This window comes from Alloyangia pacifica, assembly GCF_020524285.1.
Lineage (GTDB): Bacteria > Pseudomonadota > Alphaproteobacteria > Rhodobacterales > Rhodobacteraceae > Salipiger > Salipiger pacificus_B.
This window is the reverse complement of sequence record NZ_JAIVKX010000023.1, coordinates 1-57,153: the sequence shown is the minus strand read 5'-3', so window position 1 is coordinate 57,153 and position 57,153 is coordinate 1. Positions and strand designations below refer to the sequence as shown.

The window sequence follows — 57,153 nt, the reverse complement described above, 5'->3', positions numbered from 1 at the left end:
GGCCAGCGCGAGCAGTTGCTGCTCGCCCCCCGACAGAGCACCGCCACTACGATCAAGCAGGCGGGTCAGACGCGGAAAGATCGTGAGGATTTCCTCGATCACTGTGTCTGCATCCTTCTGACCCGCGATCCCGCTCTCAAGGTTCTCGCGCACCGAAAGGGTCGGAAAGATCATTCGGCCTTGCGGCACAAGCCCCAAACCCATCCGCGCCCGAGCGTTGACCGGCAGGGCATTCAGCTTTTGCCCGTCGAAGACAATATCCCCGCTGGTCACCTTCACGAAGCCCATGAGCGCACGCAGCAGGGTCGTCTTGCCCATGCCGTTGTGGCCCAGCACCCCGACGACCTCGCCCGGCGCAACGGTCATGTCGACCTGGTGCAAGGCCGGCACCGCGCCGTAAGCGGCCTTAAGATTGCGAACTTCAAGCAGCGACATCGGCCTGTTTCCCCAAGTAGATTTCTTGAACGGCACGGTCGGACATGATCTCGTCGATCATCGCCTCACGGAAAATCGCGCCTCGGTTGAAGACGGTAGTGAATTTGGCGATGCGGCGGATGAAGGCCATGTCGTGTTCGACCACCACGACCGCGGCGCGCCGAGAAGTTTCGAGCACGAGATCGGCCAAACGGTCTCGCTCGTCGCCGGCCATGCCGGCCGCCGGCTCATCGAGCAACACCAGCCGCGGCTCGCCCGCCAGCACAGTTGCTAGCTCCACCAGTTGCCGCTGGCCATGCGCCAGTAGCCCGACTTCGCGCCGGGCGAGATGGGCGATGCCGCATTTCTCCAGCATCTCTTCGGCCTTCTCTTTTGCCATCGGGCGCAAGTGCTTGCGACGCGCCGACATACGCACGTTCTCATAGGCCGATAGCCCGTCGAAAAGGTTCGGCACCTGTGTCTTGATGCCGACACCCATTCCGACGATCGCATGGGTTTCCCAGCCGGTGATGTCCTGCCCGTCGAACCGGACCCTTCCGGACGTGGGAGTCAACTGGCCGGTCAGGCACTTGAAGAACGTCGACTTGCCGGCACCATTTGGACCCAGAAGGCAGCGCAGCTCGCCCTCGCGCAGGCTGAAATCGACATTGTCTACGGCGGTCACCCCGCCGAACTGCATGACGAGCTTCTCGGTGGTGAGGATCGGACGAAGATCAGACATCGGGAGCTACCTTTCCGGGGGTTCCTGAGCGCCGCACCGAGCCCCGTACGCGCAGCGCAGCGATGCCATCGCGAAGCGTCGGAAGCCCGCCCTTGGGCACCAGAAGGACGAGGACCATCATGATCCCGCCAAGGATGAAGTTGTTGTTGAGAATGTGCATCTCGCCCAACTTCAGCGACAGGTACTGCAGCAGCACCACCGCGACGATCGGCCCCGCCAGCGTTCCGACACCCCCGGCCATGGTCCAAATCAGTGCCTTGGCCGACATCTCCAGCGAGAAGACATTGGGATCGATGAAGGTCTGGTACGTGGCCCACATACCTCCTGCCATCCCGGCAATGCCTGCGCCGAGCGCGAACATGATCACCTTGTGCCGGCGCACGTCGTAGCCCAGCAACGCGGCCCGGGTCTCATTTTCGCGAATTCCCATCGAAATGCGCCCGAAGTCCGAGGCAATGAGGATCCGCAGCAGCACGTAGAGTAGTGTCAGGATGGCCATGAAGACCTGAAACATCTGTCCCGGGTCGAGCCAAGCCTGCGCGTCGCCTGGCACGTTCAGCACCGGCACTGAGGGGATGCCGTTGAACCCGCCGAGGCGCGCGTCGCCGATAGCGTATTCAGGGCCGGCCGTATGGTTGATTAGCTTCCAGAAGATCAGCGTGACTACCATGGTCACGACGCCCATGTAGACGTCCGACAATTTGCCGTAGAACATGAAGTAGCCGAGTGCCGCACCGAAGATGGCTGGGATGGCGAAGGCCAGCACGAAGGGAAAGGTCGTCTCGCCCATGTTGATCGCCGCGACCGAGAAGGTGTAGGCGCCCAGCCCGAAGAAGGCAGCCTGCCCGAAGCTCAGGATTCCGCCGAACCCCCAGATGTAAGCCAGCGAGAGCACATAGACCGAAAGCACCACGTATTGCGTGATCTGCATGATCTGGAAGAGGTCCCAGAAGAGAGGCCCTAGGAACAGAAGCACAAGGCCCAGAGCTGTCATGAACCAAAAGCCCGGATCCGTGCGGAGAGAGGTTTCCATTTGATGACTCCTTTGGAACGGCGGGTCAGAGGGATTTTCGGAAGATGCGCCCGGTGATGCCCTGCGGCAGCAAGCGCAGCAGGATTAGCGCGGCCAGCAGCAGCGCCGCATCGCCATAGACGGGCCCGGTAGCGAAGGTCACGCCCTGGCTGATCGTGCCAAGAAGTGTGCCCGCCGACAGCGTCCCGGCAATCATTGAGGCACCGCCGGTGATAACGGTGATGAAACTCTGGGCGACGAAATTCACGCCCATTGAGGGGGCCACGCCGGTCAAGGGAGCCAGCAGACCGCCCGCCAGACCCGTCACTGCCGATCCCAAGCCGAAGGTCGCCATGTAGACCCAGCTCGTGCGCACGCCCAGCGTCTCGGCCATGTCCGGATTCTGCATCGTTGCGCGCGCGATCAGCCCTGCCGAGGTAAACCGCAGCACCAACCAGATCGCCATCATCATCGCCACCGCAATGCCAATGAGCAGAAGGTTATAGCCGGGCACCTGGTAGGCCCCGATCGAAAGGCTGCCGAGCGGCGTCGACACGCCCTGCACAGTATTGCCGAAGACCATGGTCACCCCGCCAATCATCAGCAAGCTCAGGCCCCATGTGGCGAGCAGGCTGTCGATGATGCGACCGTAAAGGTGCCGGATCACCAGACGTTCGACGATAATGCCGAAGACGCCAACGACCAGCGGTGCAAGGACACCCATGGAGATCCATAGCGGCACCCCGGCGTTGTGCGACATGATGGTGATGTATCCTCCCAGCATCAGGAACTCGCCGTGGGCGAAGTTAATGACCTTCATCATCCCGAAGATGATGGCCAGCCCCGCGGCGAGGATCACGAGCCAGGAGATGGCGCGTAGGATTTCGAGGAAGACAATTATAGTGTAGTCCATTTGGCGCTCCGTGTTCGGATTGGCCGGACCGGCCCGCCGCGATTTGCGGCAGACCAGCTCAGTTTACTCAGAGGCTGATCTCGTGATGGACGTTGGCATCCGGCGTTTCCTGCAGGTTGCAGACCATCTGCGTATCGGTCGGCTGCACCGCTTCGAATTTTTGCTGGATATCCATTTTCTGATCCCTGAGCTCGGCGATGTAGACGTCGCGCACAGCGTGGTGGGTCAGCGGGTCGATGGCTACATTTCCCGCGGGCAGCAAATAGGACTTGCCGGTTTCGATCACCTCGAGAATTGCGTCCCGGTCCGTCGAGCCCGCTTCTTTGACCGCGTCGGCCCAGATCATCACTGCCTCGTAAGTAACTTCCGACGTCTCACCCAGCACAGGCGGATTGTCCGGATAGAAAGCCTTAATACCTTCACGGAATTCGGCATTCTTCTCGTTTTCGACAGTCTCATAGTAGCCGAAGGCAGTGAGGATTCCGTTGCCCTCTTCCGGCGTCAGCATGACGTTCTCGGTGCCGTTGCCGCCGAAGCTGGTAGAGGCGATCGGGATCTCGCCCTTCATCCCGGAGGCGACCCACTGGCGGTAAAAGCCCAAATGCGCGGTTCCGACAAGCACCGACATCACCATGTCAGGCTTGGCCGCCTGAATCTTCGAGATCGTCGAGCCAAACTGTGTGGTGTCGAGGGGGAAGAACTCGGTCTCGATCAACTCGCCGCCGTTCTCTTCCACGTAGCGCTTAATCCATGCCGCGGTGATGTGACCGTAGTTGTAGTCAGCGGCGACAGTATAGACCTTCTTACCCCAGAGGTTCATCGCGTTGGGAATGAGCTGCGCCACAGTCTGGGCCGGAGTGGTACCCAGCGTGATTTCGTTTCGGTCGCAGACACCGCCTTCGTAGAGGCAGCTGTAAAAATAGGGCGTCTGGTAGCGATGGAAGATCGGGCGGATGGTCTCGCGACTAGCCGAGGTGATGCCACCGAAAACTGCCGTCACCTTGTCACGCAGCGCAAGCTGGGTCGCGTATTGCGAATAGAGCGACATGTTCGACTGCGGATCGTAAGTGACCGCCTCGACCTGACGGCCGAGAAGACCGCCCGCCTCGTTGATCTGCGCCACCGCGTATTGCATCGCCTGGTTCATAGGAATGCCGCTGGAGTCGATCGCGCCCGACAGATCGTGAAGGCCACCGATGCGGATCACGTCGTCCTGCGCGCGCAGGATCGTAGGCGCAGAAAGCGTGGCGGTAAGCGCCGCGGAAGTCTGGAGAAAGGTCCGTCTGGAGAAAGTCATGTGAAGATCCCTGTTGCTGCTTCTCGTCGAGTTTCCGAGATGGTCGGGATAAATGAAATCGGTTTTGACAATTTAATATGTCATTTACGGACATAAAATATTTGGTGCCGCATTTTGGCGCAAGAACCGGGCCCAGAGCTGATGAGTGTTCAAGTCCGACGAGCACCTTTGTCGATCTTGCGCTGGAGCGACCCGCTTAGGCCGCCTCACTTGAAGAACCGGAGCCGTTGAAACTGCCTACGGGAATCATCGATCCCCTCGGCGTAAAATCCAAAGGCCCCGCCACTACGCCGGGACCTTTGCAGTCATCTCAAAGATTCAAAGCACCCCGGCGAAAGCTCGGCTTCGATGCGCGCGGCCATGGCCAGAAGCTGCCGGTCGCACCCGATCGGCGCCTCCAGCATCAGGCCGACAGGGAGCCCGTCTGCGTCGAAGCCTGCCGGAAGCGTGAGCGAGGGGGTTCCGGCGATTGTGGCCAGGGAGGTGTTCTGCACGACCACTGGGAGCGTGGGTCGCAATTCGCCCCTGACCTTGATCTGAGAATAGTCCTCGACCTTGGGTGGTTGTACAGGCGAGGTGGGCGCAGCGATCAGGTCGATTTCGTACTGCGTAAACAGGGCGCCGATGCACGCCTGCAAGGCCGAGCGGCCCTTGCGCACGAGATCGCGGTAGATGACGGCGCCGTCGGACGCGGCGGCCTCCATGGTGGCGAAGATCTCGACAACGTCCGGGCTGGCAAGCCCCTCGCGGAATTCCTGTAGGGTGATTTCGAGCTTGTCCGTGCAAAATTCCCGCCACCACGTCAACGCCTCAGTTTGCGCCGTTGGGGCATCGAACCGGCTCTGAATTTCCTCGTAGCCGAGTGCCGGAAGCGGTACGATCTCGACCGTGCCACCGGAAACGAGCTCTTCCAGCGCCGCGCGGAATCGGTCTTCGGTCGCTGGGCAATAGCCAGGCAACGCATCCGCCGGCAGACCGAGGCGCAGCGGGCGCCTCGGAACGGTAATATCGGCGGCATCATCGGGGCAGATCACGGCGTCGATTTCCGAGATATCACTGACCGAGTTAGCAAGCACACCAATTGTGTCGCGCATCCAGGAAATCGCGATGACGCCATCTGTTGAATAGCGTCCGGTCGAGGGACGCAGGCCGACGGTTCCGCAGAAGGCCGCCGGAATGCGGACCGACGCACCCGTATCCGTGCCGAGCGCCACTGGGACCAACCCGGCCGCAACCGCTGCCCCCGAGCCGCCCGAGGAGCCCCCTGCCGTCCTCCCCGCGTCGAAAGGGTTGATCACCCGCCCGTAAGCAGCGTTGTCCGATGTAATGCCGAAGGCCAGCTCATGCATGTTCAATTTCGCCGGAACCCAGGCTCCCGCCGCTTTCAGCCGGGCCACCACCGGCGCGTCTGCGCCCGGACGAAAGTTCTTGAGCGCGGGTGAAGCGCCCGTGGTCGCGAAACCAAGAACGTCGACGTTGTCTTTCACAGCGATCGGAAGGCCGGCCAACTGTCCGGTCAACCCTTCGGGCACACGGTAGTCCACCTGAGTTGTCGCGTTCAGAGGATTGCCCACGGCAATGGCACCAAGGCGGTCCGCGAGCCCAGCCGCGCCGGAGCGGGAAATCTCGCGGCGGGCTTCATCGATGGTCATCCGATTGGCACATACATCTTTCATATCGTGTCCTCGCGATAGGCACGGCGCGTCGCGTCGCCCCCAGGGAACGCGCCATGCAAAAAGTTATGGGGTGTTCCGAAAGCGTTTCTCACAAGCGGCGAGAAAGCGTCCCGGCGGGCATTCTTGCAATGAACTTAGCAAGAGGCCCGGCGTACGCTTTACCCTATCGGCCAAAACGATTGACCAGATGCGCCGATCAGAAGGTCTTCCAGTCGCCCGACTGCTCAAATGCGTGGGCGGCGCGGTAGATGGTCTCCTCGTCAAAGTGCCGCCCCACCAGCATCATCCCCACCGGCAGCCCCTCCGACAGGCCGCAGGGCACGGACATGGCCGGGTGGTGGGTAATGTCGAAGGGACAGGTGATGCCGACCATCTCATGCGCGCGATCGAGGATTTCAGCCAGCGGCGCATCCGGTTCCGGCATTTTCTTCGAAGTGACGGCTGTTGTGGGCATCAGAAGAAGATCTACCTCGGCCAACTTAGCGTCATAGGCTGCGCGAAGACGGCGGCTGATGTTCATCGCCTTGCCGTAGAACCGCGTGCCGTAGGTGTCGGTGATGTAGCGGCCTGCGAGAAGGGCGATCTTGGCGGTGGGTGATAGGTCATTCGCCGTGCGGCGCCAGCCACGGTAATGATCCATCATCGAAACCGCGTATAGATCTCGCCGCGAAGCGCCATAGCCGTCGCCCTCGAACATCGTCATGAACGAACCCTCGGTCACGATCGGCTCGAAGATGGCGCCCGCAATCTTGTGCATTGGCACCGAGACCTCGATCACCTCGGCTCCCAGCGCCTCGAGCCGCTTAGCCGCGGCGCGGACCTTCTCGTTGACGTCGGGATCGGCGAAACGGTCCTCGAAGCCCTCCTTGAGGACACCGATCTTCATCCCCCGGATGTCGCCGGTCAGCGCCTTGGTATACTCGCGCACGTCAGGTGCCTTTATCCGCGGATCATAGCCGTCGTCACCAGCGATGACTTCGAGCAGCAGCGCGTTGTCCTCGACCGTGGCGGTCATCGGGCCGGCATGGTCGATCTCGATCTCGATCGGCATGATCCCGGTATAGGGCACCAGTCCGTGGGTCGGCTTCATGCCGTAGATGCCGCAGAAGGACGCAGGCATGCGGATCGAGCCGCCCTGATCGCATCCGACAGACATGTCGACCTCGCCGGTCGCCACGGTGACCGCGGATCCCGAGGAGGAGCCCCCCGCCGAGTAGCCGTGCCGCCAAGGATTGTGAACCGGACCTGTGGCATTGGTGAAGGAGCTTCCGGTCATGCACAGCAGCTCGCAATGCGCCTTACCGAGGATCTCGCCGCCCGCGTCGAGGATGCGGGTCACAATCGTCGCGTCGAACTCCGGTACATAACCTTCGAGCTGCGGCGTGCCGTTCATCATCGGGACACCGGCCAGCATGATGTTGTCCTTGAGCGAAACCTTCTTGCCCGTCAGCTTACCGCTTGCCGCACCTTTCACAGAGGTCTTCCAGTACCAGGCATTATGCGGGTTATCCTCGGGCAACGGTCGATGCCCGGGCGTGCGCGGATACTGCACCTCTGGCACTTCGTCTGGCATCCGGGACACCACCTCATAGGAGGACAGTCTTGCGGCGATCGCAGCCTGGTATTCCTCAAGTTCAGCGTCGGTAAAGGCGATCCCGTAGTGGGCCGCAGTGGCTCTCAGCTCGTCTTTTGTCGGCGCATGTACGGCCATTCTCGATCCTCGGGTCGTCGTTGCGTTGCCGAGAGGCTACTGCGCGCCTGAACGCCCGGCTTTGCTCGGTGTGCCAAAAGACATGTATAGTCTGGCCAAACAGGTCGCCGCCGGCCGGACCGCAGACGGCCTGCCCCCCTAGCGGCATGGCCCGGCGGAAAGCGGGCTGACGCACCTCCAGCAGCCAGTCTCGCCGCGAGACCTGCGTCGCCACGGCGACGGCCGCAAATCGCGCGACCGTCCCGATACAGCCGGGCGGTCCGAGGACGGAACCGCCCCCTTGGATCAGCCGATTTCAACGCCGATTTTGCCACGGATCCCGCCCTCTTCCAGCGCGGCCTGCGCCGCAGGGACTTCGGCAAGCGGACACCACTGCGCCACGTGGCTCTTCAGGGTGCCTGCCGCGACCTCCGCGGCGATACGAAGGAGATCGTCCTGGCGGGACTCCGCAATGAAGAACTTCGCAACCTTTGCCTTCTTTTCGCGCGCGCTTTCGGCGTCTGGCGCTGCCACGGCGGAGATCAGCCGGCCACCCTCTTTGAGAATTCGCCAAGAGCGTTGCTGAGTCTCACCACCGATCAAGTCAAGTACCAGATCGACGTCAGCCAGAACCTCGTCGAACTCCTCTGTATCATAGGCAACCACACGCTCCGCGCCCTGCGCGCTGAGGAAGTCCTTGTTTCGCTCGGACGCCGTCGCGATCACCTTCGCACCCGCGCGCGCCGCCATCTGAACCGCATAGTGCCCGACGCCCCCCGAGCCACCATGGATCAGAACGGTCTCGCCCGCTTGCAGTCCGCCCTGACGGAAGAGCCCCTGCCACGCCGTAAGCGCGGCGATCGGGAGAAGTGCAGCCTCGCGCGGTGTCAGCCCGTCGGGCACCTCGGCGACCTCCTCGGTTCCCATGACGATACATTCGGCAAAGGCACCGCGGCTGAAGTCCGGCGCACCGAAGACCGGGCGCCCGATCCAACCCGTGTCCACGCCTTCGCCCACCGCCTCGACGACACCACCCACGTCCCGCCCGCCGACATAGGGCAGCAGCTTCGGGGGAACCGAGGGGTAGCCTCCGCGCCTAATCATCAGGTCGACCGGGTTGATGCTGCTACCCTGTTGCCGCACCAGCAACTGCCCCGCAGCAGGCACGGGGCGCGGTATGTCGACAAGGGCGAGTACTCCGGTATCGCCAAAGGCCGAGAACTGGATCGCTTTCATCTGGGTCATCTCTTTCTCCTGGAACGGGATCGGCCGTTGACACGCGCCAAATAGTTCGGCATTTGCAAATTAGTTTGCCATGGCTATACCACTCTTGCTGATGTTGACCAGTGGCCAAGTCCGACAATCCATCGTCCGCATAGCCTGGAGCAGCCGCCACATGGCGACGTCACAAAGCATCGCTTCTCACGCCAACACGTTCAGCCAGAGCACAGCCTCCGCGTCACGAAGCTCGAGTTTCTTCGTGGGCCGAGCCTTCTGTGCGCTGGCAATCTTCGCGGCCCTCCTTGCAAGCACTACACCCAGCCCACTCTACTCCGTGTATATAAGCGAATGGGGCCTGCCGCAGAGCGCGGGCACCACCATCTTCTCGGTCTACGCAGTCGGCACGCTGATCTCGCTGTTTCTGGCCGGGCGGCTTGATCGTCTTGTGACAGACCGGCGCCAGATCCTGCTGCCAGCGCTACTGATCACAGCGACCGGCGCGATCCTCTTTGCCTTGGCCGACCAGGTCTGGATGCTGCTCGTCGGACGGTTCCTGTCCGGCATCAGCACAGGACTGATCACCTCGACAGCCTCCACCGCTCTTTTCGACCTCGACAGCGAAGATAAGCGCGGCCGCGCGGCCACGGTCTCGACAATTGCCTTCACCGGCGGCGCAGCGGCCGGTCCCTGTCTGTCCTCGGCCGCTCTCGCGACAAACGCTGCCCCGCTGGTCACACCCTTCCTGTGCATTGCCGCGGTCGCTGCATTCGCTTTCCTCGGGCTTACACTGGCGCCTTGGCCAAAGGGCAAGCGCGCATCCAACACGCCGGCCCGCGATGCCAGGGCGTCGCTCGACGATCGGGAACGTGCGCGCTTCCTGCGTCTGGCGTGCCTGTCGGTCGCAGTGGCCTGGATGCTTGGCTCGATCCTCATGGCGACCGCAGTCAGCCTCGCGACCGACCTCTTCCATCTCAATATCCACGCCTTGGCAGGGCTACTTCCAGCCATCTTTCAACTCTTCGCAGGTATCGGCCAGATGATGAGCGGGCGCATTCGCCCGCTGACAGCGATCGTCATTGGCTGCGGGACACTTGCGGCTCTGCAGGCCATGACGTTGGTCGGAGCGTTGGCCAGCGTATCGGCCATCTTCATCCTAGCCATGCCGCTCTGCGGCCTGTTCTACGGAGCAGCTTTCGTCGGCGGGGCGGCGCTCGTCAACCAGACCGCAGCCCCGGGCACCCACGCCTCGCAGATCGCTAAATTCTACGTTGTCGGCTACCTGTCGAACGCGATTCCGACCTTTGCCTTCGGTTTCCTGATCGACGGCCTCGGTCTCTCTACGGCCTTCACCATCTTCTCTTTGGTGCTCATCGCTCTGGCGCTGCTCACTAGCGCCACAGCGGCGCGGCGACGCAGCCAGCTTCCAGCCTAAATTCTGCGCACAATTGAGGGACTTTCGCGGCGCGCCTTCCCCAAGGCGCGCCATTTTCACGCGAATCCCCCTTTTTTTGTGGGGAAACTAACCCAGTTCACGCGCTTCGGCCATCGACGCAAAACTAAGCACACCTCGCGCCATGCGCATATTTCTCACGCACCCGATCTCATTGTGATCGTTGCCTGACGGCCCTCCGTTGCGCAATTTGGACGCGGTGGAATTCTTGGATCATGCCCATCGGAAAGCGCGATATGATCCCCGTCACACAGCAGCTCAAGGCCATCACGACGATCGACTCCGCAGCCCTTCCTGCGCGAGATCGCTTCCAATTCTGGAACGAAGTTATCTGCAAGCATTTTTCCCCTGCCGAGAACACGCCACTGCAGGAAGCCGACGCCTTCCGGGCCAAGATTTCCATGCGCAGCCTCGGCAGCCTAGGCCTGAGCCGGCTGGCGACTAGCGGCATGGTCAGCCGGCGCGATCAGAATGACATTCGCCGCGACACGCTGGACTGCTTCTACATCGCCCTACTGACGGAAGGCGCGATGAAGGTCGACCAGAATGGCCGGTCAGGTCACCAGCAGGCTGGAGAATTCTGCATCTACGACTCCGCGCGTCCGTTTCATAACCACATGGACGGCTACTATGGTGGTTACTGGGTCAAGATTCCGCGCTCCGTGATGCTCAACCGCATGCCGAACGCCGAACGTCTGACGGCCCGACCGATGTCGAGCACCTCGCCGATAGGACGGCTTGCCACTAACATGCTGCGCGAGGCGCATGGCCTCGATCTGACAGGCGACTGTTCGTCGTCGAACCGCGTCGCCATGTCCTTAATCGACCTGCTTGCCGCTGCGTTCGAAAGCGAGGCCGGACTCTCGGACTTTGACACCAGCCGCCATGGTGCGCTGCTCGACCGCGCCAAATCGCACATCCTGGCACACCTCGAAGACACCGAACTGAATTCCGATCTTCTGGTGAAAGAGCTCGGCGTGTCGCGACGGACGCTGAACCGGGTCTTCGCGATCGAGGATACCACGCCGATCCGCTGGCTCTGGCAACAGCGTTTGCAGCGGGCTCATGAATTGCTCCTCGCGGGCGGAGAATACCGCGTCTCGGATGTTGCATTGAAATGTGGCTTCAGCGACTTCTCGCACTTCGCCCGCGCCTTCAAGAGCGAGTTCGGGATCACTCCGCGCAGTCTTCTCGCCCAGACTCACTGACCCCTTGCGGCAGGGCAGCATGAAAAAAAGCGGCCCGGGATATCCCGGGCCGTTCGAGTCAGGGCACGGCAATGTGCCCCCAGGGAGAAATTGTCAGACCGTGAAGACCATCGCCTCGACGGTCTCGATCATTACAGCGCAACCAATACCCATGCAGGCCGCCGCGGTGATGCGCTCGCGGGTGGCGGCAAGACCCGCGCTCTCGCGCGCCGCCACCACCAGCGTCGCCACACCGGCCGCGATGGCGAACTGGACCAGACCGAAGCCCAGTAGATAGGCCGGGATTACACCGGTCTCAGCCCCGAGAATGGCCTCGCCGTAGGCCCAGCCGTGGAACAGGCCGATGACCGGGACGACGATCCCGAGGGCCTTGACCTTGGGCAGCTCGGCGCGCAGCAGGACCGCGCCCAGAGCGACGACCGAGCCGCCGATGACCACTTCGGTGAGAGGCAGCGTCACACCCGCCAACAACAGCAAACAGCCAACCACCGTCGCCGCCGCGAAGCTCCCGCTCAACGCCAGCCGCTGACCGCTGCGGGCCGCTAGTAGGCCGACCAGCACAACGAAGGCCAAGTGATCGATACCGATGACCGGGTGCGCGAGGCCACTGATTGCGGACTCGAGGGCGTTGGTCGGCAGCTCCCCCCCCATGGCGTGGTGTGCATGCGCGGGCAGCGGTGCAAGAAGGCCGAGCGCGGCAAGGCCAAGACGATGAGATGTGCGGAGCATGGGGCGGTCCTCTTTGCTGTCGGTACTGTGGCATCCGGCGCGTTGCATGCCGGGATACGCACAATCCAGACCTGCACAGCCTCGCCGATCAAGCGCGAATGCCATGCTGGCCGATCCATCCGGATAGATTGGCACATAGAGTCCAATGCCGGTTCTTGCTCATATTTTTATGGCTTTCTCACCATACAGAGCGGGGCATTTTGGCCAATCCAGTCGAGCAAACGGGCACACTCAGCACAGACAGGCACGGCCAAATCGAGTCATAGTGAGAGAAACAAGAACCACGAAACCTCGACTTCCTACGACAGGGTGAAGAACATGTCCGACCATCACCACGGCACCAAGCCGCCCTCCGATAAGGCACTGCGCGTTCGCGCGCTTGAGCAACTGCTCACCGAGAAGGGACTGATCAAGGAAGGCGCGGTCGACGCCATCGTCGATATTTTCGAACAGAAGCTGGGGCCCAAGAACGGCGCCATGGTCATCGCCCGCGCCTGGAGCGATCCCGAGTACAAGGTCCGGCTGATGACCGATGCCTCCGCCGCGATCGAGGAGTTCGGCTTCGCCGGTTTCCAAGGCGAATACATGGTGGTCTGCGAGAACACCCCCGAGATCCACAACGTCGTCGTTTGCACGCTGTGCTCGTGCTACCCGTGGCCGGTCCTCGGCCTGCCGCCGACCTGGTACAAGACCGCCCCCTACCGCTCGCGCGTGGTGATCGAACCGCGTGCGGTACTCGAGGAATTCGGTCTGACGATTCCCGACGAGGTAGAAGTCCGAGTCTGGGACTCAAACAATGAGCTGCGCTACCTCATCCTGCCGATGCGCCCTGAGGGCACCGAGGGCTGGACCGAGGCGCAGCTGGCCGAACTGGTCACTCGCGACTCGATGATCGGCACCGGCCTGCCACTAACCCCCGATGCGCTGACCAAGGGAGAGACCGCATGAACAGCATTCACGATCTCGGCGGCATGCACGGCATGGGGCCCCTGCCCTTCGACGAGAATGAGCCCATGTTCCACGAGGATTGGGAGCGGCGTATCTGCGGCGCCCACTTGCTAACCCTGATGACCGGCCTCGCGGTCGCCGACGAGGCGCGCCACTCCATGGAACGGATCGAGGCTCTGCACTGGCTGGCCTCGCCCTACTATGAGCACTGGCTCGACGGGACCGAGACCTACCTGCAGGAAAAGGGCATCGCGACCGCCGAGGAGCTGGCCTCGGGAAAGGCCAGCGCGCCGCTTCCCGATTGGGCCGCCAGGCTCGAGGCACTGGAGCCCGAAGCCGTCACCAAGATGTTCACCACCAACCACCCGGTCACCGGCGAGTCCAAGACCCAGCCGCGCTACAAGGAAGGGGACAGGGTCCGGTCGCTGAACATCAACCCGAAGACCCACACCCGTCTGCCGCGCTACACCCGCGGCAAGCCCTGCACCATCATCGCCTACCGCGGCGCCTGCCTCTATGCAGATGCCCGCTCGCAGGGCGACTACGAGGCGCTGGACCACACGTACACCGTCCGTTTCGAGGCGGCCGACCTCTGGGGGCCCGACGCCGGCGGCAAAGATGCCGTCTACATCGACCTCTACGAGACCTATCTGGAGGACCTGTGATGGACACGCGCAGTATCATCTCGGCGCTCGATCCCTGCCGCACCGACCTGACCTCTCTGGGACAGGCCGACGTCGGCGCCCCGGGCTTCGGCGAGCCCTGGCACGCGCAGGTCTTCGGGCTTGCCATGGCGCTCGCGCAGGCCGGTGTGTTCAGCTGGGCGGAATGGGTCGAGACCTTCTCGACCGAGATCCGCACGCACCCGCAGAGCGGCATCGAGACCTCGGAAGAAGCCTATTACCGGCAATGGTCCGAGGCGCTGATCACCCTCCTGCGCAAGACCGGGGCGGCGACAGACGAGGAGATCTCCGAGACCGCTGAGCACTGGCGGCGCTCCTACATCGCCACCGAGCACGGCAAACCGATCGAATTTCGCCGCGACCTGCCGAACCTGCCCGACATCGACGATGACCACCATCACCACCATGCGCCGAGCACGCCGGCCGAGCCAGTCTCGGTAAGTCCCGCCGAGGCCTGATCCGCCGCACGTCCGACCGAGGCTCTTCCCCAGAGCCTCATCCGGGGCGCCAATTCCGCACACCTTCCCCAAACTCCCGCTGGCATCTTCGCCAGCGGCCCGGGCGAGCCATGCCCGCTCCAAGGCCACATCTGACGAGACCCGACTCCATGCACAAGACCGACATCAATCCCGTCATGCTCGAACGCGGCCGCTGGAACCGCGATGGCCGCGACCAGGCCTTCACCGAGTTCGACCTGAGCAAGACTGCGCTGCTGGTGGTCGACATGCAGCGCGCCTACCTCGACGAAGGCACCTGCGCCGAGGTGCCGGTGGCGCGCGAGATCGTGCCCAACGTCAACGCCATTGCCGCCGCACTGCGCGAGGCCGGTGGCAAGGTGATCTTCATCCAGAACACCTATGACGGCTCCGAGCCGGTGGTCTGGACCAGCTTCTACCGCAATTTGCTGGGCAGCCCCTTCTCGACCGATCTCGTCGCCGCGCTAACGCCCGGCAACCCGCTGCATGACCTGGCCCCCCAACTCGACCGGCAGGAGGGCGATCTGGTTGTCCGCAAGACCCGCTTCTCCGGCTTCACCCCCGGCACCTCGCGACTGAACGAGGAACTGCAGGCGAACGGCATCGAGACGGTGATCGTCACCGGCACGCTGACCAACTGCTGCTCGGAAGCTACCGCCCGTGACGCGGCGCAGATGAACTACGACGTGATCTTCGTCTCGGATGCCAACGCCACGATCACCGACGAGGAGCACAACGCCACGCTCGGCAATCTCTATGTCGTCTACGCCGACGTGGTGCCCACCAGCGAGGTTCTGAGCCTCATCTCCGCGAACGCCGCCTGACCCTGCCGAAAGACAAGCCGATGCACTACAGCTCCATCACCGCCCTCGCCCGTGACCTCTCAGCCCGCAAGGTCTCGCCGGTCGAAGTCACCCGGCACATGCTGAGCCGGATCGAGGCGCTCGAGCCGCAACTGAATGCCTATGTCACCGTGACCGCGGAACGGGCGCTGGAGCAGGCCGCTACCGCCGAAGCGGAGATTGCCGCGGGGAAATACCGAGGTCCGCTGCACGGCGTGCCCCTATCGTACAAAGACATCCTTTACACCGATTTCGCCAAAACCACTGCCGGCACCCGGATTCACAAGGATTTCCGTCCGGGCTACACCGCCACCGTCATTCAGCGGCTCGAGGCCGCTGGCGCCGTGACGCTGGGCAAGGTGAAGACCACTGAGCAGGCCTATGCCAATCACCATCCCGATGTGACCGCCCCGTCGAACCCCTGGAATGCCGGACACTGGGCGGGCTCCTCCTCCTCGGGCTCGGGCGTGTCGGTCGCGGCGGGGCTCGCCTTCGCCTCGCTCGGCTCCGACACCGGCGGCTCGATCCGCTTTCCTGCGGCGGCGAACGGGGTGACGGGCCTCAAGCCCACCTGGGGCCGCACCAGCCGCCACGGCGCCTTCGAACTGGCCGCCTCGCTCGATCACATCGGACCCTTCGCGCGCAGCGCGGAAGATGCCGGCCTCGTCCTGCAGGCCATGGCCGGCGCGGATATCAATGATCCCACGGCGCTCACCGCGCCGGTTCCGGACTACGGCGCCGAGGCTGGCCAGTCGATTGCCGGGCTGCGCATCGGCATCGACCGCGCCTATATCTCCGAGGGCATCGACGCCGCCAACGTGGCCGCCATCGAAGAGGCCGCGCGGGTGCTGCAATCTCTGGGCGCGGTTCTGGTCGACGTGACGGTCGAAGACTGGAAGGCCGCCGCCAAGGCCTGGCTGCCGATCTGCGCCCCCGAGACCGCCGCGGCACATGCGGCCACCTTCCCCTCCCGCCGCGATGACTATGGCGAGACCCTCGCCGCGCTCATCGACATGGGCGACGGCTACAGCTCGCGCGAGGTCGCCCGGGCCCATCAGACCCGGCTGGGGTTCACTGCCAAGCTGAATGCGCTCTTCCGGCAGGTCGATCTGCTGCTCATCCCCGCCACCATCTGGCGGGTTCCGGATCTCGCCAACTGGGCCGACTACGCCGAGGGCGACAACTCCGAATTCATCCGCTTCACCGGCCCCTTCGACATGTCGGGGTCGCCCACCGTCACGATGCCAGGCGGCTTCGACCGAAACGGTCTGCCCGTCGCCGTGCAGCTTGTCGCCCCGCAGCTCTGCGAAGGGCGGCTCGTGAGAGCCGGTTCGGCCTTCCAGAAAGCCACCGACTGGCACCTCCGGCAGCCTCCTCTCGCCTCCTGAACTTGCCGAACTTCAACAGGGATCAGCCGCATCGGCTGACAGAAACCAGAAAAGGAAACAACAATGTCTTTCCGCAAATTCGCCACCGCCGGCCTGCTCGGCCTGCTCACCTCGGGCGCGGCGCATGCCGCTGCCGACCAGCACCCGAAGAAGGTCGGGGGCATCGAGGAATTCCACCCGATCACCGACTTCTGCGGCGACAAGCCGATGCGTGTCGCCTACTCCACCGGCTCCTCCACGGACCCTTGGCGCCTGATCTCGCGTGCCGAGTTCGAACTTGAAGCCGCCAAGTGCGACAACATCAAGGAAGCTCGCTACGTTGATGCGCAGGGCAGCGTGGAGCAACAGATCTCGGACATCACCGGCCTCGCGGCGCAAGGCTTCGACGTGATCGTCGTGCGTCCCGACGGCGGTGAAGCGCTGCTGCGTGCGATGTCGCAGGCAATGAAGCGCGGCGCAAAGGTCGTGCCCTTCTACGGCGGGACCTCCTGGCCTGGCACTCCCGGCAAGGATTACGTCGGCATGGTCACGGCTGACCAGAACATCGAAGGCAAAATGGCGGCGGAATGGATCGTCGAGCAACTTGGCGGCGAAGGTAACGTTGTGATGCTCGGCGGCGCGCCTGGCGCGGTCTCGACCCGCAACACCTACAATGGTGCCATGGAGGTTTTTGCCAAGCACCCGGGGATCAAGATGCTCGAAGACGGCCCCGTGACAACCAACTGGGATCGCGCCGAGTACCAGAAGGTCATGACCAGCCTGCTCGCCAAGCATGACAAGATCGACGCGGTCATGTCGGACTACGGCATCGGGTCGATGGGCGCTATCCGTGCCTATGAGATCGCTGGCGAGAAGCTCCCGCTCTGGACCACGCGTGATGGCAACGAGCTGGCCTGCTACTGGCAGGAAAACCACGACGCCAACCCCGATTTCGAGCTCTTCACCACCTCGGCCGGAACCTGGCTGACCCGCCTTGCCCTGCGCAAGGGCGTTGCCGCCGCCAACGACGTCGAGAACGACGAGCCGACGATCATCATCGACCCGGTGATCGACAACACCGCCAGCGAAGATGCGAAGTTCAACCCGGTCTGCGATCCTGAACTTCCGATGGGTGCCCATGTCTCGACCTTCACGATGACGAAGGACGAGATGCGCGCGATCTTCGAATAACCCCACGACCGAAGGAGACCACCCAATGGGCAACCTCTTCAAACGCAACGAGTTCAGGGCGCTGGCCGCCCTGATCCTCCTGTTGGTCATCGGCGGGGTGATCGCCCCGTCCACGATCCGCCCCGCTTCCATCTCCGGGCTCCTGCCTTTTGCGGGGATCCTCGCGGTGGCCTCCATCGGTCAGCACCTCGTCATTCAGCAACGAGGCATGGACATCTCGGTCGCGGGGGTCTTCTCCCTCGCCGCCGTCGTCGTCACCGCTTTCCAATCCGGAGGGGGCGGCACGCTGGAGGCCATGGGTCTCGTCGGCCTCGCCCTGCTGACCGGCGCCGGCGTCGGGCTCGCCAACGGGCTGACCGTTACGCGTCTCGGCGTGCCTCCTCTGGTTGTCACCATCGCCATGAACTCCATCGTTTTCGGCCTGGTCCTGGCTCTGTCCGGTGGCCGTGCCTCGACGGTCGCGAAACCGATCGCCGACCTCGCTGCTTCGCGCGTCGTCGGTATCCCGGTGCCTTTCCTTGTCGCGCTCGTACTGGTTGCCCTGGTAGCCTTGGTAATCTCGCGCACCGCGCTTGGCCGCCGCTTCTCGGTTTCCGGGCTCAGCCCGAACGTCGGGCTCGCCCTCGGCTTCCGTGTCGAGCTTTTCCAAGTCGGCGCCTACATCGGGGCCGGCATTCTCTTCGCCGCCGCGGGCGTGCTCTTCGCAGGCCTGTCGAACGTTCCGACGCTTTTCGCTGGCAACGACTACATGCTGGCCACCGTCGCCGCCTATGTAGTGGGAGGCAACTCCCTCACCGGTGAGCGCGGCTCGGTGCTGGCGACCGGGATCGGCGCTTTCTTTCTGACCTATCTGGGACAGTTGGTGATCAGCCTCGGGTTCGACACCGCCGTGCAGTACCTCATTCAGGCAGCCATCGTCCTTCTCGGCGTAAGCCTTCCGTCCATCGCGAACCGTCTCAAGACCGCGTGACCGACATGAAAGCAGTTCCCATGACCGCAAACGCACAACCCGTCGCCGCAGCAGAGCTCGTTGCGCCGCCCGCCCTGATCCTCGACGCAATTACCAAGTCCTTCGGCCCGGTGAAGGCGCTCAAGGGTATCGACCTCAAGGCATGGCCGGGAGAGGTTCACGCCATCGTCGGCGAGAACGGTGCGGGCAAGTCCACGCTGATCAACTGTGCTGCAGGCGTGCTCACTCCCGACACCGGCACCGTGTCGATCAAGGGCGAGACCGCCCGGTCGCAGGCCGCGCAGGTGCGCGAGATGGGCCTGTCGGTGGCCTTCCAGCACCCGGCGCTGGCTCCCGATTTGACGGTGCTCGAGAACTTGCAGCTGGCACGACAGGACCTGACGCCTTCCGAGGCACAGGAGCTGCTCGACCGGGTCTCCACCAAGGCGTTGGCGATGGACCTCTCTACTCGCGCCGCCGACCTCTCGTTGGCGCAGGGCCACGTTCTGGAGATCGCCCGCGCGCTTGCGAGCCGCCCCGCCGTCTTCATCTTCGACGAACCCACCGAGCCTTTCCAGGACCCTGAGGTGCGGCACCTGTTCCATCTCATTGCCGAGCTGAAGGCGCAGGGCACCGCGATCATCTACATCTCGCACCGCCTGCACGAAGTCATGGCTATCGCCGACCGCGTGTCGGTGCTGCGTGACGGCGACCTGATTGAGACCCGGCCCGCCGCCGACTTCACCCCCGACGAGATCGTCAACCTGATCGTCGGGCGCCCCCTCGGGCAGGTCTTCCCGCCCAAAGGCAAGATCGGCACCGGCCCCAAGCTGCTCACCGTGGCAGCTCTGTCGGGCAAGGGCTTCCGCGACGTGTCACTGGCGGTACGTCCGGGCGAGATCATCGGTCTGGCCGGTGTCGAAGGACAAGGCCAGCGCGACTTCCTGCGCGCCCTCGCTGGGATCAATCCGAAAACCTCCGGCGACATCCGCGTCGATATAGACGAGCCGAAACCCGGTGTCGCCAACTTCCGCCGCGCCGGCGTGGCCTTCGTGCCCGACGACCGTCACGCCGAAGGGCTTGTCCTCTCGCTCACCATCCGCGAGAACGAGGGGCTCGGCCAGCTCGCCGCGATCTCGGACCACGGCCTGCTATCCGCCCGCCGCGAAAAGGAGCTTGCCGAGCAGATCCATGCCGATCTGCGGGTCAAGGCTCCGACCGTAGAGTCGACGGTCGGCCAGCTTTCGGGCGGCAACCAGCAGAAGGTTCTCATCGGCCGTGAGATCGCGATGAAACCGCGCGTACTGCTCGTCGACGAGCCGACCAAAGGGGTCGACGTGGGCTCGCGCTCGGACATCTACAACAAGCTACGCGAAATGGCCGATTCCGGCTGTGCGGTGATCGTCTCCTCGGCGGACGGCGTAGAGATCGAGGGCCTGTGCGACCGCGTTTTGGTATTCTCGCGCGGCTCGGTGGTGACCGAGCTGACCGGCGCGGATGTCAATGATGCCAAGATCACCGAGGCCAATCTTAAGGCTACCGGTATTCGCGATGGCTCGGACGCCGATGCAGGAGGCAGAAAACGCTCCGCCTTCTGGAGCTCCGACCAGATGCCCGCGGCGATCCTCGTGCTGCTGTCCGTTCTGGTGATGGGTGTCACGCAGGCTATCAACCCGTGGTTCCTCTCGGCATTCAGTCTGCAGAGCATTGCTACGCTGACCAGCATCCTTGCGCTGGCAGCCTTCGCCCAGCTCTTCGTGATCATCAAGGGCGGCATCGACCTTGCCGTGGGGCCGCTCATCGGTTTTGCCGTCGTCCTGTCCTCGTACTTGCTGGGGGAAGAACCGCCGGTCGGCTATGTCGGCGGCGCGCTCGTCGTCCTTGTCATATGTACGGCAGTTGGCCTGTTGCACGGTGTTCTCGTAGAGCGCCTCAAGCTGCCGGCCATCGTGGTGACGCTTGCGACCTATACTGGCCTGCAGGGGCTGTCGCTCATTCTGCGGCCCTCACCCGATGGGCTTCTCTCCGATGGCTACATGGAGACGGTGCAGATGCTGGTCGGCCCGGTGCCACTGGTCTTCGTGTTCGTCATCGCCCTAACCCTGGGCGCCGAATTCGGCCTCTTCCGGCGCCCGGTCGGCCGCGCCCTGCGCGCCGTCGGCTCGCGCCCCAAGGCTGCCGAGATGATTGGCCTGCAGCGCGGCAAGATCGTTGTTCTCGCCTTCGTCGGGAGTGGTCTTTTTGCGGGCGTCGCCGGGCTGCTTCTGGCAGCGCAGGTCGGGATCGGCTCTCCCACAACGGGCGTCAGCTACACCCTCATGAGCGTGACCGCCGTGGTGCTGGGCGGCGCACAGATCACGGGCGGGCGCGGCTCGTTCCTCGCCACACTGGCCGGGGCCTTGTTCATCCAATCGATCATTGCCGCCCTGCCCTTCCTGAACCTCGGATCGGTCTGGCAATATGTGTTGATCGGTGGCGCGACCTTCATCGCGGCAGGACTCTTCAGCCAGATGCGCAAGCCGGCCAAACCCGCGCACTGAGCGCAATCGCCCACACCGAGAGAATGGCCCGCCCGGATCGCTCCGGGCGGGCCATTCTCTTGGTGATCTCGTTTGCGACGCCGGGGACCGCTCGGCGCCTCACGTCACGCCCCCGGACAAGCTCAGGAACCGATCAGCTTGCTTGGCGGAATGTTGAATTCCTTGCGGAAAGCCCGCGCAAAATGCGACGAGTCCTTGAAGCCGAAGCGGAATGCCGCCTCGGTCACCTGCCGCACCGAACCCTCGGACATGGCGCGATAGCTTGCCGCCAGACGCTGCGACCAGATCCAGCGCATCACCGTCGTCCCTTCGGACGCGAAGAGACGATTGAGCGTGCGCGGCGAGATCCGGTTCTCCTGGGCGATCGAGGTCACCGAAATCGTGCTGTCTTCAAGACGCTCCATCAGCTCGGCCTTGATCCGCTTAAGTAGCATATGCTGGCCGGGAGTGGGGCGCTGCTCTTCGCCGCGCAGGTCCCTGGCGGCAAGGCTCAGCAGGTCGAGAATGGGTGCCTCGGCATCGCGGCAGCGCTGGCTGCCGGGCAGCTCGTCGAGCGCGCAGACGTTTTTCATGAGACCGGCAGCTAGCTGCGCCATAGGTTGCGCGCCGTCGATGTGCAGGGCGAACTGGCGGTCGGCACCGGATAGGCGACTGATGATCAGGGGGCGTGGGATGCGAAGCGAAATCGTCCGCGCCTTCTCGGGGAATTCGATCGCATAGATTTGGTCGGTGTCGTAGACCACCATGTCGCCGGCGCTGAAGGCGAATGAACTGTCGTTGTTGCAGAACCGCCCGCCCCCCTCGAGGCTCAGCACGCAGAGAAAGTCGTCGCGCTCGGACTGACGTATTTCCTCGACCCCGTGGCTGTAGGAAATCGGGCTGAACGTGGTATCCGAGAACTGTAACCCACCCCAGTCGTCGATCTTCATGCGCCCGCTGAAATCTTGCGCGGCACCGCCGGGCGAGACCACGGAAACATGGTGCTGGCTTATCATGTTTTGCCAGTATTCGAGCCGGTCGGCCCCCTCGAAATCGTCGGTCTGGAAGATGAGTGTCATGGCAGCTTCCCTTGCGGCCGTTCGTCCAAATCACACCTATTGAGGCGCTCTGGAACCAAGATTACCGCAGGCAAAGTCTCTATGGCAGTCGATGCCGGAAGCGCGCCGCGCAAAGCGCACACCAAACCCGCAGATGCTGCAAAACAAGCGAACTCGGGTGAAAACGCCCAACATCAAAGCGAAATGAATCTTTCACTCTCGGGGCGCATTTTCCCGGACCCTCGAAGCGAAAACGGCGCCCGTCCGGGCGCCGTGTCGATTATTGCGAGCGTTCCAGCCACTCGCCAATGCGTGTGACCATCCGGCCATAGAATAGTCTGTATGTGTCCTCAGTCACGAAGCCGATATGCGGCGTCGCGATAACGCTCTCAAGGACCCGGAATGGGTGATCCACGGGCAGCGGTTCCTGGTCATAAGTGTCGAGCGCCGCGCCGGCGATCTGCTCTGCTTTGAGCGCCGCGATTAGGGCCGCCTCATCCACCAAGGGCCCCCGTGAGGCGTTAACTAGCCAGGCTGATGGTTTCATGAGTGCCAGTTCCGCCGCGCCGACCATGTGGTGCGATCGTTCGCTGAGCTTCATGTGGATGCTGATCACGTCGGAGCCCGAGAAAAGCTCTTCTTTGCTGACTGCGCGCACACCAAGTTCCGCCGCAAAAGCCGAATCGAGATTCTGGCTCCAGGCCACGACGTCCATGCCGAAGGCCTGTCCGACCTTGGCAACCGCGCGTCCGAAATTGCCGAGACCGACGATTCCGAGCGTCCGCCCATGGATGTCCTGCCCAACGTGCTGTTGCCAGCGGCCCGCACGGAAATTGTCAATTTCCTGCGGCAGGCGCCGGATCGCCGAGAGGATCAGCCCCCAGGTCAGCTCGGTCGTGCCGTAGAGCAGGAACTCGGTGTGGCTGACATGGATGCCCATTTCCTCGCAGGCGGAGATGTCGATAGCGGCATTCGCCGCCGAGTTCGAAGCGATCATTTTGAGCTTGGGTAGCTGGCTCAGCAGCGCGCGGTCGAATTGGGTTCGCTCACGCATGACGCAGATGATATCGAAGTCCTGCAGCCGCTGGGCGAGCGCCTCCGGCTCAGAGAGGTGGTCGCTAAAGACTGTGATCTCGCAGCGTTCCTTCACTGTGGACCAATCGGCCATCTCCAGCGCGACCGACTGGTAGTCGTCGATTATCGCAAGTTTCATTTGGGCCTCATCAAAAAAGGGGCCACGGCGCGGCCGCGACCCCAGGGAGCAAGGAAAGGAAGGCTCAGCTGCGCAGGCGCGCGGTTTCCGCTTCGTCGATGCCACTGGCGAAGCCCTCCGCATCTAGGAGCACAGCCACGCGGTAGATGTCGCGCGCCCGCTCGACGGTCTCGTAGCCCTCGGCCACATCGTAGAGCACTGCCTGCGGATCACGGCACGCCGGATCGCCGTAGCCGCCACCGCCGCTGTCGAAGCCGACGATGGTTTCGCCCGGCTGGAGCACAGTGTGCAGGTAGCCCGGCAGCACTTCTTCGGTACCGTCGGCGTGGACCTTGATGTTGGCACCCGGGTAGGCGTCATGCCCTTTCTGGACGCCGCGCGGTCCGGTCGAAACACCGTTGGTCACCTGCATCACCACCATCTCGTTGCCGCGCGGGCCGAATTCGGTCCGGGTCGCGACGCCGCCGCGCTGGCGGCCTGCACCGGCGGTGCCGGGCACCAGCTTCATCGACTTCACGATGAGCGGCAGCCGCTGCTCCGAGATCTCGACGCTGTCGCGATAGCACAGGCCAGCCCCGGCGATCACGGTGAAGGTATCGATTCCATCCGCCGTTGCCGAGGCCGGACCGCCGCCGCCCATGAGGAACAGCTGGTTGACGTAATCCTCGTCGCCCACGCGCTCATCCTTGCCCGAGATCACCCCGGTCGAGACGCCCAGGAACATGTTCGATTCCGACAGGCCGTATCCATCGCCCAGCTCGGAGATCGAGCTTTGCGCCGTATTGCAGATCACGTCGGCCAGGAGCGTCGTCGAGGTAGATGCCGAGTGCGGAAACTTCGGGATGCCGACCACGCAGTTCTCGCGCAGCAGCACCTCGATACGGCGGAACGTTCCGGAATTCAGCGGCAAATCATGCTCGAGGCAGTTGACGATGCCGGTGATCGCCATGCCTGTGGCCGTGGCCTGACAGAGATTTACCCCAGCGTTCACGCAATCCAAGTTGTCGCGCAGATCGACGATGGCGCGCTGCTCGGCTGGGTCGATGGTGATCTTGACAAAAATTTCCACACCGTCGGGCAGAAACTCTCCCAGTTCGTCCAGCTTGCCGCGGCGCTCGAGTGTCGCGGGCGGCAGCTTGGCGATCGCCGCCGCTGCGCGGCGTTCGGAATAGTCGAGCCAGGCCTTCACGAAGGCCTTGACCCGCTCCGCGCCGAACTTTTCGGCGAACTTTTTCAGCGAGCGCTCACCGGTGCGGGCCGCGGCCAGTGCCGACTGCAGATCGCCATACCACTGGTCCGGCACCCGGATGCGCGCCTTGCACATCCGAATGATGTCTTCGTTATCGGTGAAATCCTTCTGGATCTGCACCATCGGGAAGACCAGCGCCCCTTCATTATAGACGTCGGTCGCCGCGGCGAAATAGGTGGTCGGCACCGAGTTGCCGCAGTCCGCCTGATGGCACTTGACCACCGAGGTGAACAGGTGCTCGCCCTCGAAAAACACCGGCACGAGGATCGTATGGTCCGCGGCGTGGGTGTTGCCATTGTAGGGGTCGTTGTTGAGGAAGGCGTCGCCTTCCTTGAAGCCGGGATGAAAGTTCTCCATCGCCTGCCCCTGCAGATTCGAGCCAAAAGCATGCACTGGCAGGGCCTCGGCGACGCCGATGATGTCGTGATTGGACGAGAGGATGGAACAGGAGAAGTCCCGCGCCATGCCGATCACCGAGGAGTTTGCGGTAAGGATCACGGTCGAGGTCATCTCGCGCACGATTGCGTCGAGACGGTTGCCCATGATCGCGAGTTCGACCGGATCGAAGCCGGTGTCCGGGAAGTCCTTAGGCATGGGTGCCTCCGAATTCGAAAATGTAGTTGCCCTGAGGCGAGAGACGCCCGGTCATTCCCGGCTCGACCACGATGGTTGTGGTCGGCTCTTCGATGATCAGCGGGCCCTTGATCTCGAAGCCAAGCGGGATGGTCGTGCCGTTGATCACCCGTGTCTTGGTGTGGCCGGTCTCGAGAAAGTAAGCGTCGTTGTCGCGGCTGTTTAGGTCGATATCAGAGCCCGGTCCCTGCCAGGACACCTGCGGCGAGGACAGCACCGCCGCGACGCGCAGACGCCAGTTGATCGCCTCGACCACCGTACCAAGACGGTCGACCGCATAGAGCCGCTTGTACTGCTCGGCGAAAAGCTTTTCGAGAAGCGCGACGTCGTCACAGCTCTGAGCCCATTCGACGGGCAGTTCGACCTCGAGTTCCCACTGCTGCCGTGCGTAGCGGGCTTCGACGAAGAGCTGATAGCGGAAAGTCTCGACGCCCTTGGCACGCAGCCCGCTCTCGAACTCACCGCTCTGGGCCAGCAACCCGTTCAGCGTCTCGCGCACCTGTGCGCTGTCGAAGGCATTCGACGCGGCATAGCAAGAGGTGGAGAAATCCGTTGCGATGTCCGAGAATTGGCCGCCCGCCGCCGAGATCGCGCCCGCCGTCTTGGGAATGATCACGTTCTTGACCTTCATCGAGCGCGCAATCGATAGCAGGTTCAGGCCGGCGGCGCCGCCGCCCGCGACGATCGTGCTGTCGCCGGGGTTCACGCCGTCATTGGTGGTGATGTCTTCGATCGCCTTGATCATGATCTCCGACGAGATCTGCAGGATCGCTCCCGCGGTCTCCCAGATCGACTTGCCCAGCCGGTCGGCGACGGTGCGCATGGCGGCCTCGGCCGCGGGCTTGTCGAGCTTCATACGCCCGCCGAGGAAGCGATCGGGATCGATGTAGCCCAGCACCACGGCCGCGTCGGTCACGGTCGGTTTGTCGCCGCCTCGACCATAGCAGGCCGGGCCGGGCTCCGAACCCGCCGAATGCGGACCGACGCGCAACATGCCGCCGGCATCGACCCATGCGATCGAGCCGCCGCCCGCGCCCACCGAGCGGATATCGACCGTCGCCATGCCGAGCATCGTCGAGGCCATGGGCGTGCCGAGCCAGGTCTCTCGGGTGTACTTGATGGCACCATCGCGGATCAGGCTGACGTCGAACGTGGTCCCACCGGTGTCGACGATGATGACATCATCGTCGAGGTCTTCGGCGCGTGTGTAGGCGATGCCCGCGAGCGGCGCCATGGCAGGGCCGGACTTGGCCATGTAGACCGGCTTCTGCACCACGTCGTCGATGTGCATCACGCCGCCCGAGGAGGCGGAAATCAGCAGCTCGCCACCGAAGCCCGCCTCGGAGAGGTCAATTTTGAGGTCGCGCAGATGCTTCTGCATTAACGGCTTGAGCGAGGCGTCGATCGCCGTCGCCGAGCTGCGCGGATATTCTCGGATGGTCGGGTTCAGCGAGGACGACAGCGTGTAGGGTACGCCGGGAAGAATTTCCTCGATCAGCTCACCCAGACGCCGCTCGTGCGCGGGGTTGGCAATCGACCACAGCAGCGCCACGGCCACCGCCTCGACGCCCACGCGCCCCAGCTTCTCCAGCGTTGCGCGCGCGTTCGCCTCGTCTAGTGCTGTCTCGACGCCGCCTTCGGCGTTCATCCTCTCGGGGATCTCGAAGGTCAGGCTGCGCGGGATGTAAGGCGGCTCGACCTTGGCGTTGATCTCGAGCGCGTTGAGTTTGCCGCCCTTGCGGAACACCAGAACGTCGGGGAAACCTTCGGTGACCAGAAGTGCGGTCTTGGCGGTCTTGCGCTCGACGATGGCATTCGTCGCCCGGGTCGTGCCGTAGACCATCACCCGCGTTTCGGCGAGCAGCTGCGAAAGCGAGATGCCCAGTTGGTCGGCAGCATTGGTGATCGAGTTCGACAGGCCGGTGAAGCTGCGTTCGGGCGTGGTGAGCGCCTTGCCGACGGTCAGGCGGCCCTGATCATCGGTGACAACGACATCGGTGAACGTGCCCCCGGTGTCGACGGAAATTCGGTACATAAGACCTCCAAGTCTTTGCTTGCCGGGGAAAAATCCGCGCGGCCGGTTCTTCTGAAACTTTGTGTATTCTAGCTACCTGACCCGCACTGCCGCCGCGCGTCCCGGCGCGACAGGGCATAGGTCTGCAAAGGTCACGCGGCTGCTACGGCGCGGTCGGCCATCATCGTGACGTTGATCCTGCGGCCCTCGTGGCTGTCGGAAAAGCGCGCGGCGTTTGTCTTGTGCAGGTATCTTGACGGGAAGAGCACGGCACGGTTACCGCGATAGGGCACAACGTGTTCCGCCGCGCCGGACGCCGCAATTCGACCGCGGTTCAGCTCCGGGCGCGCGTTGTAATCCTCGAAGGCGATGTCTTCACCGATCCGCAGGTCATAGAGCGTCATGCCCCCGACCCCGTCGCCCTCCTGCAGGTGCGTTTCGTCAACCGGCCAGATGTTGAGGTTCCAGTCGCCCTGATCGGCATGGATGTCGATGCCCTGGGATTCCTGCAGGTAACGGAAGGCCCAGAGCTGCGCGACCTCCACTGGCTCCGCGAGCCGGCTGATCGTCGCCTGCATCTCCCGCGCGAGTCCCAGCACGAAAGGCGTTGCAAATCCCTCGTGCAGGTGCGCGCCGAGATACCCGCGCTCGTCGCGCACGTCGAACCAGATGGCCGCCTTGAGTAGTTGGTCGAGCAGAGCCTGCCGGCCCTCTCCTGTCAGCACATTGTCGAGAATGAAAAAGCAGTCGCCGGGCTTGCCCGACAGTTCCACTCGCTCGATCACCGCATCCGGCGATAGGATCTCGCAAGGCGAAGAAATCTCGGGATAATGGCTGCAACCGTCACGCAACGCGCGGGTCTTGCCGGTTAGGACACCCTTGCGCAGGTCGTCTTCAAGGGCAGCATCGAACCAGTCGATCTCACCTTGCGCGCGCAACCACGCAAGCTGATCCGAAAGGTTGCGGCGATAGGTCAAGGACAGGCGGGCTTCATCGCCAGCCGCCCGCACCTCTGCCGCACCTCTGGCCCAGAGGTCGGGCCGTCGCTTGATCCGGAACCCCCGCTCGAAGTGGCGGAACGCTCCTTCGATATCGCCCATACGCTTGCAGCACTGCGCGGCGTTGACGTGGATAGCCCAGGACTCGAATCCCATCTGGAAGACAGCCTCGTACTGGGCCAAAGCCTCGGCAAAGCGGCGTTGTCCCAACGCGTGATCCGCCGCCCCAAGAATGCGCTGTGCCTGAAGTTGTCGCTGCGACATGGAAGCCTCCATCTTGCCGATCTGCCATGCAGACTAGCCAATCAAAAGCACTGCGCCCCGCTCCACCGCGCCACAAGCGTTGCCTCCGCGCGCCAGAAACCGCAAAGGCCCCACCGTCACCGGCGGGGCCATACTTGGAAATCTCAGAGGCGTCAGGAAGCGGTCTTGCGCTCGCCGGAAACGATCGATTGCGGCTTGCGGAAGGCTTTCGGCAAGGGCAGCTCGGAACCGCGAGTGATCCCGTCCGCCCGGTTGATCAGCACGAAGACCATGAAGATTCCGAGCAAAATCTGCTGCATGCCGAGCGGCAGGGCCAGCATGTCCCCATTGGGCAGCGCGACGCCCTCCTCGCCAAGCCGCAGCACCTCGGAAACGCAGCTCACTGCCACGACGCCAACGACGACGCCCGTGAGGCTTTCCGCACCGCCGACCACCAGCATGACCAGAAGCAAGAAGGTCAGGCTCATGTAGAAGACGTCGGCGGTAAGGATGCCAAGGAAGAAGCTGTAGACCGCGCCGCCGCAGCCCATGACCGCGCCGGAGAGCACAAAAGCTACGAGGCGCATGCGGTAAACCGAAATGCCTGTCGCCATGGCTGCGACCTCGTCATCCCGGCTCGCCCGCAACATCAGGCCGAACCGCGATTGCTGGAACAGCCAAGCGATGACCAGGGCGCCGGCCATGAAGACGAAGCTCGCCCAGATGCCGCCCAGCGAGGGTATGTTGGTCAGCGGTGCCGCACCGCCGGTGACCGAGTCCCAGTTCGAATAGATCCGGTTCACGACGAGCAGGAAAGCAAATGTCGCGATTGAGGCGGCGATGTCGGAAAGCCGCACTATGACTGCTCCCACGACAAGCGCTGCAACGGCTGCAGCCGCCATAGCCGCGAAGACCGACAGCCATGGCGCGACATGCGCGCTCTGCACCCAGCCCGGCAAACCCGTTAGCATGATCTGCTTGAACATCGCGTCCATCGACAGCCACGCCGCCACATAGCCCCCGACGCAGGCAAAAGCTGCGTGACCGAAGGCGAAGACGCCCGAATTGCCGATGAAGATGTAGAAGCCTGTGACCAAGATGATGCGGATCAGGATTTCGGTCCAGAAACTCTGCACCGTCCCCGTGCCCATCAGCTGCACAAACAGCGTCACGACGGCCAGTCCGGCAATCAGCCCGAACGGGGTCCAGACCGTTTCCAGCAGGGATTTCAGCTTGTCATTCTGCATGGATCAGACCCTCTTGTGGACGGATTTGTTGGGGAAGAGCCCATCGGGACGGACCACCAGAGCAAGGATCACGAAGCCGAAGGCAAAGGCATCGCGGAAGGGCTTGAGGTCGGACGGCAGGTAGACCTGAAGGAAAGTGATCGCTGCACCGATGAGAAAGCCTCCCACCACTGCGCCGACGAGCGAGCCCATGCCTCCGACGACCACCGCCACGAAGGCGTAGAGCGCCAACGGAGAGCCCCAAGCGTAGCTCACAGTGCCACTCTGCGGCAGGTAGAGCAGTGCCACGACCGCCGCCAGGATGCCGCTGATCGCAAAGGCGACACCGATCACCCGGTTGGCCCGCACGCCGAGATATTGCGCCATGCGGAAATCCTCGGCCGCAGCCCGCACTTCGATGCCGAACCGCGAGAACTTGAGGAAGAGGCTCAGCGCAATCATCAGCGCGGCGGTCACCCCGATGGTGATAAGCTGGATCATCGGGATGCGCAGGCCGGCGATGAAGATCGGTTCGGTCAGCCCGTACCAGAGGTTTACCCCGCGCGCTTGGCTGCCGTAGACCAGCAGCATGATGTGTTGAAGGATGTAACTCACGGTGAAGGACGCCATCATCAGCGTCGGCGCCGAGGCATTGCGCAGGGGCCGGAACACAAAGCGTTCGGTCAGCAGCGCAATGATCACTACGATCATCCCGACTGTGGGGATGACGAGGGTCCAGTGCCAGCTGCCGATGAACAGCTCCGAAGCGGCTGCCACCGAGGTGAAGGGCACGATCAACGAGTAGGCCCCGGCCGTGATGAAATCGCCATGGGCGATGTTGGCAAGCCTCAGGATGCCGAACAAAAGGCCAACGCCCAAAGCTGCCAGCGCGAAGATCGATCCGAGGCTGAGTGCGTCGAGAATAGTCTGGAAGAACGCAATCATGTCAGACACCTTCCTTGTCGAAGCCGAAATAGGCGCGCTTGATCGCTTCGCCATCGGTGAGGTTCTCGGCACGGTCGCAAAGCTGCACCTGCCCGCCGCGCAGCACATAAATGCGGTCGGCATATTTCAGGACGCGTGCCGAGCTCTGTTCATTGATCAGAAGCGTCACTCCCCGCCGCGCCTTGATCTCGGCGAGGATCTCGTAGACCTGATCGACGATTTTTGGCGCAAGACCCAGCGAAGGCTCATCGATCATGATGAGCTGAGGGTCGGTCATGATGGCGCGGGCGATGGCTAGCATCTGCTGCTCGCCCCCCGAGAGCCGACCCGCAGGATAGTTGGCGCGTTGGCGCAGGATGGGGAAGAGATCCATCAGATCATTCATCATCCAGCGCGCATTACCGGCATTGCCCTGCATGAAGCCGCCGAGCTTGAGGTTCTCTGCCACCGTCAGCGTCGAGAAGATCTGGCGCCCCTCCGGAACGAGCGACAAGCCACGACGCGCAATGTCTTCCGGCTTACCGGAACTGATGTCCTGCCCCGCGAGGTAGACCCCACCGCGTTGAGCACGGGCGCCGCCAGCAATGGCGGCCATGAGGGTCGATTTTCCAGCGCCGTTAGGGCCGACGACGCAGACCGTCTCGCCAGGGTCGACATGCAGAGACACGCCGCGCAGGGCGGCGATCTGGCCATAGCTGACGAAGAGGTCGCGGACTTCGAGATAGGGTTCGGTCATTCGGCCACCTCCGCTCCGAGATAGGCGCTCAGGAAGGCCTCGTGTTTCTGGACCTCCTCGGGCAGTCCTTCGATGATGGTCCGCCCGCCGTCGAGGACATGCAGGCGGTCACTCAGCGACATCACCACATGCATGTTGTGTTCGATCAGCAGCACCGCACAGCCATGGACCGCCGGCAAGGATCGGATGATGCCCATCAATTCCTCGCATTCGGAGTCCGACATGCCGGCAGCGGGCTCGTCGAGCAGGATGTATTTCGGCGCCGAGCACAGCGCCCGCGCGATGTCCAGGCGTCGCTGATCGGTGTAAGGCAGGCTGCCGGCGATTTTGTCGTGCGCATCCGCCAGCCCCACCTGTTCGAGCACGTCCTGCGCCCGGCGCCGTGCCCCAGCTTTCGACAGCCCACTTGCGATCCCGGCGACCTGCGCGTTCTCGAGCACGTCGAGCTTCTTGAACAGCCGCCCGGCCTGGAAGGTCCGTGCCACGCCCGCGCCGCGTACCCGTGCCGGCGACCAGCCACGCGCATCTGCGCCATCGAGATGCAGCGTGCCCTTGGTGGGCTTCTGAAAGCCCGTGAGCACGTTGACCAGCGTGGTCTTGCCGGCACCGTTCGGCCCCACGAGGCCGACGATTTCCCGCGGAGCGAGCCGCAGGCTGACGTCGCTGATCGCGGCGAGACCATCGAACAGCACCGAGACGTGCTTGATCTCGAGCGCCTCCCTCGCCCTGGTCGCCGTTTCTGCGAGTGGTTCCGCCATTGAATTCAAAGCGTTGTTCCCTGTCTGAATGGAAAGGGCGTCAGGCGCGATGAGCCTGACGCCTGTAGAGGTTCTCTGTCAGTTCCCGACGCGGTAGAGGATGTTGTTGGGGATCTCCTCGTTGATGCCCCATTCCTCGACGTAGACCTGTTTGCCGTCGGTGAACTCGGAGATCTGCATCGGCATCGAGGTCTGGATGTGCAGCTGTGGCGTGAAGGTGCGCGGTCCTAGTGTGGTCGCCTCGTTGGTGAAGCCGTTCATCACCTCTACCACCGCCTGTGTCTCGGTCGTTCCCGCGGTTTCTACTGCCTTGGCCCAGAGTTCGAGCCAGGCGTAGATCGGGTAGGCGAACATGCTCGACGGCTTGTCACCGTAGGCGTCCACAAAGCTCTCGGTCAGTGCCGTGACCTCGGGACGGGCGTCGCCATCGATCAGCACCTGCGTTGGGATGTAGAAGTCGGTGAGGCCGGGCACGGCGGAAGTCCAGGCGACGCCGTCGAACATCGACGGACCCAGGAGCGGCACGTCGATACCTGCCGAACGGATCTGGCGCACTGCACCGCCCGCGCCGAGGTGCGAGCAGAGCATCACCGCCTCGGTGCCGTCATCGGCGATTGATTTCGACAGTTCGCTGACCTGCGCCGAGATCGAGGCGTCGTCGAAGCGGAATTGCTCCCAGCCAGTGATCTCGCCACCCAGTTGCTCGTACATCCACTCGAAGCCGGCGCAGGAAGATTTCTGAGCCTCGCCAGCAACATCCTCCAGCACGAAGGTCTTTTTCAGCTCTTTCTTCTCAAGCGCCCAGTCGGCAATGATCGCGCCGTCAAGTTGGGAGGCGGTGCCGCCCGAGAAAGAGGCCGGACCAACGCCAAGAACGCCCGCCTTGGGGTCGACCGCACACATGAAGACCGAGATCTTGCCGGCTTTCTGAACCTGCACGGCTGCCGGAGCGCCGAAGTCGTAGTCGCAACTCACGACGACTAGGTCGGGATCCTCGGCCAGCACCTTCTGACCCGCCTTCACCGACTCGCCGAGGTCGGTCTTATTGTCGGCGGTAACAAACTCGATCTCACGCCCCAGAAGCCCGCCATTCTCGTTGCGCGCTTTGATCCAGAGCTGCGCGAAGCGATAGCCATCGGTGTCGGTCACTGATTGACGGCCCGAAAGGGCGATTGCGAAGCCGAGCTTGATCGGATCATCCTGCGCCAGGGTCCCTTGGGCTCCCGCGACAGATAGAGATGCGGCCAAGAGGCCTGATATAATTGGTCTTTTCATGGTGAACTCCTGTTGGACGACATCGGAGGAGGATGCCATTTTTTCTTCTTGGAACGTTCGGGCGTTTCTAATCCCGAGCTCTCGGGGCGCTTCCCGCATCGGAGCCGCGGCAGCGCTGGCCCTAGGGTCAAGCGTAGATCCACTCGGAAATCAGAGCCTGCACCCACGCGCCAATTCACCTGACTGAGCGGGCCACGCTACCGGTAAGGTCGTGCGCGGGATCCACGCTTCAGGCGCGCCGAATGTCGCCCTGTCCGCAGCGCGGAGCTCCGCGCCGCCCCCGGGCCACCGGCGACGCCAACGACGGGTGCCCGGGTTCAGGCAGTTTCAGAAGGTCAGCAGCGAGCTAGGTGCAAGCTGAAACTCACGTTTGAAGGCTCGGGTGAAGTGGGACACATCTTTGAAGCCGAAAACGTAGGCCGCCTCGGTGACCTGTCGGACGGACCCGTCCGACAGCGCACGATAGCTTGCCAGCAGCCGCTGCTCCCATACCCAGCGCATCACTGTGGTACCCTCGGCCGAGAAGAGCCTGTTCAGCGTGCGCGGCGAGACATCATACATTTCGGCAATATGGCGAATGCTCAGCTCGCTTTCTCCGAGATGGTGTATGAGGTCCGACTTGATCCGCGACAACAGCCGCCCCTGCCCCGGCGAGGCCCGGCGGGTTTCTCCATAGCTCTCCCGTACCGCAAGGCACAGCACATCAAGGATCGGCGCCTCCGCCTCACGGCAATGCGCCGGGTCAGGATAGCCGTCCAGTTCAGCGATTCCCTTCAGCAGTCCCGACATGACCCGGACCATGGGCCGTTCGGCTTCCATCCGCAGCGCCATCTGCCCATCGGCCTGCGGTACGCGGCTCAGGATCATCGGCCGGGGAATACGCAGGGTGATCGTCGTGGTGCCTTGCGGAAAATACAGCGTGTAAAGCTGCAAGCTGTCGTAGAAGAGCAGATCCCCCTGCCCAAAGTCACGCTTGCTGCCGTTGATCTCGAAGACCCCAGCTCCAGCGATCACAAGCATGCAGATGAAATCGTCGTGCGACGCGCTGCGCAGCTGTCCGACGCCATGCGTGTAGGTCACTGCGCTGGTCCGGCTCTTCAGGACTTGCATCGACGCCCATTCGTCGATCTGACCGACACCCACGAAATCTGGGGCGTTCATCGCGGCAACCGGGCTTAGAGGGCCGCTCTCGACCGATATGTGGTGCTGGTTAATCAGCTCGTGCCAGCACACCAAGCGCTCGTTCGGGCTGCAGGTGCTGGTGTTCAGGGCGATGCTCATCGCGGCTCTCCTTCGGCAAGAGCGGCGCGGCAGGACGGGCAGGCCATCTCCGCGCAAGGAATGCCAAGGAAACAGCCGACCCTATGACCCAGCTGTCATGTCACAAAATGTGGCACCGCCGCGTTTCCCTGATCCCGCGGCATCGGCACGCACGCAATGCCCACTGAATCGGCCATATGACAAAAAAATAATCAAACACGAAACCAGACAAGCCGCTCCAACCGCCCCGTCAACGCCATTTCAGCGCCGGAACAGTCACGAACGGCACCTCCGAACAGGCTGGCACTCTGAGGCAAAAGAAGTGGCACGGGGGACAATTCCGAAAATCGCGGCGCTGGGGAACTCTCGGGGGACAAGAACAACGCCACGTATTCCAACAGCAATCCGCAAAGGGAGTTCCCCAGATGAAGGGTCTTTTCCGCCGTGATTTCTTGCGCCTTGCAGGCGCCACCTCCACCGTCACAGTACTTGGGCTCGCCTCCGGTCCGGCCATCGCCGGGCCCGGAGAGAAGACACTCCGTATGGCCTGGACTGGGGCCTCCCAAATCCTCGACCCCGCAGCCCAAAACTTGCTCGATGAATTCCAGTTCACCCGTCTCGTCTACGAGACACTGACAGAATTCGACGAAAACCTCGTGCCAAAGCCGCTTCTGGCGCGTAGCTGGTCGACCTCGGAGGACGGTTTGGTCTGGACCTTCGACCTCGTGGAGGGCGCGACCTTTCACTCTGGAAAACCCTTCGGCGCGAGCGACGTGGTCTACACCTTCGAGCGGTTGACCAACCCAGAAGAGGCGCTCAACGGCACCAGCTTCTTCGATGCGGTGGCAGGCGTGAAGGCGCTCGACGCGCATCAGGTCGAATTCACACTCAAATACCCCTACGCCGACTTCCTGACTGCGCTGGCCATCAACTACGGCTCGATCGTGCCGGAAGGGGCAACAGCCGAGAGCCTCGCCTCTGCCCCCGACGGGACCGGCCCATTCCTCCTTGAGCAAATGATCCCGGGCAGTGTCATCGTCTATCGCGCGAACAAAAGCTACCGGAATCCCGAGGCTGTCGGTCTCGACGTGATCCGCCAGGAGACGGTCGCGCAGGGCAATTCGCAGGTGTCGCTGCTGCGCGGCGGCCAGGTCGACATGATCCCCTCGGTCGCGCCCCAATTCGTTCCCGTGCTGGAAAACTCTCCCGGTGTCGATGTCGTCCGCTCCAACGGTGCCGGTTTTCACAGCATCTACATCAACACCTCGGACGCGCGCTTCTCCGACGCCCGGGTGCGCGATGCGATGCGGCTGGTGATGGACCGCGAGGCCTTGGCGCAAATCGCCTACTCGGGCCTCGCCATGGCCAAGCCCGACAACGTGATCCTCTCATCAAACCCCTACTATGACGCCGATCTCCCAATTCCTGCGATCGACGTCGACAAGGCGAAGGCGCTGATGGCCGAGGCCGGCTACCCCGACGGTTTCGAGGCCAACATCTACACCACCAATGACCGACACGGCTTGCAGCCGATGACCGTGGCCTACGCCGCCATGCTCGAGCAGATCGGCATCCGGCTGAGCATCGTGACCTGGTCCAATGGCGATCTGGGCACGCAGGGATACCGCAAAAAGGAGCTCGTGACCTTCTTCTGGGGACTGCAGCTGGGAGCCGACGCCTCGATCGCCCCCTTCTACGAGTCGAACGGCTCGTTCAATGGCGGCGCCAGCGAACCGCCCTATTTCTCGGACCCGGAGATCGACGCGCTTATCCTTGCAGGCAAAACCGAACTCGATCCCGAGAAGCGCGCGGAAATCTATACCAAGTTGCAAGAACTCACCGCGCGGCGCGGCTACATCCTGGTGCCCTATGAGACGCCGCTCGTCGTGGCTCTGTCGGACAAGGTGCGGGGCTTCCATCCCTTCCCCCGCGGCTTCCATGACTTCAAATACGTCACCCTGGTTTGAACCGGAGGCGTTCTTATGTCGCGGTTCCTCCTGTCACGGTTGGCCTTTCTTTTCGGCACACTCCTGGCAATCTCGCTCCTCATCTTCGTGATGGGATCGTTCCTGCCAAATGACGCCGCGCAGATGCGGTTAAACCTCTACGCCAACGACGAGAACCTGGCTGCGCTGCGCGCGCAGCTGGGCCTCGATCAGCCGCTCGCCCTGCGCTATCTGCGCTGGCTCGTCGGAGCCGTGCAGGGGGATTTCGGCGTCTCGACGAGCTTTAACGGCCCGATCGGTCCGATCGTGCTCCAGCGGCTGCAACAGAGCGCGATCCTGACCATTGCCGCGATGCTGCTGAGCGTACCTTGCGCGCTGCTGATGGGCACATTGTCGGGGCTGTTCCGCAACCGTTTGCCTGATCACCTTATGACCGTCGTCGGGTTGCTTGGCATCTCGGTTCCCGAGTTCGTGGTGGGCGTGCTGCTGATCACGGTTCTGGCCGACATTCTACACCTCGTGCCCGCCGCCAGCATAACCGACGCCTCCCCCTTGGCAGAGCCGGTGGTTCTAGTGCTGCCAGTGCTCACCCTGACCTTGCTCATGCTGGCGCAGGTTGGAAGGCTCATGCGGTCGGGCACGGTGACGACGCTGCGCCGCGACTTCGTGCGCACCGCCCGGCTCAAGGGTATTGCCGAGCGACGCGTCGTGCTGCGTCATGTCTTTCCCAACGCTGTGCCGCCGGCGATCAGCGCCGTCGGGCTCAACTTCGGCTGGATGTTCGGCAGCCTCGCTGTGGTCGAGACGCTGTTTTCCTTCCAGGGCTTGGGCAGCCTGATCGTCTTCGCCGTGCAGAACCGCGACATCGCATTGCTGCAAGCGGCGGTGCTTGCGGTGGCCGTGGTCGTCTGCCTCGGCAACCTCGTCGCCGATCTCGTCATCATCAGCCTCGACCCCCGACTGAGGAGTGTACCGCATGGTCGCTGAGACCCTTCGAAAGCCACGGCTCCCGCTCCCGGTCTTCCCGGCCTTCCGGCGCCTAAGCCCCGCCGCCCAGATCGCCCTCGGCCTGCTGCTGGTCCTCGTCGCAATGATTGCGATCGGGCCTTCGGTTTCCCCCTACGATGCCTTCAACATCGCTCCTGCCGAAGCCCTGAAGGGCCCGTCTGTCGCGCATTGGCTGGGCACCGATCTCTTTGGACGGGATATCCTGACCCGCGTGTTGACCGGTGGCCGCACGACACTGACGCTGACCGCGATCTGTACGCTCAGCGCAATGACCCTCGGAACGCTGATCGGACTGGTCTGCGGTTATTGCGGCGGAACGGTCGACCTCGTCCTGATGCGCGTCATGGACGTTCTGCTGGCACTGCCCTCGTTGTTAATCGCACTTCTCGTTCTTGCGGTTTTCGGCAGCGGCCTCGACGTTCTGGTCCTGGCGATCACGGTGATGTTCGTCCCGCCAGTGTCGCGCGTTGCCCGCACCGCCGCCATGCAGGTCGCCCATCTGCCCTTCGTCGACGCTGCCCGTCTTCGCAACGAGCGCGCCTTGGGCATCATGTTCTACGAGATGCTGCCGAACATGATGCCGGTGCTCGGCGTCGAGGCTGGAATCCGGGTCAGTTACACACTGCTCAACCTCGCGGCTCTCGGCTTTCTCGGGCTTGGAGTGCAGCCGCCGACCCCGGATTGGGGCCTGATGATAAGCGAGGCCAATGGCTTTCTCACCACTGCGCCTTGGCTAGCGATCGGCCCGACCGCTGCGATCGTCCTCCTCGTACTTTGCGTCAACATCCTGATCGACGAGCTCACCACATGAACGTGTTGTCCCAAACCCTCGACGCGACCCGAGTGGTCCAAGTGAACGACTTGACGGTTCGCTACGGCACCTCCGGGCCGATGGCCGTCAAGAACGTGTCCCTGCGGCTGGCCAGGGGCGAATGCCTTGCCATTGTCGGTGAATCCGGTTCGGGCAAGTCAACACTGGGCCTTGCGCTCATCGGCTACCTGCCCGCCACGGCCCGCCTGACCTACGAGCGCCTGTCGATCGCCGGTCGTGAGACCAGCCAGGCCAGTGCGACTGAGCGACGGAAATGGTGGGGCCGGCGGATCTCGATGGTTTATCAGAGCCCGATGACTGCGCTGAACCCTCTGATGACCGTCGGCGCACAGCTACGCGAGGCAATTCGCGGCAGTTCGAGAGATCCGGACGCGGCCGCCAAGCGCGCCATCGCAATCTTCCGCCAAGTCCGCCTGCCGGAACCCGAGCGCATTGGCACGCGATACCCGCACCAGCTGTCGGGCGGACAACTGCAGCGGGTGGTAATCGCCATGGCTTTGGCCAACGAGCCCGACGTGATCATCATGGACGAGCCGACCACCGGTCTCGACGTGCGCACTGAGCGCGCAATCCTCGAACTGATAGATCGGCTGCGCGCCGAAACCGGCACAGCGATCATTCTGATCAGCCACAACCTCGGGCTGGTCTCGCGCCACGCCGACCGAGTGATGGTGATGCTCAGGGGTGAGTTGGTGGAGGAAGGCCCGAGCCGCGCAGTCTTCGGAGCGCCACGCCACGCCTATACCCGGAAGCTGATTGACGCGATCCCCAAGGGAGACCTAGCACACGGGGGACGCACTCGCGCGCCTGTCGGAGAGGCGCCCACGCCTCGGCAAGTTCTGCAGGTCAGTGACCTAGACGTCACCTTCCGTGGCTCCCGCGGGCGGCAGGTGAAAGGGCTCGATAAGGTGTCTTTCGAGCTGCGCGAGGGAGAAATCCTCGCCCTTGTCGGGGAAAGCGGCTCGGGCAAGACCACACTCAGCCGGGTGCTCACCGGATTGCACGCGCCAGACCGGCCCGATTCCATCGATATCCGCCCTGCCCGCCCGCGCAGCGCAAGCATTGCAATGGTCTTCCAGGATCCGACCAGCACCCTCAATCCGGCGCGCAGCATCGGCTGGATGCTGAAGCGCACGCTGAAGCTCCGTGGGGTTCCACGTACCGAGCGCGATGGCCGGGCCCGCGCCCTCCTGCGCGACGTGCAGCTGCCAGAAACCTACCTCTCCCGTCGCCCTGGCCAACTTTCGGGTGGCGAGCGCCAGCGCGTCAGCATCGCCCGCGCGCTGGCACAGGATCCGTCGATCATGATCCTCGACGAGCCGACCTCTGCTCTCGACGTCTCGGTGCAGAAGGCGATCCTCGAACTCATGCTCGATTTGCGCGAGCGGCACCGGATGACGATCCTCTTCGTCACCCATGACCTTGGTGTCGTTCGATACATCGCCGACCGCGTGGCGGTGATGCTGCAAGGTCGGATCGTCGAAACAGGCCCGACGGAGGAAATCTTCCTGCGTCCTGCCCACGGCTACGTGCGCGACCTGATTTCGGCGTCGAGCACCCTAAGGGTGCAGTAAGTGCCGCTGCCGGGCCGTGTTCCCTGTTTGCGGCACGGCGGCGGCATGACTTTCAACCAGATGAGGAAACGAAGATGAACTCCCCCATCACCAAGACTTTCGATGCGGATACGACCAAAGCGCTCGAGCATGTCGACCGTGCAGAGATGGTCGATATCGCCTGCGACATGGTGCGCAGCAACAGCGTGAAGGGCGCCGAGGCGGCGCTCGCATACAAAATGGCCGAATGGTTCCGCGCACGCGGATACGAGGTTTGGTTGCACGAGCTGGATCATGGCCTTGCGCAGGTTGTCGCCACGCTCAAGGGCACCGGCGGCGGGCGCAGTCTGATGCTCAACGGCCACCTCGACACCGACCCTGTCACCACATTCGGCTGGAGCCGGGATCCCTTCGAACCGCATATAGACGGAGATAAGCTCTACGGTGCGGGTATCATCAACATGAAGGGCCCCGATGCGGCTCTGATCGAAGCGGCGGAGGCAATCCGCAAGTCTGGCGTCAAGCTCAAGGGTGATCTCGTAGTGGCGCTGGTCTGCGGCGAGCTTCAGGGCGGATACGGCATGGAAGAGCTGCTGAAAACCGGCTACCGCACCGATGCCGCGATCTGCTGCGAACCCTTCGGAACATGGAATGTGCTGACCATGAACGTCGGCACCGCGATCTTCGGCGTGTCGATCACAGGCAAGACCGAGCACATCATGTACAAGCACAACGCAGTGGACGCGATCCAGAAGATGCTCAAGGTGATCCCGGCGATCGACGCCATCGAGTTCACCTATGAGCCGCGCGCGGACCTGCCCGATATCCCCTGCATCCACGTTGGCGCGGTGATTGCCGGGCGCGGCACGGACTACAATCTCAAGGGGCCGAACTACGTTTCGGACTATGCCACCATCCTGTGCGACGTGCGCTTCCTGCCGGGCCAGACAATCGAGTCCGTCACCGCAGATCTCAAGCGTGCCATCGACAAGGTCGCGTCGGACGACCCCGAACTTGAATACAAGATCGACATCCCAGCGCCCGCCTTTTTCGGGACCGGCCTGACCAAAGGCCACGAGCCCTACGAGATCGATGCCGAGGAGGAGATCGTCCAGCTAGTAGTCGAAAACCGCACACAGATCATGGGCGAGCCCCCCGAACTGGTGGGCGTGCATAACCCGGGCTCCTACTCGGGCGACGACACATCGCACCTGTGGAAGTTCGGTATCCCCTGCGTTCTCTTCGGACCGGGCCATCCGAACGGCATCCGCAGCGCCTTTGCCGACGAGTTCATGAGCATTGACGATATGGAAGCGCACAGCCGTATTCTGGTGAAGACGGCGATCGACTACTGCAACCGGGACACCTGAAACGAAATCGGAGCGGCCGAGAGGCCGCTCCTCCCAATCCGCGCGCGGTCCGCTCCGTCAGATAAACACGGGGGCTCGTCAAGCGGCCTCCTCACCTGCTGGGAAGCGTCTTGCGCAGCCAGTCAACGAACAACCGGACATTGCTCCGGAGCGGTCCCGACGGGATCGCGAGATAATAGCGAGTGCCCCATCCCTCCAGACCCTGGGGCCGCGGAAGCACTCTAAGGCGCCCCTCCGCAAGCTCGCTGCCGATGATGATTTCCGGCACGAAAGCCGCACCCAGCCCCTGTTGCACCGCAGAAAGCTGAAGGAAGGGTGACCCCAAATCGACGTTTCGCAGCGCGGCCGGGTCGAGCCCCATCTCCCGAAGCAGCGTCTCCTCGCCCGCGTCACCCGCCGTCCAGACCCAAGGCAGATCGCCCGGCGCGCGACGATCTTGCAGAAGCCGCGGCGCGGCGACCGGCAGCAGAGAGCATTCCAGCAGGAGCTCCATGTCATACCCCGGCCAGTCAGGCTTCGTGCGGCCCGCGCAGATCGCAAGGTCGAGCTGCTCGCTCTGCAGCGCCGCCACGTCCGGCGAAGGCTGCACCGAGACACTTACGCCGGGATGCTGGTGCCAGAACTCATGCAACCGCGGGAGGATGACGGTTTGCGACAGATAGATTGTCGTTCCCAGACGGACCGGCAGCGCCGCCTGTTCCGCGCGCATATCCGCAACAGCCCACCTGATCGCGTCGAATCCCTCGGCCAGGGCAGTCGCGAAACGGCGGCCAGTCTCGGTCAACTCGACCCGGCGGCCCGCTCGCCGGGCAAGGGGCACGCCAAGATCGGCCTCGAGCGCGCGGACCTGCTGCGCCACCGCCGCCTGCGTGACATTCAGCGCCCGCGCCGCTTCGGCAAAGCTGCCATGGCGCGCGGTCTGATCGAAAGCGCGCAGCGCGGTGAGCGAGGGCTGCGCTACTCGGCCAGGGGATTGCATGATAGTTCACCTATCGTCCGATTATTATTCCCGAGTAGCGCATCCTCGGGCCACTGGATAGAGAAACCGCATACAACTCATTGCGTAGCTTCCCAGATGACGCGCGCCTGCTCCTTGTTGGGACAAAAGATCATGACCAGCGCTGCGAACCGATCCACCCTGAACCGTTTCATCGCCGCAAGCGGCCTCAGCAACCTTGGGGATGGGGTAGCGGTGGTGGTCTGGGCCTGGATTGGCACACTGCTGACCCGTGACCCATTGCTTGTCGCAATGATCCCCGTGGCGCTGCGCTTGCCCTGGGCGATCTTCGCCATTCCCGCCGGGATTATCACCGACAGGGTCAGCCGCAGATCGCTGATCCTCGGGGCCGACGTGCTGCGCGCCGCAGCGTTCGCGGTCGCGGCCCTGGCGATCTCCCGCGCCGCGCCGCTGGCCCCGCCGCCGGAGACAGGCGTCGCCGATGCGCTGCTCTTTGCCATCCTCGCCGGCTGCGCCCTGATGATCGGCGCGGCAGAGGTCTTTCGCGACAATGCTGCCCAGACTGTCCTGCCATCCATCGTGCCCGCCGCAGATCTCGAGATGGCCAATGGCAGGCTGTGGAGCGCGGAGCTTACCGCAAATTCTCTGGCCGGACCCGCGCTTGGCGCCTTCCTGATCGCAGAGGCCTTGGCAGTGCCCTTCGTCTTCAACATGCTGGCCTACGCCTGTGCCGTCATGCTCGTGTCGCGCATCCCGCTCGCTTCGCGTGGAGCGCAATACGCCAACCGGAACTGGAAGCGCGAGTTCCGTGAGGGCCTTGGCTTCCTCCTGCGGGCCCCGATGCTGCGCATGTTGGCGTTGCTTACCGGCCTTTGGAACATGTGCCACCAGATGATGATGATCGCGCTGGTGCTGCACATGCAGGAAAATCTGGGCACCGGCGCGCGCGCCTATGGGGCCGTGCTTGCCGCCGCCGCGGTCGGCGGGATCGCGGGGGGCCTGGCGGGTGGACGGCTCGCAATGCGTTTCGGTCGGGGACGCACCGCCCAATGGGCGCTCCTGCTAGGCTCGGCCAGCTTCCTGTTCGTCCCTCTGATGCCGGGGCCTGTGTCGCTCGCACTTCTGCTCGCGGGCTTCGGCCTTTTCGGCGTGACCTGGGATTCCGTTTCGGCCGCGTTCCGGCAGCGGATGGTGCCCGACGAAATTCTTGGACGGGTGACATCGCTCTACCGGCTGACGTCTTGGGGCATGATGCCGGTAGGGCTGGCGCTTTCCGGATGGATTGTCAAACTCGCGGAGCCATCGTTGGCACGTCCGCTTGCCCTCCAACTGCCTTTCGTGATCGCGGGCATCATAGCGGTCGCGCTTTCGGGCCTCGCCTGGCGCGCTGTCGGACGTGGCTTCACTGAACAACAGGCCGCCGCCACACCGGCGGAGGCCTGATTTCCAGTCTTTAGCCGCGCTCTTGATTGGGAGGTCGACACCCTCCTCTCCACAGCGGAGCCTCGACCGTCTCATCTCGCGGACACCCTGGTCAGGCGCCTACGGCCTCCATCCCGCGGCGCCCCTGAAGGAGCACGAGGACGAGGGGAATGGCGAAAACGACCGCGCTGGCCAGCGGCACCGCGGCGTAGTCATACCCCGCCCGGATCACCGCACCGCCGACCACGGCACCAAGACCATTGCCTAGGTTGAAAGCACCGATGTTGACCGAAGAGGCGAGGCTCGGGGCGTCTTGCGCCGCGCCCATCACCCGCATCTGCATCGTCGGCACCAAGGCAAAGCAAAGCCCGCCCCAGATAAACAGCAACACCAGCATGGCGATCAGGTTGGTGTGAAGCACTGACATGGCGCCAAGAAGCACGATTAGGGCCACAAGCGTGCCGATCAAGGTGCCGCGCAGTGACTTGTCCGCAGCGATCCCGCCGAAATGATTGCCCACCGTCATGCCCAGGCCAACGACGATCAGCGCAATCGTCACCAGGGCGGCAGAGGCGCCGACCCCGTCTTGCAACATCGGAGCGATATAGGTGAAGACGGTGAACTGACCGGTCGAGGTCAGCACCGTCATGCCCAGGGCAGCGAGCACGGGCCGGCGCAACATGACCCGGATCTCGGCCTTGGCGTTGGTGTCGCCAGAGGACCGAAGATGCGGCAGCGCTTTCATCAAGGCGAAGGCCGTGGCGAGCCCCAGGGCGGCGATGAACATGAAGGGCACGCGCCAGCCGGCCAGATCGCCGAGGTAGGTCAGCGCGGGAACCCCGGCGACGTTCGCCACGGTAAGGCCCATGAAGACCGCCGCCACGGCGCCCGCCTGGCGGCCCGGCGCGACGAGGCCAGCGGCCACGATGGAGCCGACACCGAAGAACGTGCCCTGGCAGAGAGCCGTCATGACCCGCGCTGCGAGCAGGACCTCATAGCTCGGCGCAACCGCGGCCATAACGTTGCCCGCGGCAAGGATAACGGCCAGCAGGATCAGCAATCGGTTGCGCGCCATACGGCCCGCCGCGAGCGTGACAATCGGCGCAAAGACCATCACGCCGAAGGCATAGGCCGTCACGATCAGACCCGCGGTGGGGATGGAAATTTCAAGGTCGTTCGCGATCACGGGCAGAAGGCCCATGGGAGAGAATTCCGTCAATCCGATCGCGAATGAGCCGAGAGAGAGTGCCGCAAGGGCAGGATTTATCTTCATTCTGTCGTCTTTCGTATGTCTCTGGGTGTCGGCCTGACACCCGATGTCTGCGTTCACGGCAAACTGGACGAACTCGGGCCCCGGGATTAGAGCTTGTCGCAGCACTTCATTTTTGAGGCATGGGCAAAGATGACCTCGCAATCTGACCGCTTCGGGGAAATGGAAGCCTTTCTCGCAAGCCTCGAGGAAGGCAGCTTTTCCGGCGCCGCGCGGCGCCTCGGCATGACCCCTTCAGGCATAAGCCGCACGCTAGACAGGTGTGAGGCCAGGCTGGGGGTGCGCCTACTCACCCGCTCCACGCGATCTCTCAAGCTCACACAGGAGGGGCAGCGCTACGCCGTCCTCGCGCGCAAGATCCTCGCCGAGCTTGACCGGGCGGAGGATGAGATCACCGCGGGACTGGCGCCCTCTGGCCTGCTTAGGGTGTCGGCGGCCGTCTCGCATGGCCGGCTGCGGATCGTGCCTCAACTGGAGGAATTTGCCCGGCTCTACCCGGCGGTCGACATCGACCTGACGCTGACCGACCTGACGGAAGACCCCGCTCGGGGCGCCACGGATGTCGCAATCCGGTTCGGACGCCTTCCGGACAGCGGGCTGATCGCCCGCAAATTGGGAGAAGAGCCGATGGTCGTGGTCGCCGCCCCCTCTTATCTGGACGCAAGGGGGACGCCGGCAAAGCCCGAGGACCTGCGGAGCCACGACTGCCTGCTGTTCAACTTCGATCCAACCCGAGCCCGTTGGCCCTTTCGCAGCCAAGGCAGGCGAACCGAGGTGCACGTCAGCGGCAGGTTCACCGCAAATAGCGGCGAAGCGCTCGGAATGCTGGCGGTTTCCGGCCTCGGAATTGCGCGCGTGGCACGCTTCGCCGTGGAAGACGACCTGGCAGCTGGCCGCCTGCGTGAAGTGCTCCCGGGCGACACCATCGACGAAGGCCATGAAGTTCACGCCTTATTCGTCGGCGGGGACCCGATCCCCGCCCGGGTGCGGGCCTTGGTTGATTTCCTGGCCGACAGGATGGGGACGCGGTCAGGCCAATGGCGGCTTCCGGATCAGGCCCCTAGATAGGTCTTGTTTGCGAGTTTGATCAAGGTTTGCCTGCTCCGTAGCCGAGGATCGAATTGCCCCCTGCCGCCGCGAGAAAAGCAAAAGGGCAGCACACAAGGTGCTGCCCTCCGGCCGGCATGAGGGAGCAGCCGCCTTAGTTGGTCGGCCAGGGCTGGCAGACCTCGTCAACGTTTTCGGCCGTGACCATCGGGTGCGGCACGTAGACGGATTTGGACATCTCGGCACCGTTGAAAAGATCGACGATGCTCTGCACCGCATAGGTCGCCTCGTCGACCGGCGATTGCAGGACGGTGCCGTACTGAAGGCCCGCTTTGATGTTCTTGATGCCGACCGGCTCGCAGCCGCCGCCGACCATCGCCATCTCGGTGGGGTCGAGCCCGGCACGCTCCGCGGCGATCAGAACACCCTGCATCATGATGTCTTCTGCGGCATAGACGCCGACGATCTCATCACCGTACTTGGTAAAGAGGCCAGCCGCGGCCTGTGTCGAAGTTCCAGTGTCCCAATTTCCCGGCTGCGCACCGAGGATCTCGAGATTGGGCGCCAGATCTGCCAGCGTTTCGGTGAAGCCTTTGGTCATCGAAATGGTCTGCGCCTGACCCACGATGCCGGTGATCATGATCACGCCACCTTCCAGCGGTTTGCCCTTCGCCTCCAGCGCGTTGATCAGAAGCTGTGCCGACTTCGAGCCTTGTTCCTCGTAGTTGCCCCCGGTGTATTGCACCCAGAGGTCCTCGCGCGCCTTGTCGGGCTGCACGTCGGTCAGCAGCAGCGGGATGTCGGCGCGCTGAACCTTGCGCATCGCCGGGAAGAGCGCGGTGCCGTCGATGGTCCACAGCAGGATGGCATCGGGGCGCTTGGCGATCGCCTGATCGACCTGCGTCGCCTGTTGTGCCGGGTCGAACTTGTTGGTCACGACTTCAAGGTCGATGCCCTTCTCGGCGGCCAGCTTGCGGATCTGGTCGTTGTAGACGGCGCAATACTCGCAGATATCGTCTGCGCCGAGGAAGATGACCTTCTTGCCAGCCTGCGCGCCCTCTGCGGCGACACTTGCGGAGGCGAGGAGCGAGCCGGCGAGCAGTGCGCCGAAAGTCGATCGGATGATGTTCATTGGGTAGTCCTTCCTGTTGGTTATTCTGTTGGAAATTTCAGGCCAGTCTGGCCCGGAGCCAGGTGGCGGGTGCGCCCCCGGCAAGGACCGCGATCAGCAGCACGCCACCATTCAGCAGCAGGATCGCGGGGGAGCTGGCACCAATCAGCCCCAACCCGTTGTTCAGAACGGCCAGCACCAGCACCCCGATGGCGACGCCGAAGGGGCGCCCGACACCCCCGGAGAGCGCCACGCCTCCGAGGATCGCCGCCGAAGCACCCTGCAGCAGCAGGTTCGCGCCAAAGGTCGACGAGGCGCGGCCCAGCGTGATCGCCAGCAGAGCGCCCGCCAGTGCGGCGAAGAGCCCGCTCAGCACGAAGGTCGTGACCACCGCGCCGCGCACGTCCGCCCCGGCCATGCCCGCGGCCTTGCGGTGGCTGCCGGCGGCAATGATGTCCCGCCCCATTCGCGTGAAGGCCAACATCAGCCCCGTGACCACGAAGAGCACGATGGTGATGACCGAGCGTGGTGAGAGGACGCCGAACCAGTCCATGTTGAAGGCGTCGGTGAGGTCGTAGTTCTCGAAGTTGATGGCCTGACCGCCCTCAAGCCAGACGGCGAAGCCCGAGAGCAGGATCATCACGCCCAGCGTGGTGACCAGCGACGAAACACCAAGCTTCAGCGTCACGATGCCATTGAAGAGCCCGACCAACCCGCCGAAAGCGAGCGCGGCAAGCAGCCCCAGAACGGCATTGTCGGCTCCGCATTTCAGCATGATGAGGCCCGAGACCGCGACCATCGCGCCGCCCGAGAGGTCGAACTCCCCCGCCAGTATCGTCAGGGCCAGCCCGAGCGCGACAAGACCCAGCAGCGCGAAACTCTCGCCGAGAGCAAAGATATTGCCCGCCGCGGGGAAGTAGCTGTTGGCGGCGGTGAAGATCACTGCCATGCCAAGCAGTAGCAGCCAGCGCAGGGCGAGAAGCGGGTTTTCGGCAAGCGTTTTCATGAAGCTCTCCCTTCTCAACGTTTCTTGCGGGCCAGCAGGGCGCCGGCTGTGACCGCCACCAGAACGGCGAGCCCTTTGACCATGAGCTGCACCTCGTAGGCGAAATTGTTGACGAGCAGGATGTTGGTGAGCACGGCAAGGAACAGCGTGCCCGAGGCCACGTCGATGATCCGACCGCGACCGCCGCCGATGGCGACACCGCCGACCAGCATTGCCGCGATGGCGCTGAAGTCGAGGTCCGCGCCGACCCGCAAGTTGCCCGTCCCGGACTGCGCCGCGATCAGCGCTCCGGCAATGGCCGCGCCGGCACCGGCCAGAACGTAAGACAGCACGACCATGCGGGTGACCCGCAGACCGGCCAGTTCCGCGGCGTCGGGGTTGGTGCCACGCAGACGCAGCTCCCATCCGGCGCGGGTGCGCTGCATCAGCACCTCGCCCACGATCACGATGAGCAGAAAAAGCACCGCCTGCCACGGCACGCCCGGAATGAGGGTGCCGCTGCCCAGCCAGCTTGGCCCACCCTCCGCCAGCACGGTGCGCCCGTCGGAGACCCAGGTCGCCAGACCCGCGATCAGCGAGCCTGCGGCGATTGTCGAGATGATCGCGTTGCAGCGCAGCCAGCCCACGACAAGGCCCTGCAGCAGCCCGAAGACCAGACCCAGCGCAACGCTCGCCGCCAGCGCGGGCAGCACGCCCCAGCCGGAGGCCGCAATGTAAACGATCGATGCGAAGGCCGCCGTGCTGCCGAGCGACAACGCAAAGAGGTTGCCGCTGATCGTGACGCTGGCCAGTCCGACCGCCGCAATCCCCACGGTCGAGGCCGCGTAGAGGATCGAAGAGATGTTCGAGGCGCTGGCGAAGTTCTCGATGAAGGCACAAGCCGCCAGAAACATCACCACCGTGGCGATCTGGATCACTGTGGCCTGCACACGCGCGGGGGCGAAAAGGCCTCCAAAGCCAGAGGTCCGGGAAAGGGTTGCTGCGCTCATGCCGCTGCCTCCGTATTTGGGGTGTCGGGACCATGCAGGATGTCGTGCAGGATCGCGTCGGCATCCATCTGTGGGCGCAGCGCGTCCCGAACCATGGCACCGCGATAGAAGGTCACAATTCGGTCCGAGGCATCGAGCACCTCCTCGAGATCAGTGGAGTAGAAGAGGATGGTGAGCCCGTCGGCCTCGGCCAGCCGCCGCAGCTGCGCGTAGATCTCGGCACGCGCACCGATGTCGACGCCGCGGGTCGGCTCGTTCAGCAGCAGAAGCCGTGGACCGAGCGCCGCGGCTTTGCCCAGCGAGACCTTCTGCTGGTTCCCGCCCGACAAGGTGGAGACGTCATGCGGCAGGCGCGCCGGGTCGATGGCAAAGTTCTGCGCCAGCTGCGTCGCGCGCTCGCGGACATCAGAGCTCACCATCCAACCATTGCGCGACACCCGGTCGAGGATCTGGCTCACGAGGTTGGTCCCGATGGCCGCCTCGAGGAAGACCCCGCGCTTGGCGCGATCCTCGGAAACATAGGCGATCCCTGCGGCATAGGCCTCGGCGATCCCGCGCGGCGTCGCGGCTTTGCCGTCGAGCGACAGCGCGCCCCGCGCCGGATGCAGTCCGGCAAGGCTTTCGAGCAGCGTGTCCGCCCCCGAGCCGAGCTGGCCGACCAGCGAGACGATCTGCCCCGGCTGCACGTCGAGCTCGAGAGATGCGAAGCGTCCAGGAAGACTCCAGCCGGTGAGCGACAGGCGCGGCGCAACACCCTCGCGGGCTTGGCTCGGCGCGATCTCTCCGGTCTGCAGCTCGTGTCCGATCATCGCCTCAACGAGCCGGGCGTTGGTCAGCTCGGCAGTGTTCGCAGTCATCACGTGCTGGCCGGAACGCAGCACGGTGACACGGTCGGTCAGCGCGAAGATCTCGTTGAGACGGTGCGAGATGATGACAATAGTCGTGCCCTGCTCGGCCTTGAGCCGACGCATCACGGCAAAGACCTTCTCGATCTCGCCATCCGACAGCGTGGCGGTTGGCTCGTCGAGGAGAAGCACGCGGGCGCCACGGGCAATGCCTCGCGCGATCTCGATCAGCTGGCGCTCGGCCAGCGGCAGCGTCTCGGCCTGCACATCGAGCGAGACATGCTCCAGCCCGACCGAATCCAGCACCTGCCGGACATGGGCGCGGAACGGGCCGCGGCGGTAGATCCGGCCTACATCGCGAGCGCCCAGCATCACGTTGTCGAGCACCGACAGGTGGGGGATGATCGACAGTTCCTGATGAACGATGGACAGCAGCGCCGGATCGACCGGCGTGCCGAGTTCGACCTGCATCCCGCCGATGCCGAGCTCTCCCTCGTCGGGCTCGACCAGCCCGCCGAGGATCTTCACAAGAGTGCTCTTGCCTGCGCCATTCTCGCCGCAGAGACCGTGGATCTCGCCTTCGGCGAGGTCGATGTCCATGCCCCGCAGAGCACGCACACCGCCATAGCTTTTCTTCAGCCCGCGGGCACTCAGGATGGGTGCGCTCATGTCGCCTCCTTCCCGACCAGCGGCAGCTCGGCGAGCGCTTTGGACAGGTCGATCATGGCCCAGGGAAGGAACTCGGTAATGGCAAGGCCGACCATGTCGACCTGCGCCGCGACGCCGCGCAGCATGTCGACAATCTCGGGCAGTTCGAGCTTGCCCGTGGCGATGCCGTCGAATGCGCCAGCGGGCGCGTGCGGGTTGTTAAAAAGGAGGTAGTCGCGACCCGCAGGTGAGAGCACGTCGAGATCGAAGTGGACCGCCACCTTCGTCGCTCCGCTGGCCTTCAGCCATTCGAGCACGGCCTGCGGGTCGGCGCGGAATTCGCTCGGGTCGATGCTGCGCATACCGCGCTCGGCGAGATAGGCCTGCTCGCCTTCCATCACGTCGTTGACGCCGACATAGAGCACGCGGGCAGGATCGACCGGGCGTGTCACGCAGGCGGTGAAGTCCGCGTCGCCGTCACCGAGAAGCATGGCGAGAACGTGAGCGTGGGCGTGGCTGAACTGGCTTTTGTTCATCACGTCCGGATGCGCATCGACCCAGATCACCGCGAGATCATCGCCGTATTTCTCAGAAAGGTAGGCGATGGGCGCGAGGTCGACGAGGCAGTCGCCGCCCACCGTCAGTACCGCCTCCGGGGCGTGAGAGGCGATGGCCTCCACCGCGGCGTCGAGCTGCGCTTTCAGCGCTGCCCGGGACTTGATCCCGTCCACCGGAGCGCGGTCCGCGCCCTCGGCGGTCGGCACCTCGATAGTCTCGACCGGACCGGTCGCATCCGGGAGCAGCGCCCCGAGAACCTTGGCGCCAACGCGGTAGGCCGGTTCGTCACCACCCTGCCATTGCGGCATTACGAGGCGCAGGGTGTTTGCGGGAGTGCGGGTCATGGGACCTCCGTCGTCTGGATGTGTCGTTGGCGACAACCCTGCCGATTTCGATGCCCCGCGGCTCGGCGCGCACGGTCAGATTCTCGGACTCACCGGCCAATCCGGATTGGCGCTACGTTCCGAGTCTGCGCACCTGCAGCGCGCCACATGCTCATCCGCCGTGCAAAATGAACGCTGCATGACTAATTTTTGTGCGTCCTTGGTGCCGACTTCCGCCTCCCACCGCGTTCGCTCTCGTCAAACTCAGACGAGTGCGTCAGAACCCTCCGATCCTTCCGCCATCACCGGGGAGATCAGAATGCAGCGCCTCAGCACCGCCGAACACGCGCCCGGAATGCAGTACGACTTCTGGCACAATATCGTTGAATCCTCCTTTGCCCATTGCGACGGGATCGCGCCGAACCGCCGCAGCTTTCGCGCCGAGATCGAGATCGCGCGCTGCGGCAACAGCGAGCTGACATCCCTCACCTCGGACGCCGTGCGCTACCTGCGCAGCGAGCGTCACCTGCGCCGGAGCGACACGGATGCCTTCTTTGTCTCGGTAATGCTCGAAGGAGGCGGCTATTTCCGCCAGAACGACCGCGCCGTGCATCATGCCCCCGGGACCGTGCTGATCTACGATTCCGCGCGACCCTACGAATACGAATATCCCGGGGCCTATCGCACGGCCCTGCTGCGCGTGCCACGACAGATGATGGAAGCCCGGATGCTCGGCGTGCGCGACCTTGGCGGTACGCTGATGTCGGCGGGCCGTCCTCAGGCTGCATTGATCCAGAGCCTCATCGTCAACCTGCTCGACACCGCGCGCGACGGTGACCTGCCAGAGCAGTTCATCGCGCCGACGCTGGATCTCATTGCCGGAGCCTTCGGACAAGAGACCCCGCGCACCGAGATTGCGGGCCGTAACGATACCTTGAACCGGATCAAACGCTTCATGATCGAGAACATGGGGAACGAGGATCTCGGCGTCGCGGACATTGCGCAAGCGCAGCACATCTCCGCCCGCTCCCTGGGCCGTGCCTTCGCCGCCGAGGGCACCACGCCGATGAACTGGCTGCGCGATCGCCGCCTGACCGAGGCGCATGCGATGCTCTCCGAGGGGCGCGCGCGCTCGGTGACCGAGGCCGCCTATGACTGCGGGTTCCGCGACCTGTCGTACTTCGGCCGTGCATTCAAGAAGGCCTACGGGAAGACACCACGTCAGGTCTGCGTCGTCCGGCACTGACCGGCAGGCGTCCGTCTCGGTCAACTATCTGGCCGTCACAGACGAGCATGCTCTAACCTGACATGGCATCTTCGCGGGACCAACAGATACGGAGATCGCCATGTACACCGTCGCTTTCATCATGAAGCGCAAGCCCGGCATGTCGCTGGAAGACTTCCTTGCCTATTACCGCGACCGCCACGGCCCGCGCATGGTCGAGCTGATCAAGGACAAGGGGCTGCTGGCCTATGAACACTTCCCGGTCGCGGCCCAGAAAGAGGGACGCTATCTGGCCGAGGATGGACCCGCCTATGACGCCGTCTCTGTCTACAGCTTCGAGACCGAAGCCCAGGCTGAAGAGTGCTGGGAAATGCCGGAAGTGATCGAGGACAGTGCCGCCTTCATCGACTTCGACACGATGGTCGCGCTGCCGACCAATCGCCGCACAGTGTTCATGTTCGGCTGATCCCGCCAACCGCCCCAACCTTCGTGACGCGCCCGCCTTCCAAGGCCGGGCGCGTTTCGCATTCCCCTGCCCTTCCTTGGCCGACGTGAGCGACTCTCTGGCCGCGGAGTCCAAGTTTCCCTGCGGCTCTCCGAGCATTCTGGCGTCATCCGGGCCGCTGCGGCCCGACACCAAGAAGCGCGCCACAAGGCCTCGTCAGGGAGACAGGAATGTCCGAACCACTGCTTGAAACACGATCCTTCGACTATGTCCCGGAAGAGGAAAGGCACGGCAACGTCCGCTCTCAAGTACAACTCTGGTTCATGATCAACGCCCAGATCCTCACGATCTACACGGGCGCCGTCGGCGTCGCGACCGGTCTGTCGCTCGGCTGGGCGCTGGTCGCGATCCTCACCGGCTCTCTGGTGGGCACATTGTTCCAAGCCTTCCACGGCGCGCAGGGCCCGGTCATGGGCCTGCCCCAGATGATCCAGTCGCGCGTGCAATTCGGCTCCCGCGGGGTGCTGCTGCCGATCCTTGCCGCCACCCTCTCTCCCTTCGGCTTCGCGGTCTTCCTGATCCAGACCGCGTCCTACGCGGTGAGCGACGTGACCGGGATCGGCTCCTTCACGCTGCTCCAAGTCATCATCGCCGCAGTGGCGGGACTCATCGCAATTGTCGGGTTCCGGCTGGTGATGAAGGTCGAGAAATTCGCGTCCTGGCTCACCCTGCTCAACTTCGCGCTGCTGAGCATCGCCGTCGTCACCGTGCTGCCGATCGACACGCTGTTCCAGCAGGGCGGCTTCAGCACCCATGCGTTCTTTCTGCAGTTCGGCGTGTCCGCGATCTACCAGCTCGCCATCGCGCCGCTGGTGTCGGACTACACCCGCTACCTTCCGGCAAAGACCAGCGGCGCCAAGGTCTCGGCTTCGGTCTTCTTCGGCACCACGCTTTCGGCGGTCTGGTTGGAGGGCATCGGCGCCTTCGTAACTGCCGCTTTCCCGGACCTCGACACCATCGCCGCGGTGCGCCAGCTTGGGGATAGCTTCGGCTATGGGCTCGGGGCCTTCACCATGGTTGTCGCGGCATTGAGCTGCCTGATCACCATCTCGATCACCGCCTATAGCGGAACCCTTGCGCTGATCTCGGGCCTCGAGGCCTTCCGCCCGCTCCGCCCCACTCTCCGGCTGCGTACCGTGTCGATCTCCATCGGCATGATCCTCGCGCTCGCCTGCTCGCTAGCCATGTCGCAGGACACGCTGAACACCTTCGGTGCCTACCTCGCCATTCTCGGCTACGTCCTGATCCCGTGGACTGCGGTGAACCTGACCGACTATTACCTCGTGCGGCGCGGGCGCTACTCGATCACGGACATCATGCGCCCGGACGGCGGAATGTACGGCGCGTGGGGCGGCATCGGCATTGCGAGCTACGCCATCGGCTTCGTCGCAATGATCCCGTTCTTCAGCTCGGCCATCTACACCGGGCCGCTCGCGGCAAGCATGCACGGGGTCGATGTGTCGTTCATCGTCGGGCTGCTGGTCTCCTCGATTGTCTACGCCATCCTTGCCCGCAGGGTCGATCTTGCCACCGAGATGCAAAAGGTCCGTGAGGCTGCGCTCAACACCTTCGGCCACGCCTGAAGCGCTGACGCCCAATGAGAAAGGATGCCCGGACCGCAATCCGGGCATCACTCCGTTCCTAAGCCAGGAAAGCGAAAGCCCTGACGTCAGACAAGGGCGGTCGCCAAGAGTTGGCAGGCTCCTCGATACCGAGTGACCGGAAGACCGGGCTCACGTCGCGCTTCAGGTTACGCCTGCGCGTATCAGCACTGAAATCGCGGTCTCGAAGTGCTCGGTCATGGCAGCTTCGGCCTTGGTGCTGTCCTGCATCATGATCGCGGTGGCGATGCGTTCGTGGCAGCGAATGTTCTCTTCGCGGTTGGCCTCGGTGGCGCGTGCATGCCATCCGATCGACCATGTCTGCCTCGTGATCACCCCGTAGCTGTCTACCAGAAGCTCGTAGAGCGCGTTGCCAGAAGCTCGGGCGATCAGCGTGTGAAACCGAATGTCGAGCTCCATGATCTGCGTCGGCTCCGTCCGCAGGGCGGTGAACATCCGGTCTACGATCTCGAGAAGCTCCTTGGCCTGTTCGTCCGTGCGGCGCAGCGCGGCGAGCCCGACCGTGCGAAGTTCGAGCGTGCGGCGCACGTCGAGCACCTGCTGGATGGAGAGCTGCCCGGTATAGACCGTGTGATCGAGGAGAATCGACATCGCGTCGGCATTCATCGCGGCGACGCGGGCGCGGCGCCCATTGCCGAGCTGCAGCACTCCAAGCGCCGCCAGTGCGCGCATCGCCTCGCGCGCCACCGTACGCGACACGCCTAGCTGCGTCGCCAGTGCCTGCTCGCTCGGCAGAGCATCTCCAACCTTCATGTTTTCCTTGCGAATATAGGCCCGAAGGTCTGCGACGACGCGATCTACGAGACCCTTCTCCTGTGCGCTCATTTCCCAACCTTTCATACAGGTTCACAATTTTGATAACACCGAAAACGGATTTTAACTTGATAATATCCTAACAGCCTGTCTACATCTTGTCCCGGGAAACCCGACGGAAGCATCACGCCGATGCGCTCTGCGCGGGACACGGAGAGACAGCTCGGCCCGCCGGGTCTGGAGGAAATCATGAAAATCACCGCGATCCGCACCTTCCGTGCGGAAGAATTTGCGAACGTGCTCTGGGTCCACATCGAGACCGACGCTGGCATCACCGGGCTTGGCGAGACCTTCTACGGAGCCGAGGCCTGCGAGGCCCATATACACAACACGCTTGCAGTGCGGCTGTTGGGTCAAGACCCGCTGAACATCGAACTGCTGCACAAGGAAATGGTCAGCCTGCCCAACGCGCAGGCTTCGACCGGCGTCGAATATCGCGCCGCTTCGGCCGTGGACATCGCGCTCTGGGACATCTTTGGCAAGGTCGCGGACCTTCCCGTCCACAAGGTCCTCGGCGGCCAGAGCTGGGAAAAGGTCCGGGTCTACAACACCTGCGCCGGCACTCGCTATGTGCGTACCAATAAGATCAAACCGGTCGACACTTGGAACCTCGACGCCGAGCCCTCGCCCTACGAGGATCTCGACGCCTTCATGAACCGCGCTGATGAACTCGCCGAGGATCTTCTGTCAAACGGCATCTCGGCGATGAAGATCTGGCCCTTCGATCCGGCCGGGATCGAGAACAAGGGCATGTACATCACAGCCGAGCAGATGAAGGCCGCGATCAAGCCCTTCGAACTGATCCGCAAGGCGGTCGGCGACAAGATGGAGATCATGCTCGAGATGCATTCGCTGTGGAACCTGCCCACGGCGAAAGAGATCGCGCGGGCGGTCGAGCCCTATGCGCCGCGCTGGTTTGAGGATCCGATCCGCATGAACAACGCGCAGGCGCTGGCCGAATTCGCCCGCTCGACGCCGGTCTGGACCTGCGCCTCGGAGACGCTGGGCTCCCGTTTTGCCTATAAGGAATACATGGACCGCGACGCCGCGCATGTGGTGATGGCAGACCTGTGCTGGACCGGCGGGCTGACCGAGGGCCGCAAGATCGCCGCCATGGCCGACACCTACCACCGGCCCTTCGCCCCGCATGACTGCATCGGGCCGGTG

Annotated in this window: 49 protein-coding genes (1 of these 49 only partly in view); 21 read left to right on the top strand and 28 right to left on the bottom strand. The window is 63.6% G+C overall.

Features of this window, described 5'->3' with window-relative positions:
• From LC039_RS24830 to LC039_RS24795, 8 genes are all read right to left on the bottom strand, one after another.
• A protein-coding gene (locus tag LC039_RS24830) for an ABC transporter ATP-binding protein (RefSeq protein WP_066109120.1) crosses the window boundary here: on the bottom strand, positions 1-435 show its 5' portion. 273 nt of this gene lie to the left of the window's left edge; only the first 435 of its 708 coding nucleotides appear in the window; the start codon lies at positions 433-435; its stop codon lies off the left edge, out of view.
• Positions 422-1,156 carry an ABC transporter ATP-binding protein gene (locus LC039_RS24825; protein WP_226629212.1) on the bottom strand — a complete coding sequence of 245 codons (735 nt, stop codon included), beginning with the start codon at positions 1,154-1,156 and terminating at the stop codon, positions 422-424. Before LC039_RS24825 ends, LC039_RS24830 begins: the two co-directional genes overlap by 14 nt.
• Positions 1,149-2,189, bottom strand: coding sequence for an ABC transporter permease subunit (locus tag LC039_RS24820; protein ID WP_226629206.1), 1,041 nt, complete (start codon positions 2,187-2,189; stop codon positions 1,149-1,151). Before LC039_RS24820 ends, LC039_RS24825 begins: the two co-directional genes overlap by 8 nt.
• A 25-nt stretch (positions 2,190-2,214) precedes the next feature.
• Positions 2,215-3,081, bottom strand: coding sequence for a branched-chain amino acid ABC transporter permease (locus LC039_RS24815; protein ID WP_066109112.1), 867 nt, complete (start codon positions 3,079-3,081; stop codon positions 2,215-2,217).
• Positions 3,082-3,148: 67 nt separating this feature from the next.
• Complete coding sequence (locus LC039_RS24810; protein WP_226629204.1) at positions 3,149-4,378, bottom strand: transporter substrate-binding protein; 1,230 nt, start codon at positions 4,376-4,378, stop codon at positions 3,149-3,151.
• 305 nt (positions 4,379-4,683) lie between these two features.
• Complete coding sequence (locus LC039_RS24805) at positions 4,684-6,030, bottom strand: amidase family protein (protein ID WP_193789533.1); 1,347 nt, start codon at positions 6,028-6,030, stop codon at positions 4,684-4,686.
• A 220-nt stretch (positions 6,031-6,250) separates the two neighbouring features.
• Positions 6,251-7,765: an amidase gene (locus LC039_RS24800; protein ID WP_226629203.1), complete on the bottom strand. Its 1,515-nt coding sequence runs from the start codon at positions 7,763-7,765 to the stop codon at positions 6,251-6,253.
• A gap of 285 nt (positions 7,766-8,050) precedes the next feature.
• Positions 8,051-8,989, bottom strand: a complete 939-nt coding sequence (locus LC039_RS24795; RefSeq protein ID WP_226629202.1) for an NADP-dependent oxidoreductase — start codon at positions 8,987-8,989, stop codon at positions 8,051-8,053.
• A gap of 70 nt (positions 8,990-9,059) precedes the next feature.
• Here LC039_RS24795 and LC039_RS24790 point away from each other — a divergent pair, with 70 nt between their 5' ends.
• Together LC039_RS24790 and LC039_RS24785 are read left to right on the top strand one after the other, a co-directional pair.
• Entirely contained in the window at positions 9,060-10,397 is a 1,338-nt protein-coding gene (locus tag LC039_RS24790; RefSeq protein ID WP_319003745.1) for an MFS transporter, read from the top strand.
• A gap of 254 nt (positions 10,398-10,651) precedes the next feature.
• Positions 10,652-11,623 carry a helix-turn-helix domain-containing protein gene (locus LC039_RS24785; RefSeq protein WP_193789532.1) on the top strand — a complete coding sequence of 324 codons (972 nt, stop codon included), beginning with the start codon at positions 10,652-10,654 and terminating at the stop codon, positions 11,621-11,623.
• Between the two features lie 93 nt (positions 11,624-11,716).
• Here the strand turns inward: LC039_RS24785 and LC039_RS24780 are convergent, their stop codons facing one another.
• On the bottom strand, positions 11,717-12,352 hold the full coding sequence (locus LC039_RS24780) for a HupE/UreJ family protein (protein ID WP_226629200.1): 636 nt from the start codon (positions 12,350-12,352) through the stop codon (positions 11,717-11,719).
• Positions 12,353-12,670: 318 nt separating this feature from the next.
• Here LC039_RS24780 and nthA point away from each other — a divergent pair, with 318 nt between their 5' ends.
• The 8 genes from nthA to LC039_RS24740 all read left to right on the top strand — a co-directional run bounded on the left by nthA (position 12,671) and on the right by LC039_RS24740 (position 21,348).
• Complete coding sequence (gene nthA, locus LC039_RS24775) at positions 12,671-13,300, top strand: nitrile hydratase subunit alpha (protein WP_083191346.1); 630 nt, start codon at positions 12,671-12,673, stop codon at positions 13,298-13,300.
• Entirely contained in the window at positions 13,297-13,965 is a 669-nt protein-coding gene (gene nthB / locus LC039_RS24770) for a nitrile hydratase subunit beta (protein WP_226629199.1), read from the top strand. Before nthA ends, nthB begins: the two co-directional genes overlap by 4 nt.
• On the top strand, positions 13,965-14,441 hold the full coding sequence (locus LC039_RS24765) for a nitrile hydratase accessory protein (RefSeq protein WP_083191345.1): 477 nt from the start codon (positions 13,965-13,967) through the stop codon (positions 14,439-14,441). Before nthB ends, LC039_RS24765 begins: the two co-directional genes overlap by 1 nt.
• Before the next feature lie 149 nt (positions 14,442-14,590).
• On the top strand, positions 14,591-15,283 hold the full coding sequence (locus LC039_RS24760) for a cysteine hydrolase family protein (RefSeq protein ID WP_226629198.1): 693 nt from the start codon (positions 14,591-14,593) through the stop codon (positions 15,281-15,283).
• 20 nt (positions 15,284-15,303) lie between these two features.
• Positions 15,304-16,689 (top strand): amidase, encoded by a 1,386-nt coding sequence (locus LC039_RS24755; protein WP_226629197.1) that lies wholly within the window; start codon positions 15,304-15,306, stop codon positions 16,687-16,689.
• Positions 16,690-16,752: 63 nt separating this feature from the next.
• Positions 16,753-17,859: a substrate-binding domain-containing protein gene (locus LC039_RS24750; protein ID WP_226629196.1), complete on the top strand. Its 1,107-nt coding sequence runs from the start codon at positions 16,753-16,755 to the stop codon at positions 17,857-17,859.
• 25 nt (positions 17,860-17,884) lie between these two features.
• Positions 17,885-18,829, top strand: coding sequence for an ABC transporter permease (locus LC039_RS24745; protein ID WP_066109079.1), 945 nt, complete (start codon positions 17,885-17,887; stop codon positions 18,827-18,829).
• Positions 18,830-18,849: 20 nt separating this feature from the next.
• Entirely contained in the window at positions 18,850-21,348 is a 2,499-nt protein-coding gene (locus LC039_RS24740; protein WP_226629194.1) for an ATP-binding cassette domain-containing protein, read from the top strand.
• 122 nt (positions 21,349-21,470) lie between these two features.
• Here LC039_RS24740 and LC039_RS24735 read toward each other — a convergent pair whose 3' ends face one another.
• The 11 genes from LC039_RS24735 to LC039_RS24685 all read right to left on the bottom strand — a co-directional run bounded on the left by LC039_RS24735 (position 21,471) and on the right by LC039_RS24685 (position 34,956).
• Positions 21,471-22,406 (bottom strand): helix-turn-helix domain-containing protein, encoded by a 936-nt coding sequence (locus tag LC039_RS24735; RefSeq protein ID WP_226629193.1) that lies wholly within the window; start codon positions 22,404-22,406, stop codon positions 21,471-21,473.
• Positions 22,407-22,665: 259 nt separating this feature from the next.
• Complete coding sequence (locus tag LC039_RS24730) at positions 22,666-23,598, bottom strand: D-2-hydroxyacid dehydrogenase family protein (protein ID WP_226629191.1); 933 nt, start codon at positions 23,596-23,598, stop codon at positions 22,666-22,668.
• 64 nt (positions 23,599-23,662) lie between these two features.
• Positions 23,663-25,441, bottom strand: a complete 1,779-nt coding sequence (locus LC039_RS24725; protein WP_226629190.1) for a hydantoinase B/oxoprolinase family protein — start codon at positions 25,439-25,441, stop codon at positions 23,663-23,665.
• Positions 25,434-27,515, bottom strand: a complete 2,082-nt coding sequence (locus LC039_RS24720; RefSeq protein WP_226629188.1) for a hydantoinase/oxoprolinase family protein — start codon at positions 27,513-27,515, stop codon at positions 25,434-25,436. Before LC039_RS24720 ends, LC039_RS24725 begins: the two co-directional genes overlap by 8 nt.
• 131 nt (positions 27,516-27,646) lie before the next feature.
• A complete protein-coding gene (locus tag LC039_RS24715) occupies positions 27,647-28,756 on the bottom strand; it encodes a hypothetical protein (protein ID WP_226629187.1) in 1,110 nt (369 codons plus the stop codon).
• A 152-nt stretch (positions 28,757-28,908) separates the two neighbouring features.
• Positions 28,909-29,982, bottom strand: coding sequence for a branched-chain amino acid ABC transporter permease (locus LC039_RS24710; protein ID WP_226629185.1), 1,074 nt, complete (start codon positions 29,980-29,982; stop codon positions 28,909-28,911).
• Between the two features lie 3 nt (positions 29,983-29,985).
• Positions 29,986-30,906, bottom strand: coding sequence for a branched-chain amino acid ABC transporter permease (locus tag LC039_RS24705; RefSeq protein ID WP_066109055.1), 921 nt, complete (start codon positions 30,904-30,906; stop codon positions 29,986-29,988).
• Between the two features lies 1 nt (position 30,907).
• The gene (locus LC039_RS24700; RefSeq protein ID WP_226629183.1) at positions 30,908-31,642 is read right to left on the bottom strand and encodes an ABC transporter ATP-binding protein; all 735 of its coding nucleotides are present in this window, start codon (positions 31,640-31,642) and stop codon (positions 30,908-30,910) included.
• Positions 31,639-32,400: an ABC transporter ATP-binding protein gene (locus LC039_RS24695; RefSeq protein WP_226629182.1), complete on the bottom strand. Its 762-nt coding sequence runs from the start codon at positions 32,398-32,400 to the stop codon at positions 31,639-31,641. Before LC039_RS24695 ends, LC039_RS24700 begins: the two co-directional genes overlap by 4 nt.
• Positions 32,401-32,478: 78 nt before the next feature.
• A complete protein-coding gene (locus LC039_RS24690; protein ID WP_226629180.1) occupies positions 32,479-33,675 on the bottom strand; it encodes an ABC transporter substrate-binding protein in 1,197 nt (398 codons plus the stop codon).
• 327 nt (positions 33,676-34,002) lie between these two features.
• Complete coding sequence (locus LC039_RS24685) at positions 34,003-34,956, bottom strand: helix-turn-helix domain-containing protein (protein ID WP_226629174.1); 954 nt, start codon at positions 34,954-34,956, stop codon at positions 34,003-34,005.
• 569 nt (positions 34,957-35,525) lie between these two features.
• Here LC039_RS24685 and LC039_RS24680 point away from each other — a divergent pair.
• The 5 genes from LC039_RS24680 to LC039_RS24660 all read left to right on the top strand — a co-directional run bounded on the left by LC039_RS24680 (position 35,526) and on the right by LC039_RS24660 (position 41,644).
• On the top strand, positions 35,526-36,902 hold the full coding sequence (locus LC039_RS24680) for an ABC transporter substrate-binding protein (RefSeq protein ID WP_226629168.1): 1,377 nt from the start codon (positions 35,526-35,528) through the stop codon (positions 36,900-36,902).
• A gap of 15 nt (positions 36,903-36,917) precedes the next feature.
• Positions 36,918-37,868 carry an ABC transporter permease gene (locus LC039_RS24675; protein ID WP_066109038.1) on the top strand — a complete coding sequence of 317 codons (951 nt, stop codon included), beginning with the start codon at positions 36,918-36,920 and terminating at the stop codon, positions 37,866-37,868.
• Entirely contained in the window at positions 37,858-38,700 is an 843-nt protein-coding gene (locus tag LC039_RS24670) for an ABC transporter permease (RefSeq protein ID WP_083191341.1), read from the top strand. The genes LC039_RS24675 and LC039_RS24670 overlap by 11 nt, the downstream gene beginning before the upstream one ends.
• Positions 38,697-40,295, top strand: coding sequence for an ATP-binding cassette domain-containing protein (locus tag LC039_RS24665; protein WP_226629166.1), 1,599 nt, complete (start codon positions 38,697-38,699; stop codon positions 40,293-40,295). Before LC039_RS24670 ends, LC039_RS24665 begins: the two co-directional genes overlap by 4 nt.
• A gap of 74 nt (positions 40,296-40,369) precedes the next feature.
• A complete protein-coding gene (locus LC039_RS24660) occupies positions 40,370-41,644 on the top strand; it encodes a M20 family metallopeptidase (RefSeq protein WP_226629165.1) in 1,275 nt (424 codons plus the stop codon).
• 91 nt (positions 41,645-41,735) lie between these two features.
• On the opposite strand, the gene LC039_RS24655 is transcribed toward LC039_RS24660, so the two are convergent.
• On the bottom strand, positions 41,736-42,623 hold the full coding sequence (locus LC039_RS24655) for a LysR family transcriptional regulator (RefSeq protein ID WP_226629164.1): 888 nt from the start codon (positions 42,621-42,623) through the stop codon (positions 41,736-41,738).
• 132 nt (positions 42,624-42,755) lie between these two features.
• Here LC039_RS24655 and LC039_RS24650 point away from each other — a divergent pair, with 132 nt between their 5' ends.
• Positions 42,756-44,045 carry an MFS transporter gene (locus tag LC039_RS24650; protein ID WP_226629163.1) on the top strand — a complete coding sequence of 430 codons (1,290 nt, stop codon included), beginning with the start codon at positions 42,756-42,758 and terminating at the stop codon, positions 44,043-44,045.
• A 91-nt stretch (positions 44,046-44,136) separates the two neighbouring features.
• On the opposite strand, the gene LC039_RS24645 is transcribed toward LC039_RS24650, so the two are convergent.
• Positions 44,137-45,297, bottom strand: a complete 1,161-nt coding sequence (locus tag LC039_RS24645) for an MFS transporter (RefSeq protein WP_226629162.1) — start codon at positions 45,295-45,297, stop codon at positions 44,137-44,139.
• 93 nt (positions 45,298-45,390) lie between these two features.
• On the opposite strand from LC039_RS24645, the gene LC039_RS24640 reads away from it, so the two are divergent.
• On the top strand, positions 45,391-46,362 hold the full coding sequence (locus LC039_RS24640; RefSeq protein ID WP_226629161.1) for a LysR family transcriptional regulator: 972 nt from the start codon (positions 45,391-45,393) through the stop codon (positions 46,360-46,362).
• Positions 46,363-46,495: 133 nt separating this feature from the next.
• On the opposite strand, the gene LC039_RS24635 is transcribed toward LC039_RS24640, so the two are convergent.
• From LC039_RS24635 to LC039_RS24615, 5 genes are read right to left on the bottom strand one after another with little or no spacing between them, the layout of a single operon-like run.
• Complete coding sequence (locus LC039_RS24635) at positions 46,496-47,473, bottom strand: sugar ABC transporter substrate-binding protein (protein WP_083191340.1); 978 nt, start codon at positions 47,471-47,473, stop codon at positions 46,496-46,498.
• 37 nt (positions 47,474-47,510) lie between these two features.
• A complete protein-coding gene (locus LC039_RS24630; RefSeq protein WP_226629160.1) occupies positions 47,511-48,458 on the bottom strand; it encodes an ABC transporter permease in 948 nt (315 codons plus the stop codon).
• 14 nt (positions 48,459-48,472) lie between these two features.
• On the bottom strand, positions 48,473-49,447 hold the full coding sequence (locus LC039_RS24625) for an ABC transporter permease (RefSeq protein ID WP_226629158.1): 975 nt from the start codon (positions 49,445-49,447) through the stop codon (positions 48,473-48,475).
• Complete coding sequence (locus LC039_RS24620; protein WP_226629156.1) at positions 49,444-50,961, bottom strand: sugar ABC transporter ATP-binding protein; 1,518 nt, start codon at positions 50,959-50,961, stop codon at positions 49,444-49,446. The genes LC039_RS24625 and LC039_RS24620 overlap by 4 nt, the downstream gene beginning before the upstream one ends.
• Positions 50,958-51,842, bottom strand: a complete 885-nt coding sequence (locus LC039_RS24615) for an arginase family protein (RefSeq protein ID WP_226629153.1) — start codon at positions 51,840-51,842, stop codon at positions 50,958-50,960. The genes LC039_RS24620 and LC039_RS24615 overlap by 4 nt, the downstream gene beginning before the upstream one ends.
• A gap of 298 nt (positions 51,843-52,140) precedes the next feature.
• Between LC039_RS24615 and LC039_RS24610 the strand changes: the two genes are divergently transcribed.
• The 3 genes from LC039_RS24610 to LC039_RS24600 all read left to right on the top strand — a co-directional run bounded on the left by LC039_RS24610 (position 52,141) and on the right by LC039_RS24600 (position 55,134).
• Positions 52,141-53,067, top strand: a complete 927-nt coding sequence (locus tag LC039_RS24610) for a helix-turn-helix domain-containing protein (RefSeq protein WP_226629152.1) — start codon at positions 52,141-52,143, stop codon at positions 53,065-53,067.
• A 100-nt stretch (positions 53,068-53,167) separates the two neighbouring features.
• On the top strand, positions 53,168-53,512 hold the full coding sequence (locus tag LC039_RS24605) for an EthD domain-containing protein (protein ID WP_066109004.1): 345 nt from the start codon (positions 53,168-53,170) through the stop codon (positions 53,510-53,512).
• Between the two features lie 209 nt (positions 53,513-53,721).
• Positions 53,722-55,134 (top strand): purine-cytosine permease family protein, encoded by a 1,413-nt coding sequence (locus LC039_RS24600; protein WP_226629150.1) that lies wholly within the window; start codon positions 53,722-53,724, stop codon positions 55,132-55,134.
• A gap of 162 nt (positions 55,135-55,296) precedes the next feature.
• Here the strand turns inward: LC039_RS24600 and LC039_RS24595 are convergent, their stop codons facing one another.
• A complete protein-coding gene (locus LC039_RS24595) occupies positions 55,297-55,998 on the bottom strand; it encodes a FadR/GntR family transcriptional regulator (protein WP_066108998.1) in 702 nt (233 codons plus the stop codon).
• Between the two features lie 177 nt (positions 55,999-56,175).
• Between LC039_RS24595 and LC039_RS24590 the strand changes: the two genes are divergently transcribed.
• On the top strand, positions 56,176-57,153 hold a 978-nt coding region (locus LC039_RS24590; protein ID WP_226629148.1), incomplete at its 3' end, for a mandelate racemase/muconate lactonizing enzyme family protein.

What these genes read in the sequence shown, in the direction of transcription:
- LC039_RS24740 (WP_226629194.1), top strand. Translation starts at nt 18,850, where the DNA reads ATGACCGCAAACGCACAACCCGTCGCCGCAGCAGAGCTCGTTGCGCCG.
- LC039_RS24810 (WP_226629204.1), bottom strand. Translation starts at nt 4,378, where the DNA reads ATGACTTTCTCCAGACGGACCTTTCTCCAGACTTCCGCGGCGCTTACC.
- LC039_RS24765 (WP_083191345.1), top strand. Translation starts at nt 13,965, where the DNA reads ATGGACACGCGCAGTATCATCTCGGCGCTCGATCCCTGCCGCACCGAC.
- LC039_RS24595 (WP_066108998.1), bottom strand. Translation starts at nt 55,998, where the DNA reads ATGAGCGCACAGGAGAAGGGTCTCGTAGATCGCGTCGTCGCAGACCTT.
- LC039_RS24610 (WP_226629152.1), top strand. Translation starts at nt 52,141, where the DNA reads ATGCAGCGCCTCAGCACCGCCGAACACGCGCCCGGAATGCAGTACGAC.
- LC039_RS24600 (WP_226629150.1), top strand. Translation starts at nt 53,722, where the DNA reads ATGTCCGAACCACTGCTTGAAACACGATCCTTCGACTATGTCCCGGAA.
- LC039_RS24730 (WP_226629191.1), bottom strand. Translation starts at nt 23,598, where the DNA reads ATGAAACTTGCGATAATCGACGACTACCAGTCGGTCGCGCTGGAGATG.
- LC039_RS24805 (WP_193789533.1), bottom strand. Translation starts at nt 6,030, where the DNA reads ATGACCATCGATGAAGCCCGCCGCGAGATTTCCCGCTCCGGCGCGGCT.
- LC039_RS24825 (WP_226629212.1), bottom strand. Translation starts at nt 1,156, where the DNA reads ATGTCTGATCTTCGTCCGATCCTCACCACCGAGAAGCTCGTCATGCAG.
- LC039_RS24725 (WP_226629190.1), bottom strand. Translation starts at nt 25,441, where the DNA reads ATGCCTAAGGACTTCCCGGACACCGGCTTCGATCCGGTCGAACTCGCG.
- LC039_RS24780 (WP_226629200.1), bottom strand. Translation starts at nt 12,352, where the DNA reads ATGCTCCGCACATCTCATCGTCTTGGCCTTGCCGCGCTCGGCCTTCTT.
- LC039_RS24785 (WP_193789532.1), top strand. Translation starts at nt 10,652, where the DNA reads ATGATCCCCGTCACACAGCAGCTCAAGGCCATCACGACGATCGACTCC.
- LC039_RS24695 (WP_226629182.1), bottom strand. Translation starts at nt 32,400, where the DNA reads ATGGCGGAACCACTCGCAGAAACGGCGACCAGGGCGAGGGAGGCGCTC.
- LC039_RS24630 (WP_226629160.1), bottom strand. Translation starts at nt 48,458, where the DNA reads ATGAAAACGCTTGCCGAAAACCCGCTTCTCGCCCTGCGCTGGCTGCTA.
- LC039_RS24665 (WP_226629166.1), top strand. Translation starts at nt 38,697, where the DNA reads ATGAACGTGTTGTCCCAAACCCTCGACGCGACCCGAGTGGTCCAAGTG.
- LC039_RS24755 (WP_226629197.1), top strand. Translation starts at nt 15,304, where the DNA reads ATGCACTACAGCTCCATCACCGCCCTCGCCCGTGACCTCTCAGCCCGC.
- LC039_RS24615 (WP_226629153.1), bottom strand. Translation starts at nt 51,842, where the DNA reads ATGACCCGCACTCCCGCAAACACCCTGCGCCTCGTAATGCCGCAATGG.
- LC039_RS24625 (WP_226629158.1), bottom strand. Translation starts at nt 49,447, where the DNA reads ATGAGCGCAGCAACCCTTTCCCGGACCTCTGGCTTTGGAGGCCTTTTC.
- LC039_RS24670 (WP_083191341.1), top strand. Translation starts at nt 37,858, where the DNA reads ATGGTCGCTGAGACCCTTCGAAAGCCACGGCTCCCGCTCCCGGTCTTC.
- LC039_RS24620 (WP_226629156.1), bottom strand. Translation starts at nt 50,961, where the DNA reads ATGAGCGCACCCATCCTGAGTGCCCGCGGGCTGAAGAAAAGCTATGGC.
- LC039_RS24700 (WP_226629183.1), bottom strand. Translation starts at nt 31,642, where the DNA reads ATGACCGAACCCTATCTCGAAGTCCGCGACCTCTTCGTCAGCTATGGC.
- LC039_RS24605 (WP_066109004.1), top strand. Translation starts at nt 53,168, where the DNA reads ATGTACACCGTCGCTTTCATCATGAAGCGCAAGCCCGGCATGTCGCTG.
- LC039_RS24745 (WP_066109079.1), top strand. Translation starts at nt 17,885, where the DNA reads ATGGGCAACCTCTTCAAACGCAACGAGTTCAGGGCGCTGGCCGCCCTG.
- LC039_RS24815 (WP_066109112.1), bottom strand. Translation starts at nt 3,081, where the DNA reads ATGGACTACACTATAATTGTCTTCCTCGAAATCCTACGCGCCATCTCC.
- LC039_RS24710 (WP_226629185.1), bottom strand. Translation starts at nt 29,982, where the DNA reads ATGCAGAATGACAAGCTGAAATCCCTGCTGGAAACGGTCTGGACCCCG.
- LC039_RS24720 (WP_226629188.1), bottom strand. Translation starts at nt 27,515, where the DNA reads ATGTACCGAATTTCCGTCGACACCGGGGGCACGTTCACCGATGTCGTT.
- LC039_RS24800 (WP_226629203.1), bottom strand. Translation starts at nt 7,765, where the DNA reads ATGGCCGTACATGCGCCGACAAAAGACGAGCTGAGAGCCACTGCGGCC.
- LC039_RS24820 (WP_226629206.1), bottom strand. Translation starts at nt 2,189, where the DNA reads ATGGAAACCTCTCTCCGCACGGATCCGGGCTTTTGGTTCATGACAGCT.
- LC039_RS24685 (WP_226629174.1), bottom strand. Translation starts at nt 34,956, where the DNA reads ATGAGCATCGCCCTGAACACCAGCACCTGCAGCCCGAACGAGCGCTTG.
- nthA (WP_083191346.1), top strand. Translation starts at nt 12,671, where the DNA reads ATGTCCGACCATCACCACGGCACCAAGCCGCCCTCCGATAAGGCACTG.
- LC039_RS24635 (WP_083191340.1), bottom strand. Translation starts at nt 47,473, where the DNA reads ATGAACATCATCCGATCGACTTTCGGCGCACTGCTCGCCGGCTCGCTC.
- LC039_RS24790 (WP_319003745.1), top strand. Translation starts at nt 9,060, where the DNA reads ATGGCTATACCACTCTTGCTGATGTTGACCAGTGGCCAAGTCCGACAA.
- LC039_RS24645 (WP_226629162.1), bottom strand. Translation starts at nt 45,297, where the DNA reads ATGAAGATAAATCCTGCCCTTGCGGCACTCTCTCTCGGCTCATTCGCG.
- LC039_RS24690 (WP_226629180.1), bottom strand. Translation starts at nt 33,675, where the DNA reads ATGAAAAGACCAATTATATCAGGCCTCTTGGCCGCATCTCTATCTGTC.
- nthB (WP_226629199.1), top strand. Translation starts at nt 13,297, where the DNA reads ATGAACAGCATTCACGATCTCGGCGGCATGCACGGCATGGGGCCCCTG.
- LC039_RS24650 (WP_226629163.1), top strand. Translation starts at nt 42,756, where the DNA reads ATGACCAGCGCTGCGAACCGATCCACCCTGAACCGTTTCATCGCCGCA.
- LC039_RS24715 (WP_226629187.1), bottom strand. Translation starts at nt 28,756, where the DNA reads ATGTCGCAGCGACAACTTCAGGCACAGCGCATTCTTGGGGCGGCGGAT.
- LC039_RS24655 (WP_226629164.1), bottom strand. Translation starts at nt 42,623, where the DNA reads ATGCAATCCCCTGGCCGAGTAGCGCAGCCCTCGCTCACCGCGCTGCGC.
- LC039_RS24675 (WP_066109038.1), top strand. Translation starts at nt 36,918, where the DNA reads ATGTCGCGGTTCCTCCTGTCACGGTTGGCCTTTCTTTTCGGCACACTC.
- LC039_RS24705 (WP_066109055.1), bottom strand. Translation starts at nt 30,906, where the DNA reads ATGATTGCGTTCTTCCAGACTATTCTCGACGCACTCAGCCTCGGATCG.
- LC039_RS24660 (WP_226629165.1), top strand. Translation starts at nt 40,370, where the DNA reads ATGAACTCCCCCATCACCAAGACTTTCGATGCGGATACGACCAAAGCG.
- LC039_RS24795 (WP_226629202.1), bottom strand. Translation starts at nt 8,989, where the DNA reads ATGACCCAGATGAAAGCGATCCAGTTCTCGGCCTTTGGCGATACCGGA.
- LC039_RS24750 (WP_226629196.1), top strand. Translation starts at nt 16,753, where the DNA reads ATGTCTTTCCGCAAATTCGCCACCGCCGGCCTGCTCGGCCTGCTCACC.
- LC039_RS24760 (WP_226629198.1), top strand. Translation starts at nt 14,591, where the DNA reads ATGCACAAGACCGACATCAATCCCGTCATGCTCGAACGCGGCCGCTGG.
- LC039_RS24735 (WP_226629193.1), bottom strand. Translation starts at nt 22,406, where the DNA reads ATGACACTCATCTTCCAGACCGACGATTTCGAGGGGGCCGACCGGCTC.